This window comes from Pseudoalteromonas sp. B131b (genome assembly GCF_037162545.1).
GTDB lineage: Bacteria > Pseudomonadota > Gammaproteobacteria > Enterobacterales > Alteromonadaceae > Pseudoalteromonas > Pseudoalteromonas fuliginea.
This window is the reverse complement of sequence record NZ_JARLUZ010000001.1, coordinates 3458852-3516522: the sequence shown is the minus strand read 5'-3', so window position 1 is coordinate 3516522 and position 57671 is coordinate 3458852. Positions and strand designations below refer to the sequence as shown.

Here is a 57671-nt window from a genome sequence, read left to right as displayed (position 1 = left end):
TTCTCCCTCTCCCTTAAACCATACGATAAAATTTGGGACTTCCGAAAATATGCATACGCTAAAGATCGTTGGGAAGTATGAGAAGGACTTGTATCTTGATGATGCATACTATGGTTCTATCTGGAATGGAGATGTACTTGTAAAAAATGGAGTACTATTTATTAATGGTAAAATTGCCGAAAAAATTGAAAACTAACAAGGCAAGTCATCGGAAAAACACTTGCTGGCTGCGCCAGAGCGCTCGCGTTTCCAGCTGCGTGGGACGTTATAAGCACGGATGGATATGAGAGCACTTTATCTACTTTTAATTTTAGTTTCTATAAATATAAGTGCTGATGCTTACTTTCCCAGCTGCTTTGAGTCCTCTACTTTTGAGAGATATGGGAAAAAGCTATTTATTACACCAGATGATTTGTTAAACCGTCCTAATTGGGACTTAGGTGATGGCGAACCACCAATATCAATTGGTAATGCAACAGAAAAAGTTATGTCATTTCTTCGTGATAAATACAGTGTTGAAGACGTGATATTTGCATTTGTTCACCTAAAGAGGCAAGTTTGTTTAATAGACCAGCAAATGCAAATAGTTTGGTTTTACGTTTTCGCTGCTGACACACCAATTAGTCTTGTTGGTATCTCAATGACTGGACGATTGATTGAGGCCGTAGAATGACATTTAAAAGAATATTTTTAGCACTATTTATAGTGCTAAACCCTCCCCAATTCCTTACTTACACCTCAAAGCTCTCAAAGTACTCTTTTTGCAGATCTATAGTAAGCGCTTTAGGGCGAATGCCTTGTACTAGGCTGTATACTTCTTCTTTTGTGTAACCTGCCGAATTTAAAATAAGCGCAGCGACCAAACCTGTACGTCCTGTGCCGCCTTTACAATGTATGGCAATGGTTTGTTTGTGTTGTATGGCCTGTAATATGTCGGTTTTGTGGGTGTTCCAGCTTGATGTAAAAGGCTGTTTGGGTGCTTCGTCGTCATTTATAGGTAAATGAAACCAGGTTATATCGTGTTTTTTGCACTCATTATTAATTGTTTCTACGTTGTTTTTTTCAAGCTCCTTTTGCGGCATAAGTGAAAGCAGCATGTGAGTTTTAGCAGCTTTTAATGTAGCGATTGAATCAGCTAGGTTTTGTGTTTTTGTGCCTGGGCAAGGCGTAAAAATAATATTTGCGCCGTTATTGAGTGATAAAACATCGTACGGATGCGCGCTCATGGTAAGTCCTTTATTTTTAATGAATTTACTTTAATAAGCTCACTATAGCGTGTTTTAGTTACAAGTTTAAGATTGAATAATAAGCATAAATGCTGGATACTGTTTTTATATACAGTTGTGGCGATGTTATGAAAAAAGAATTACCAGCAAAATACTATTTAGCGCATTTTAGAGAGCTTATTGAGTTTGTAACAAGTAAATGTATGCATTTACTTGAGCCCAAACACAGCGAATTTATTAGTAAAATTAATCAGCTAGATGAGCAAAGCCAATGCATGTTGGCGCGTGTGTACTCGCGAAAGCCTTATTTAGTGCAGGCGCAATCGCTTAATTATGAAGAAATAACCTCGCCGCATCAGGCTATTTATACGCTAAAAAAAGCGGGTATTTTATTTGAGCCAAACGAGCAGCATTATTCGCAGCTTTTAGCGCACTTAACTAAGCCTTCTTTGGTTGAGTTGCTAAGTAATTACAGTGAGCAAATAAGCTTTAAAAAGAGCGCCGCTAAAGGCGAGCTGGTGGATATTGCACGTGAGTTTTTTAAAGCGTGCCCACAAGAGCTTGCGCCACTTTATAGCCAGTATGTAATTAATAACCGCAGTGATTACTACGAGTATTTTGAGTTTTTATTTGCAGGCAAACTAAGCGGTGGTGATGTGAATCATCAAAACCGTTTTGTAATGCGAGACTTAGGCTTAACCGCTACGCGCGAAGGACACAGCGAGAGCTTGTCGCGTTTTGAAACACTTGACGAAGCGCAATCAAACTATTTATTAAACCGTTACCGGTTAGCATTTAAAAATATAACAGATGAGAGCGACTATGTTGCTTTAGCGTCGCAGGTTTTAGTGCAAGCTGCACATGGTGCAATAGCCGTTGTATTAAAAAACAAACTATTAGTTAGGCTTTATAGGCAGCTAAAAACAGTTGATAGCAAACTTGCTTTTAGCTTACTTGAAGGGTGCGAGGATGATAGCGAAGCACAAGAAATTCAAATAAGAGAGCAATACAGGCTTGGCAATAAAGAGTGGGTAAAAGCTCGATTAGAAGCCATTATCGAAAACCCGCTCACTGATGATTTACTGTATTTTGCTGACGATTTTTTAATGCGTAAGTTTAATAAAAAAACACGTTCGCGTTTAAGTGCCATGCTTGCCGACACCCAATGCGTGCTAGAAATAGATGAACTGTACAGAGGAGAAGTAGAGCAGGGCGTAAACGATTATTATACTCGCCAAGGTATGGCTGTATTTAATACCGAAAACACGCTTTGGCAAAGTTTGTTTGGTTTAGTATTTTGGCATGAGTTATTTGTGGAGTCGCCTTATCCGCCATGTAATGAGTTTGATATTTATCCGCAAGTATTAAGGCTTGGTAATTTTTATGAAGCGCAGCAAACACAGATAAATGAGCTCTTAGCGCAGTGCCAAACGTCGCAAGCATTACTTAATTTAGTATGCAAACATGCAGCGCAATACTTTGAGCAACCTAACGGTTTGTTTAGATGGCGCAGCAATTTATTAGAGCCACTAGAGGCGCTTATTTTAAACAGCCCTATTAAGGCGCTAATAGCGCACTTAACAGCCATGAGCAAACACTATTTGCAGTTAAAAGACGGCTATCCCGACTTAATGGTCATTAATAATGGCCAAGTACATTTTGAAGAGGTAAAAGCCCCGGGGGATAAGCTTAGGCGCAACCAACTTACAACTATTGATAATTTAAAAAATGTGGGCTTTACAGTACATATTGCTGCGGTTAAATGGTTTGTAGATCCAAACCGTGTTTACAGTATCGTTGATATAGAAACCACTGGCGGCTTAAAAGGCGGTAACCGTATTACCGAAATAGGCCTTGTAAAAGTGCAATACGGTAAAGTAATTGACACTTGGACGAGCTTAGTTAACCCCGAGCGCCATATACCTGGCTTTATTACGTCATTAACCGGTATTAGCGACAGTATGGTTTACAACGCGCCTGTATTTGCCGATATAGTTAAGCCGCTATTAGATAAACTCGCAGGCAGTATTTTTGTAGCCCATAACGTGAACTTTGACTACGGCTTTATTAAAAAAGAATGCGAGGTTGCAGGGCACTTTTTTAAAATGCCAAAAATGTGCACCGTGGTTGAATCGCGCAAAGCGTTTAAAGGCTTAAAGTCGTACTCGCTTGGCAATCTCTCATCGCATTTTAATTTAAATTTAACGAGCCATCACCGCGCATTGGCCGATGCAACCGCTACTGCTGAGTTGTTGTTACTTATTCAGCAATCCCAAATTAGTGAATAAGCAGTAAATCTTGACGCAAGAAGTAGTATGCAATTTTAAGCACTTAGCTTACTTTAGCTAAGTGTTTTTTTCGTGGTAAAAATCCAGTTACAAGCATCGTACCTATAATTACAAATAATGCGCCGAGTAACGTATTTGGCCCAATTTGCTCATCTAAAATTAAATGCCCCCAAAAAATGCCAAATAGTGGAATTAAAAACGTGACTGTTAACGCCGAGGTAGGGCCTATATCGTCGATTAATTTAAAAAATAAAATATAAGCAAGTGCGGTACACACTACTCCTAATACGAGTACACCTAGCATAACGTTGGTGCTTGGTATTTCTCGTATTGGCATAAATAAGATAAGCGGTAATACCATAAAGCTTGAAGCCCACATTGAGCCATGGGCGTTATCAAATGGGGCCAGTTTAGGCGCGTTTTTAGTGTAATGCGATGCAATGGCATAGCAAAGTGATGCGCTTAATGCTGCTACTATGGCTAAAATTGATTGGCTATTTAATACAAAATGATTTTGCCCAACAAGTATTGCAACACCTATCAAACCAAGCAGTAAACCAAGCACCATACTTTTTGTGGGCTTTGTTTTTGTCCATAAAATTCCAACTACAACACCCCATATTGGTGTTGTAGAATTTAAAATAGAGAGTGTGGATGCACTAATAGTTTGGGCTGCGTAAGCAAAAAATAAAAACGGCAGAGCAGAATTAAACGCGCCTATAATAAAAAAGTGTTTTTTATGCTGGATAAACGCTAAACGGCGTTTTAAATACAAAGCAACAATAAATAAAGTAACTGCAGCAAAGCCTACTCTAAACTCAATTAATACTGCAGGCCCCAAGCTGTTAGCTGCCATTCGCATAAATAAAAAAGAAGCGCCCCAAATAGCGGCCAAAAAAACAATCGTAGTAAGCTTGCTAAGGTCATGATAGTACTTTAATTATACTGGTTAGCTTTTAGAGTAACAGGGTTTATAAATGGTGTAAGCCATATTCGGAACTGACACATAAAAATAATAAACCAAGGTTAATAAAGAAAAGTTAATTATGAGAAATACGAAGAGACTGTAACTACCTATCCAATTGAGCATGCTAAATAAAGTTAACTTTCGGTTCGCTTCTTTTCAAAGTCGCTTTTAACTATTTCAAGTGCTTTTAGTACTTCTTCTGGAGCAACATCGTGTTGCTCTAATATCATAATTAAATCTACTGCAAGTTTAATGTATGTTGGAGCTTGATCAAGTGGGTTGGTCATGGTGCTTTTTCTTTTTAGAAATTTGACTAATAGCCACATCAATCGCAGTTTGTACGCGTTCTTCCATATGTGTACGTTCGGCTTGTGGTAAGTAAAATGCCATGTCTACGTCATAGCGAATATATCTTGGTGGCAGTTGGTTTAGTACAGTACAGCAAAAGTCAGCCATTACATCTTCGTTGTATTGTCCATCAAGTTTTCTTTTAATTATTTCTTCTAGAACAATTTTTTCGTAAAAGTTGTGTATATCGTCATGTAATCGCATATTCCTATCACTCTTTGTTAATCCATTTAATTGAGTTTATACCAAGGCTTACTATAAATCGATAGCGGCTTTAAATAGTTGTTTATGTACATTAACTAATGAGGTTAAATTACGTTGATAACCACCGCCAAGGCTGCACATGAGTGGTATTTTCTGTTGTTTACAAAAATTGAGAACAAAAAAGTCACGTTTATATACGCCATTGAGCGATACATTTAATAGCCCTAACTCATCTTTTTCGTAAATATCTGCGCCAGCATTATATAAAATAATATCGGGGTTATGAATACGCACGCAAAAATCGAGTGCTTGTTTTAATGTAGTGAGGTACTCAGCGTCGGTTGTTTTAGCGGGTAATGCAAAATCGTAAGTGGATTGCTGTTTATTACGAGGGAAATTTTGCTCACAATGAATTGAGCACGTAATAATTTGGTCATGATTTTGAGTGATTTGTGCTGTGCCATCGCCTTGGTGTACGTCGCAATCAAAAATTAAAACAGTGTCGGCTTGCTCTGTATTTATTAAATGTGCTGCTGCAATAGCTAGATCGTTAAAAATACAAAAACCGCTACCGTAATCACTGTATGCATGATGATAGCCACCACTTAAATTAGCCGAAAAACCATGTTTTAGCGCGTGTTCACTACTTTGGATGCTTGCCCCAACTGATAGTAGTGTGCGCTCTACCAATTCATTTGAATAAGGAAAGCCCATTTTTTTATGGCTTTATTGCTAAGCGTGCCGTTTAAAAAGTTATTTATATAAGTTTGATTATGGCACAGCGAAAGCTGAGCAGGCGTTGCTTTTATAGGTGAAGTAAAATTATTGGGCGTTAAGCCTAGTCCTTCAATTTCTGCTTTGAGCTTTTGGTATTTTTGTATTGGAAAACGATGGCGCTCAGGAAGCGTTAAAGCAGAATATAGCGGGTGGTAAAAAAGCTGCATTAGCGTAATTGTTGTTTTTCGACTTGTTGAATTTTATCTTCGGTGGCAGAAATTGCTTTTCTGCAGCGGCCTAATCGAGCGTGTGTGCTTAATATTTCAAGGTTAAGCTTTTGTGCTTTAGCAGGCGAGGCTTTATCCATTTGCATTTTTCGCTCTTCAATCATGAGCACTAAACGGCGTTCAAACTCATGGTTTTGTTTTAATTCGTCGTAAAGCTCATGCGACGATTGCATTATTTTTTGTACCGCTTGCTTGTAAACAGTTTGCTTAGGGCGTGGTTTATAATGGCTTTTGTTTTCTTTAACCCAAATAGGCGTTGATTTAATAACGTTGAATACAGCTTGTACTTGAGCTGCAATACGTTCAAGCGCGTAGGTATAAGCATGGCGATGCTCACTTGGCGGTAATCTTGACACTTCATCTTCTATTTCTATTACGTAATCGACTAGGTTCATGCTCTTTGTGCTAAAAACTGCGCGGTCAAACAAGCTAGGTTGCGCTTGCATGTAACGGTTTTTAGAAAAAAGTTTAGCTTTATCAAATTGCTCAGCTTGTTGTTTTAGCGTTGTAACTTGTTGGCGTAGTTTATCTAAAGCCATTGAATGCATATTAAAAGTAAGCCTCGTAAATTAGTTTTAATGCTAAAAGTATAACCATAGTATTAAAGACTGGACGAATAAATTTGCTGCCAAAGCGGATTGCTGAATGCGCGCCAAGCCATGCGCCTAGCATAATAAAAAAGCCCATTGTTATGCCAAGTAAAAAGTTTACATGGCCGAGTGCTACAAAGGTTATCAACGATATAAAGTTAGAAACAAAGTTCATTGAACGCGCTAGACCACAATTGAGTAGCAGGTTCATTTTGTAAAGCATGCCATTGGAGGCTGTCCAAAAAGTACCCGTACCTGGGCCTGCTAAACCATCAAAAAAGCCTAATAATAAACCCTGTAACCACTGTTTTATTTTCATCGCTTTGTTTAGTTTAGGAAGTTTATCACCTTCGGTGGTACTTAAATTACCAAATAAACTATAAGCGGCAACTAAAATAATAATAATTGGGAGTAGTTTATTTAAAAAGTCGATACTTAAATGATCAACAATAACAGTACCTATCAATGCACCTATTGCGGTAGCAATAATAGAGGCTGCCCAAAACTTAGGACTAAATAAGTTCTTTTTATAGTATGTATAGCTTGCCGTTAACGAGCCAAAGCTTGCTGCTAATTTATTGGTGCCTAATGTTAAATGTGGAGGCAAACCAGCAGTTAATAAAGCGGGTACAGTTAACATGCCACCGCCACCGGCGATAGCGTCTATAAAACCTGCGGCAAGTGCAACAGCACATAAAACAGCCCAGGTTGTTGGATCGAGTGCGAGTTCAAACATTAATAATCTATTTGTCTTTTAAAAGGTGGTAGGGTGTCGAGCATGGCTTTACCGTATCGCTTAGTAACTAAGCGCCTATCGAGAATAGTAATACAGCCTTCATCACTCTCTTTTCGCAGCAGTCTACCACAGCTTTGTACCAATTTCTTTGCGGCGTCTGGCACGGTAATCGTTAAAAACGGGTTACCACCTTTGCTTTGTACAAATTCTGCTTGCGCTTCTTCTATCGGCGAAGTAGGTACAGCAAACGGAATTTTAGTGATTATTAAGTTCTCTAAATATTTACCAGGTAAATCAAGGCCTTCCGAAAGACTCTGGGTTCCAAATAAAATACTGCCTTTGCCTTCGTCTACATTTTTGGTGTGTAATTTAAGCAACGCTTCTCGCGACATCTCACCTTGTACTAATAAGTTAAAACCTTTTGTTCTAAGAAACTTTGTTACGTGGTCCATTTGCCAGTAAGAAGCGAATAGTACAAGGTTCGCTTTTTTATCATTTAGGTACTCTGGCAATGTTTTAGCTAAGTGGTCACTAAAGTCTTTATCGGTAGGTTCTACTTTTGATACCGGAATACGTAAAGTGGCTTGTTTTGGGTAATCAAAAGGAGAAGGTACTTTAATAAATTTAACGCCTTCTTCTTTAGCAAGCCCTGTTTCGTAAGCAAAGTGATCAAACGAGCCCAGTGCACTTAATGTAGCAGAGCATAAAACAGCGCCCGCGCATTCTCGCCACAATTTATCTTTTAAGTAGTAACCGACTTCAATAGGGCAGTCGCTTAACAAGTGGTCGTGATGGCTTTTATATTCAAGACGTTTTATCCACCGTGCATGAGGTGTACCTTCACCCTTTTTTGCGTAACTAAACCAAAGTTTGTTTAGTTGTTCTAACCGGTTTATGTATTGGCCACTTTCGCCTAGTATTGGGTCGGCAACGTAAGGTTTTATATCGCCGTCGCTTACATCTTGGGTAAGGGTGTCGTGCATTTTGTTTAAACAGCGCAGTGCATCTTGTGTGGCTTCGCTTATGTCTTTAGCTTTACTGTGCAGCGATTCTGGGATTTCACCGTGTTCAAAGCGGTAAGTATCGTCTTTTGAGTATTCAAAGTCGGCATTATCAAGAATATCGCGAACTACTTTTAAATCTTTATTTGCGTCATTAATACTGTCGCAAAGTTTAAAGTTTTGCCCAATAGCTCTTTGCCCCACTAAGACCTTCGCCATTTTCCCGCTAAACTTAGTGAGCTTATCAAGCCATTCTATTGTGCCTTTTATTGTGGCAGCAGCAGATGAAAAATCGCGTGTTATATGTGCTAAATGGTGCGCTTCATCAATAACGTAAATGGTGTTGTCGGGCTCTGGTAAAATTTTACCGCCGCCTAAGTCTAAATCGGCAAGTAACAAAGAGTGATTAATTACCAGTACATCCATTTGCATTAATTGATTACGGGCAAGTTGAAACGGACACGTTTGATGGGCCTTCATTTGGCGTTGGCATGAATGTTTATCGCAGGCTATTAAGTTCCACACTCTATCGGGTACAGTATCGGCCCAGCTGTCTCTATCGCCTTGCCATTTTTTATTAACATAGGCGTTATATAGCTCATTTAAACACTTGGTTTCCATTGCGCTCAGTGGTGAAGCAAGCGATGGCATAAAATCCATTTGTGTTTGGCTATCGCCATTAACAGCATTGTGTAGTTTGTGAGCGCAAATATAACGATGACGACCTTTTACCAAATCAAATTTAAAGTCGAGGCCTGAATGCTTTTTAAAAAACGGGAGCTCTTTTGCTATTAATTGTTCTTGCAGTGCAACGGTAGCAGTCGAAATAACCAGTTTCTTTTTTTGTGCCAAGGCCAGTGGTAATGCACCTAAACAATAGGCAAGAGACTTACCTGTACCGGTGCCTGCTTCAATAACACATATGCGTTGTTTTTTGTGATAGTCGCCTGCGAGTGTTTTTGCTATTTCGGCAACAAGGTAGTTTTGGCTACTTCGAGGGCGATAATCGTTTAGGTTATTAGCCACATGCTGGTGTACTTGCCTAATTGTTTTTTTTAGTGAGTCAGAAAGCATGGGATGATTTACCTAAAGTATGTATATAATTACAGTGTATATATTAAGTGGGATCGTACGTTGACACAAGCAATCTATCAGGGCTTTATTTTATCAAGGCAACAATACTCGCCTAAGAGTAAGCGTGGGATCACGCTTTGCTACTGGCTCGTATCTGACAATGGCCCAATTAAAGTACTAATTGAAAACCAGCAAGCTGTTTTTTTATCCCACAAGATGAACACAATTTTGCACAAAGCATATTAAATAAAGAAAATATAAGTGTTAATTTTAAAACGGTAGAAATGCGCCATTTTAGTGGTGTTGTGTGCATAGGCTGTTATTTTAATGATGTAAGTAACCTTTACAAAGCACGCACATTACTTGAAAAGCACATAAGTATATACGAAGCGGATATACGCCACAGCGATCGTTTTTTAATGGAACGTTTTATTAAAGGTGGTGTATGGGTTACGGGTGAAGTATCTCAAAAAAACGGCTTTATTTTAATTAGCAATGCTAAATTAAAAGCGAGCCCTGAATATACACCCACGCTGAAATCGCTTTCATTAGATATTGAGTGTAATGGTGAGGGCGTATTGTTTTCGGTTGGGCTGGTAGGAAATGGCCTTGATACTGTATTAATGATTGGTGAGCCTCAACAGCATAATCAGCCATTTAATATTGATTGGTGCTTTGACGAGATTAATCTACTACAAAAGCTACAGCAGTATATCAATAATAATGATCCTGACATTATTGTGGGTTGGAATGTCATTGAATTTGATTTTACAGTGTTAAACTCTAGGGCAGAGGCACTAGGGGTAACGCTTAATTTTGGCCGAGATCAGCAGCCTTTAAATATAAAAACAGGGCATTACACTCGCCTCACCTTACCTGGGCGAAGCGTTATAGATGGCATTGATACCTTAAAAAATGCCACTTATCACTTTGATAACTATTCGCTTGCGAATATTTCTTATAAAGTCCTTGGTGAATCTAAACTAATTCAGGCAGATAATCGTTTAAGTGAAATTGTTCGTCAATTTAATGAAGATAAGCTCAACTTAGCAGCTTATAACCGACAAGATTGTATACTCGTTAAGAGGATTTTTGCAGAGTTACAACTCTTTGAATTTGCAATAGTGAGGACTCAGTTAACCGGTCTTGAGCTTGAGCGAATGGGCGGCTCGGTTGCTGCATTTACTAACTTATATTTGCCATTACTACATCGCAGCGGGTATGTTGCGCCAAATTTAGGCGATCACGGTTTATCTTTTGAAAGCCCCGGTGGTTATGTAATGGAGTCAGTGCCTGGGCTTTATAAGAATATACTTGTTTTAGATTTTAAAAGCTTATATCCCTCAATTATGCGAACTTTTTGTATTGACCCTCTTGGGCTTATTAAAGGGTTAGACTCACCTGAAAATGCAATTGAAGGGTTTAATGAAGCCGTTTTTTCACGAAATGAACACCACTTACCGTCGTTAATTAAGCATTTAACACATACACGGCAAAGGGCAAAAGACACAAATCAGCCAATGTTATCGCAAGCTATAAAAATAATAATGAACAGCTTATACGGCGTACTTGGCTCTAAAGGGTGTCGATTTTATGATCCAAGATTATCGAGTTCAATAACATTACGTGGGCATGAAATTATGCAAACAACCCGTAAATGGATTGAAACGTTAGGTTATGAAGTAATTTATGGCGATACAGACTCTATTTTTGTAAAAGCTGACGATCAGCTAAGTGCTCTGAGTTGCAATCAAATAGGCAAAGATTTAACGATCTATATTAATAATAAATGGAGCTGCGATATTAAAGACCGTTTTGGGCTTACTAGTTATTTAGAAATAGAGTTTGAAACCCACTATAGCCCATTCTTTATGCCAACAATAAGAGGTAAAAAAACGGGTTCAAAAAAACGTTACGTAGGACAAATTATAAAAAATGGGATGCCTGAACTTATATTTAAAGGAATGGAAACCGTACGCAGTGATTGGACCGAATTTGCACAAGAGTTTCAAAAAGAGTTATTCAAAACTTTATTTAATGAAAAATTTGAAATAAAACAACTTCACGAGATTATAAGTGACTACACCAAAAGATTGTTCGCAGGTGAATTCGATGAAAAGTTAATATACCGTAAAAAGTTAGGACAAAATCTAAATGATTACGTAAAAAATGTTCCTCCCCAAGTGCAAGCGATTAAAAAGTATAAAGCTAGTAATCCTGATTTTGAAATTAAACGAGGTCAAATTATTGAATATGTTTATTCTGATGATGGGGCGCAATTATACAATGGTTCAAATAATTTTAATTATTCGGTTTACATACAAAAACAGCTAACACCTATCGCTCAAATGGTACTTGATGCCTTGAATTTGAAAGAAATTGAATATCAAGGGGCTCAACTTTCATTTTTATAATTACTTTACAGTTTTCGTATTTAAATAGTCATATTTTTTGTATGAAATTTAACCTACTCTGATATGGGATGAAGTGTTTTTCTCTTTTTTTGTTAAAACTTAGGATTCCCTCATGTTGTTTTGTTAATAATTCCCTGTTTTATGTAATTTAAATTGAACCTTTTTACTTATTTTTTTATTCCTTTAAAACAGCAGGTTACGAATTTGTGTTTTTCTAAGTGATTGATATTTAATTGTGTGTCTAAGCTTTTTTTGTAATTTAAAAGGGTTTAAGGTTAATTGATTGTTGACGTTGTTGTTTCACTGGTATTATCATTCATTACACAATTGTAGCGTTTTGTAACACTTTGCCATCACGTTAGATTGAAAATTATAATTAATAAAATGTATTCTTGGGAGAATCAAATGTTAAATAATCAAGTAACAAAAGCTGTTCGCTTAGCGATTGCTTTTGGTGCAGCATCAACAGCTGCATTTTCAGCAAGTACCATGGCAGCAGAGGGTGCAGGAAAAGTAGAACGAATAGAAGTTACTGGCTCACGAATTAAAAGAACGGATATGGAAGGTGCGAATCCTGTACAAATAATTTCTCGTGATGATCTTGTTACTTCAGGTATCAGTAACGTTGGTGATATTCTTCAAGAAATCCCTTCAGTAGCTGGCGCTGGTACAAATGCAGCAGTTAATAATGGTGGTTCAGGTGCAGTTCGTGTTTCTTTACGTGGGTTAGGTTCTTCAAGAACCCTGATACTCCTAAATGGCCGTCGTATGGTTGCATCAGGAAGTGGTGCTAACTCTTCTGTAGATTTAAGTACAATACCTACAGCAATTATTAAACGTGTTGAAGTCCTCAAAGACGGTGCTTCTGCAATCTATGGTTCAGATGCAATTGGCGGCGTGGTTAACATTATCACACGTGATGACTTTGAAGGCTTTGAAGCTACAGCAAGCTATGACGCGTCAACGCATGGCGGTGATGGTGAAACTAAAAGCTATGACTTTACTGTTGGTTTAACAAACGACAAAGGTGGCGTTGTAGCCAGCGCTTACTATGTTCAGCAGGGCTCTCAGTCTTCTGGCGATCGTGATTGGTCTAAATTTTCATTAGATATGGATCACACTGGCGAAATTTCTAAAGGTGGTTCATCTGCGGGACCTTGGGGCCGTTATGGTGGCATTGATGGCTCAATTGCTGGTGAAGATTGTTCTACGTTTACTCACGGTGCAGCTAATGGACCAGGTCAATCAGATCCAAGTGACTTTGCTAACCCAACAGGCTATGATTGTTACGGAAGCAAAGATGCATATAACTTTGCCCCTGTTAACTTCCATTTAACGCCAGCAGAGCGCTACGGTATATTTGTACAAAGTAATTATGAATTTTCTGAACATGCTCGTTTCTTTTCTGAAATTAGCTTAAACCGCCGAATTTCTGATACTAAGCTTGCTCCATTACCATTAGCACCGCTTGCATTCTTTGGTGTGACTGATGCAAATTATTCTGCGGATAATTACTACAATCAACAGTTTGGTCCTAAAGATCGTAATGGTGACACAGTAGAAATATCTGATTGGCGTCGTCGTATGGTTGAAACTGGTGGTCGAGATACTCAATTCCGCGTTGATACTGTTCGTGCTGTAGTTGGTTTTGAAGGTGATATTAACGATGATTGGGGCTATGAAGTTTCATACATCTTTGGTTCAAGTGATTCTACAACTAAACGAGCTGGCGGCGTAAACTTTGAAAAAGTTACACAAGCTGTAGGTCCTTCGTTCCAAGATACTGATGGAAGTATTGTATGTGGGACTGTAGATAATCCTATCGTAGGTTGTACATCACTAAATGTATTTGGTATCCCAGGAACTGATACTCAAGTTACCCAAGATATGTTAGATTTTATTTCGTTTGAAGCACATGACTTTGGTTCAAATGAACAGCAAATTATTAGTGGTAGCGTATTCGGTAGTGCATTCGAATTACCTGCTGGTAGTTTAGGTATGGCATTTGGTCTTGAGCACCGTGAAGAAAAAGGTGGTGACTTCCCTGATGCTCTAATTGCATTAGGAATTACATCTGGTTCTAGTCGTCAAGAAACATCAGGTAGCTACACAGTAGATGAAGCTTATGCTGAGTTTAATGTACCACTATTATATGACGCACCTTTTGCTAAGGTATTAGAGTTAGATTTAGCAATTCGCTATTCTGATTATGACACTTTTGGTGATACTACAAACCATAAAGTAGGCATTAAGTGGTCTCCTATGGATGGCCTGATGTTCCGTGGAACATCATCTACTGCATTTAGAGCTCCTTCTACTTCTGACCTGTTCTCAGGTGCATCAGATAATAGCCCTGAAGTTTCGGATCCATGTGCTACAAACCCAACATCGTTCTGTATAGCTGATGGTGTTCCAGCAGCTGGTTTTGAACCTATCGGTGATCAGTTATCTTCTACTCTAGGTGGTAACCCAGATTTACAACCAGAAGAAGCTGATATATTTACAGTTGGCGTAGTTTATAGCCCAGAGTTTGTTGATGGTTTATCTTTCACAATTGATTACTGGGATATTGAACTAGAAAATGCAATCAGTTCTGTAGGTGAGCAGCTAATTTTAAACAAGTGTGCCGAAAGCGGTACTTATTGTGATCAAATCACTCGTTATACATCTGGTATTTTAGCTGGTAATTCAAGCGATATTGATAACAGAAATATTAACGTAGGTGGTGTTGAATCATCAGGGTATGACTTCAATATTGCTTATACTACAGATACTTCGATTGGTTCATTATCAACAAGTTTAGATGCAACTTACTATGATGATTACACTATTACTCAAGCTGATGGTTCAACGCTTCAAAATGCTGGCTACTACCGTCGAAATAGTGGTGATGGTAACTTCCCTGAGTGGAAAACAAACCTTAATGTTTCGTTAACTCAAGAAAATTGGTCTGCTACTTATGCACTGCGTTATATTGGTGAAGTTGAAGAGAACTTCACAAATGTTGATCCAGAAGATTTAGCTGATGTTAATTCATCATTTAGAACTGAAGCTGTTAATGTTGCAGGTGTTCTTGATTCTTACGATGTAATTAGGACTGTTGACTCTCAAGTTATTCATAATGCTCGTTTTAGTTACTTCTTTGATAACTACACAACGACATTTGGTATTAATAATATCTTTGACGAAGATCCTCCGTACGCAGCTACAGGATTCAATGATAATACAGACCCTCGTACTTACAATACAACAGGTCGTCATTTGTATTTAACACTTCATGCTAAATTTTAAGTAGTTGTTATTTATTATAACGTCAATACATAAGTATTGACGTTATAATTTAAGGAAATCGAAATGAAAAAGTTGTTAGGTATATTAAGTATCAATTTATTATTACTAAGTGGCTGTACAGCTCTAACAAAGGACGATAACTCTAATTCAAATTTAGTATGTGAAAAAATAGCTGTTACTGGGAGTAATATAAAAAAACGGACTTGTATGTCAAAAGAATTAGCTGAAGAACAACGTAAGAAAAACCAAGATGCTATGAGAGAAATAAATAAAAGAGGGAATATCTACCAAGATAGGACGTAAAACTATAACTTACATTAAATCTATTTGCGGATGCTTTGTGGCGACAGCTTATATTAACTTATTATTTCGTTAGATAATTAAAATTGTGCTACTAGTTATATTTAGTAAACAAGCATATAATAAACAAGAATATAATAAGCAAGCATAACCAAATAAATTTAGAGAGATATAAATGAAAGAAGTCCGATCTTTTATTAAAACTGCATCATTAACAGAGCTTGAAAAAGCTCAACAGCTTATCAATGATGCAATTTCAAAATATACCCAGCAACAAAAAGCAAAACAGGAAGTTTTGGAACTTTTAAAAGAAAAAGGACTTACGCTAGAAGATTTACAAGATGGAGCATCTGACAAACGCACCAAAGTTAAGCCTAAGTACCGCATGGAACTGAATGGTGAGACTATTGAATGGACTGGCCGTGGCCGTCGCCCTAAAGCGTTTGAAGGTGTTGAACTTGAAAATTATTTAGCCTAAAGCTAAATATAAGAGAAGCCGAAACTTCTCTTTTTATCCCTCAATAAAATATAATTAAAGTTTAAAACTCCTAGCTATTATTTGCTAAAATCTCCTCACTCAAACCTATTTGTTTTCCCATGAGCTATAAACTAAGACCTTACCAGCAAGAAGCCGTAGAACGAACTGTTTTACACTTTAGAAAGAGTAATGATCCTGCCGTTATTGTCCTACCAACCGGTGCAGGTAAAAGTTTGGTTATAGCTGGACTTGCCCGTATTGCTAAGCAAAAAATATTAGTGCTTGCTCATGTAAAAGAGCTTGTAGAGCAAAATTCGCAAAAATATAAAAGTTTTGGTTTAGAGGCGAGTATATTTTCAGCAGGCTTAAAAGAAAAATCATTAAACCATCAAGTAACCTTTGCCAGTGTGCAATCACTTTCCCGTAATTTAAATAAATTAAATGAGCATTATTCATTACTTATTATTGATGAATGCCACAGGGTAAATGGGGATAAAAAAAGCCAGTACGGAAAAGTAATAAACAGTTTAAAAGAGTATAACCCTCAGTTAAAAGTATTGGGTTTAACAGCAACACCTTATCGGTTAGGAATGGGGTGGATATACCACCACCATTATCATGGTTTTGTTAAAGGGACTAAAGAAAGCCCGTTTAAAAGTTGTATTTTTGAATTGCCGCTCAGGTATATGATCAAACATAATTATTTAACGCCGCCTAACGAAGTTGATGCAGCAATTAGCCATTATGATTTTTCGTCCTTAGATAGCAATGCATTTGGGCAATATACGACTGATGATATGAATGCGCTTTTAAAAAACAGTGAGCGCGCAACGAAAGCTATATTACAGCAAGTAATTCAATACAGTGAAGAGCGCGAAGGTGTTATGGTTTTTGCCGCTACGGTAATGCATGCTCAGGAAATATTAAGCTACCTACCAGCTCATCAAAGTGCACTTATAACAGGTGATACGCCAAACACTGAGCGCGATAAAATCATTAAGCAATTTAAAGCTAAGCAATTAAAGTATTTAGTTAATATATCGGTATTAACTACAGGGTTTGATGCCCCGCATGTCGACTTTATAGCTATTTTACGACCTACAGAATCAGTTAGTTTATATCAACAAATTGTGGGGCGAGGTCTCAGGTTATCTGAATCAAAAACAGATTGCTTAGTAATCGATTATGCCGGCAATGGTTTTAATTTATTTCACCCAGAAGTAGGCGATAAAAAAGGCGATAGTGATAACGAGCCTGTGCAGGTACTTTGTCCTGGCTGTGGTTTTGCGAATATATTTTGGGGTAAAACTGATTCTGCAGGAAAAGTAATAGAGCACTTTGGCAGGCGCTGTAAAGGGTTATTAGAGGACGATAGTGGCCATAACGAGCAGTGCGATTATCGTTTTAGGTTTAAAGAATGTGAGCAGTGCGGTGCCCCAAATGATATTGCTGCACGACAATGTCATGATTGCGGCGCGGTAATGGCCGACCCTGATGATAAGCTACGTAATGCATTAAACTTAAAAGACGCACTTGTGCTTCGATGTAGTGGGTTATCAGTAACTCTAATTAAAGATGAACTTATTAAAGTAACGTATTTTGATGAAGATGGCGCAAGTTGCGATGAGGTATATAACCTCGCAAATAAAGGCGGGCAATTTATATTTAATAAGCAATTTGGTCTACGAGTAGGACTTGGGCAAACACCTATTAATTTTAAAACTGCAGAGCAAGTAGTAAAAGCACAATTTGAATTAGTACCACCGGATTTTGTTATTGCACGAAAAAGCAAAAAATATGGTTGGAAAGTAGCTGATAAGCTATTTGACTATAAAGGGGGTTTTAGAAAGGCAAATCAGTTAAGCCGCTAAGCTTAACTGATAGAGTACATTGGACTAATACAATTAAAAGGCAATTAAGCCTCGTCACCGTCCATTAATCCCCAGCCATCACCGTATCCATTAAAGCTATTAGCAATGCTTTCAATGTATTGCTCTGCTTGTCCTAAAAGGGTGTGCTCTGGCACCATTTGTACTTGAGTGATTACTTCCCAAACGCCAGTATCTTTACATTTTTCAAGCTCAGCATTTTGAACTAATGCATCAGAGACTATTTCTTTAGCAAATTTTTCAGCATCGGCTTCTTGTTCAAATAAAATAAAAAAATCGACTTGGTGCATTTTATTTAAATCAATGCCAGCAGCGGCTATTTCGGCTAAAAGTTGGCCGTTATCATCATCAGGGAATTGCATTAAAAACTCATTTAAAATTAATTTTTTATTCGTAGGCACTATTGTAACTAAAATATTGTCTTAACGCGTACTAATTTTAATTATGCTGATATTTATTCAAAGTTAAATTTACGCGTTAGATTGTTATTAAGTTAATGTGTTGCTCATTATGGCTATGCTAATATGCGGGTAATTAAACAGTTTTTTGTTAGATATTAAAAGTAAGGATATTTACTTGTTTATTAAGTTTTTACGTTGCATGTGTGTTGTGATCGCTTTAATTGCGACAAATAGCTATGCGGCAGAAAAAGTCATAGAAGATTACGAAATTGAAGGGTTAAGTGGCGATTTAGAAAATAACGTAGCGCTTTACCTCAAGCAGTTAATTGGCGAGAAGCCAACCCGTACACTTCGCCGTTATGCTCAAAAACAAGTACAAAATAGCATCAAAGCACTTGGCTATTATAGCCCGACCGTCGAGGTTATTTATGATAAAGACGACAGCGAGCTAATTGTTAAAGTTGAACGGGGGCCTGCAACTCGCATAGAAGCAATTAATATTACGCTAAACGGTGATGGTCAAAGCGATACCCAATTACAGGCATTGATTAAAAGCAATCACTTAAAGCAAGGTGATGTTTTAAATCATGGTAAATATGACTCTGCTCATAAAAAAATAGAATCGATGCTACTAGAACTAGGTTATTTTGATGCTAAGTGGCCAGCGCGTAAATTAGAAGTATCGCTTAAAAAAAATAGTGCTGTTATTACTTTCATAATTGATACCGGAGTTAGGTATGAGTTTGGCGATATACAAATTGCCAGTAGTACACCCGCTGAAAAATACATACGCTCTATAGCGCCTTTCTCGCAGGGCCAACCTTATAAATCAACACATATTGCTGACTATAACTTGGATTTATCAAGTACCCCTTATTTTGCCAGTGTACGTGTTTATGCTGACATTGCAGCGCGCAAAAACAGCCAAGTACCGATTAAAGTTGAAGTATTACCCAAGCCAGCTAACAGCTATGAAATTGGCGGTGGTTTTAGTACTGACTTAGGGCCTAAGGTGCGTTTTAAATGGAGTAAACCGTGGATCACAGAAGACGGCCATTACCTCGAAACTAATTTCAATGTGGCACAAAAGCAGCAAGATATTTCCATGGCTTATACAATTCCGGTTGATGATCCTAATGATGATTTATGGCGATTCTCTGTCGGTTATAAGCTAGAAGATGAGCTCACAAACGACACTTACAGTGAAATATTAACAGGGCAAGTTCAGCGCCAATGGTTGACCGAAAATAAGTGGGTGCGTACTGCATTTTTACGCCGCGACCAAGAAACCTACCGTATTGGTGATGAAGACGAAGAAAGTACCGAAATGTTAATGCCGGGCATTAGCTACGCGCGCAAAAAATCAAAAGGCGGCACGACTCCTTATTGGGGAGAGCAGTGGCTTATATCTGCTGAGTTTGGCTTAGATGATGTGCTTTCGAGTACTAATCTGATTAGGGTGCAAATGCAACATGCATGGCTACGCACTTATTTTGACCGTCACTTGGTGTTTTTAAAAGCGAATGTGGGGGCAATGCTTGTTGATGATATTAACAACGTGCCATTTTCACTTCGGTTTTACGCAGGTGGCGATCAAAGTGTTCGTGGTTTTGCGTACCAATCAATTTCGCCTGAGAACGATGACGGCGAGCTAATAGGTGGTAAGTATTTACTATCGGGCACGATGGAATATAACTACCAGTTTGCTAAAAATTGGCGAGCAGCTTTATTTGTTGATGGTGGTACTGCGACTAATGATTTTTCTGATTATTTTGAAGTAGGTGCTGGTTTTGGTTTTCGCTATTTAACACCCGTTGGCCCAGTGCGCGTAGACCACGCTTGGGGATTAACAAAAGAAAGTAAAAGCACACGTTTAAGTATTACCATAGGGCCAGAAATTTAATGTCAGTATTAAAAAAGATAACAGCCGCCGTAAGTGCTATTTTTGTCACGTTAGTTGTTGCACTATTTTGTTTGTTATTTACCGCACCCGGTAATCAATTTATTGCTTATAGTGCAAACAAAGCAGTAGATGGACTACATATTGAAATTAAAGATGGTCGTTTTATTTATAATGATGCCTTTAATGTACGCTTTGCTAGCAACGGATTGGACTTTAATGCACAACAATTGAAAATTGATTTGTTTTGGTGGCAGTGCGATGGAATTTGTATAGATAACTTAAGTGCTAAATCTATAAATTTAACATTACCAAAAACTGCAGAGTCACAAGAAGAAGCCCCGACAGAGCCGCTTGAAAAAATCAGCTTACCTTTTAATATTGCTGTAAAAAACATTGCGATCAATAAATTTACGCTAGAGCATCCAAGTGCAAACGTAAGCGTTAATAACTTTAAACTCTCAGCAAAAGCTGAGGGTTCAAAGCTGACGGTTAAAAGCCTGAATATTCCCACCATACTTGTTGCCTTAAAAGAGCAAGAACAAGATGCGAAAACACAAACGGCGCAAAATACTCAAGCGCCTTTAACGCACCTACCCGCATTGCCTAATATAGAATTTACTTCGCCACTTGATTTAGTTGTTGAAGACTTTGAAATTGCTAAAATTACGATTGAGCAAAACGAAGCCCAACATGTTATTGAAAACATCTCGCTGCAATTAAGTGTGGAAGATGCGGTTATTAATTTAGAGTCATTCTCAGCAAAGTATGAACAGTGGCAGCTTAATACGCATCTTAACGCTGAGCTTGCAGGGAATTTGCCCGTCAAAGGGGATGTTGTTTTACAAAGTGATGAGCACCAAGCCAATTTGCAGTTGAATGGCGACTTATCAAATCTAAACTTAAATTTAGAAACGCAGGGACAATATCCGCTTAGTTTAACGGCAACGGCAAATTTAAAGCAAAAAAACTATCCGTTTGAGTTAAATGGCAAAATTAAACAGTGGCTTATTGATGCACAAAGTAATGAGCTTAAAGTGCGAAATGTAAGCCTTAACGCACAAGGTAATGCTGACGACTATCAGCTTAGCCTTCAGGCGAATAGCCAACTAGGCGCGTACCCAGCTGTTGACTTAAATACCCAATTAAAAGGCAGTCTTACCAAAGCAACTTTACAAGCGCTAAGCATTAAAGCAAACGAAAGCAGTGCAACTATAAAAGCCAATGTTGATTGGCAAAAAGGCATACAGGCTAACTTTAATGGCACGGTTGCTAACTTAAAAGCGCAATACTTAACTGATGCCGCTACCAGTGATATTTCAGGACAGTTTAAAGGCTCGTTTAATGCAGCTGACGACAAGTGGCAGCTACAAATGAATAATACAAAGTTAAGCGGATTACTTAACGACGTGCCACTAGAATTTGCCTCAAACTTTAAGCTAGACAACACGTTAAAAGCTAATATTGATAGCTTTTATTTAAGTAGCGGCACCAATAAATTAGCACTAAGCGGGCAAGTTGATGATACTTGGCAAGTTGATGGCAAAGTAACGCTAAAAAGTGATGAAAAAGCTAATATTCCATTTACTGCCGACGGCAACGCAAATTTAAAAGTGAGAGGGGAAAGGTTAACGCCCTCTGTTGATTTAGCACTAATACTCGATCGCTTTATTTTTGATGAAATAAATATTAATAAATTATCAGTAAAAGGGCAGTTAGATACCGCAGCCGATTGGCAAACCGATGTTTCGGTAAGTGTTGGTTCGGCGCTTGTGGCCGAACAACAAATCAATAGTGTTAAAATTGATATTAGCGGCGACAAAACAGATCACCAACTTACGGCATCTGTAGATGCCGAGCAAGGCAGTGTAGAGCTTGAAGTTAATGGCAAAGTTAATAATACCACTTGGAATGGCGAGCTTAGTAATGTAACGCTTAGCGATAAAAAGCTTAGTTTTAGTAATACTAAAAATATTGCCATTATGGTTAATACGCAAAGTGGCGACTTTGATGTGAGTGCACATTGTTGGGCATCTGAGCAAAGTAAATTATGCATAGACACCTTAGCGCAGTCAAAAAATCTCGGTCAGTTAAATGCTAAACTAAGCAACTTAGCACTTGAGGAGCTTAAGCATTTTTTACCTAATAGCATTCGTACTCGCGGTAATATAGCTGGCGATGTAGCACTTAATTGGCAAAGCGGTGCGCTTAAAACATTACGCGCAAATATCGATTCTAGCGACTTAGAAGCGGTGCTTACATCAGAAGAAGATCGTTTTAAATTACCAATCGAAACTCTAACTATTAGTGCGTTTTCGGATTCTCAAATTGGCAAGCTTGAAGCTAATTTAGAATCAAGTGTATTAGGCAAAATTAATACACACATTAATATCGATGATATACAAGATACGCAAGCGCTTAATGGCACCATTAATATCGATAAAATACTCCTTTCAGACTTACAACCTTTTCTTGAAACCCTTGAGCAGTTAAAAGGTGATATTAGCGGGAAAGTGGCGTTAGCTGGTACGTTAAAAGATCCTTTATTAAATGGCGAGCTTAATGTGAGCGATATTAGTTTAGAGGGCGAGCAATTACCTATAGCGCTGCAAAAATCAAATATAAACGTATTGTTTGATAAAACAACAGCCACAATAAAAGGCAACTTAAACGACAATCAGGGCGGTAAAATAAATCTCACCGGTGACGTTGATTGGCAAGGTGCGCAACCTGCTGTAAATGTTGCGGTAGTTGGCGAGCAGTTTTATGTACGCGCGCAGCAAGGGGTTACTTTTAAAGTATCGCCGGATTTAAAAATAGGCTTGGCTAATAATGCACTCAAGCTTGCTGGTGAGGTAGTTGTGCCTTACGGTCGTATAATGATTGAAGAGCTTCCTGAGGGCGCAGTGCAAGTTAGCGATGATGAAATTATTGTTGATCAAAAAACTGAGGCCACCGAAACAGTCCCGTTTGATTACGACATAGATTTAAAAGTGATTGTTAAAAACGATGTAAAAGTAGAGTCGTTTGGCTTGGAATCAAAAGTTGCGGGTGATTTAGCGATAAAAATGAGTCAAGGTGCGCCAATTATAGCCACAGGTGAGCTTAACTTAATTGAAGGTACTTACTTAGCCTTTGGGCAAGATTTAATAATCAGCACCGGGCAAGTCGGTTTTAGCGGTTCAATTGAACAACCATTTTTAAATATTAAAGCAATACGTAACCCCGATACGACTGCAAATGGTGTCATTGCAGGGGTTACGCTCACGGGTAATGTTGAACAACCAACGCTTAAAATATTTTCTGAGCCTGCGATGGATCAAGCTCAAGCACTCGCATATTTACTTAATGGCCAACCTTTAGGCGATGGAGAAAGTTCGTCAAGCGATGCGATGCTTACGCAGTTATTGCTTTCTCAAGGGGTTAGCCGCAGCGAAGGGGTTGTTTCTAAGGTAGGTGAAACCTTTGGGCTGTCAGATGTAAGTTTAAGCTCATCAGGTAGTGGTGATAGCACCAAAGTAGAAATATCAGGTTACGTAGCACCCAGTTTGCAAGTTAAATATAGCGTGGGTGTATTTGATTCGCTCAGTGAAGTGGCTGTGCGATATCAGTTACTTTCACAGCTATACATAGAAATAACGAGCGGGCTATACCAAAATGTTGATGTGCTATATAAGTTTGATTGGGAATAACCAAAACTATAATAATTATAAGGATATAAGCGATGGAAAAAATTATATTGCCAGCTCTGCTTAGTGTTTTTTTGAGCGGTTGTGCTCAACAACTCGGTGATGATGTTGCTAATCAAGAGCTACCCTTATTGAGCGCGAGTGAAGTAATTGCTAGTGCAACAGATAATGACTGGCGAGTAGTGGACGCTCAAAATACTTTAAAGATAACGCTGCCAACGGGCGATGCGTACATTGAGCTTAATGAACAGCTTGCTCCAAAGCACGTTCAAAATATTAAAAAACTAGCGCGAGAAGGATTTTATAAAAATACTAGCGTTTATCGGTTTGTTGAAGGTTTTGTAGCGCAAGGCGGAGACAGCTCGGGTAAAAAGTTAATTAAAACAGCGGATAAAACAGTCCCTGCTGAGTTTTATTTAACAACAAACAAACCACTTTTAATTACTGAGCTAAATGGCGACGGATATGCACCAGTTACTGGCTTTTTAAACGGCTTTGCAGTAGCTCAAAACTCAGCACATACGCAAACATGGCAAGTGCATTGTAGTGGTGTGTTTGCAATGGCGCGCGATAACGATATAAATAGTGCGAGTACGGAGTTTTTTGTAACGATAGGGCAAGGCCCGCGCTACCTTGATAAAAACATTACGGTGTTTGGTCGAGTGCTCGAAGGTATAGAGCATTTTAATCGTTTAGCGCGTACACCAACTGAAGATAAAGTATTTAACCCAATTACCAATATACAAGTACTTGGCGATGTACAAAGCGATAAAAGTATATTTAAAGTGATGAAAACAAACTCATCTGTGTTTAAAAACTTGATCAGTGCTCGTAAAAACCGTATTGAACCATGGTTTGTTAAAGCACATAATTACGTTGATGTGTGTGGTATGCCCATACCCACTAAGCGCGAAGTTATACCAATCCGCAATAATACTTAATCATTTTGCGGGGCTAAACGTGTCGCTACCTGCGTTAAAAAATTCTCATTTACGACTGCATGGATGCAGAAGGTAGAGCAATGCAGGAGCAATTGCCGAGAACAACTAAATAGCGAATTTTTTGCCTAGCTATCAACACGTTTTCCCAGCCTCAAAATAGCTCACTTAATTAAGCGAATTGGTATTAATTAAATATACAAATAGAAAAGGAGCCTAGGCTCCTTTTTTAATACTCATATTCCAGTTTAAAATAACCTACTGACGATTAATTTTAACTGCAAATGGCGTGTCGTTATAATGCGTAGAGCGATACGGGTTTATATCAAGCCCGCCGCGACGAGTATAACGCGCGTAAACCTCTAACTCTTTAATATTAAGTTGTGTTGTTAAATCGCTATAAATACGCTCAACACACTGCTCATGAAATTCGTTATGTGTTCTGAATGAAATTAAGTAACGCAATAACGACTCACGACATATTTGCTCGCCTGTGTATCGTATAATCACACTTGCCCAGTCAGGCTGGGAGGTAATTAAACAGTTCGACTTAAGTAAATGGCTGTAGAGCGTTTCAGTAACTACGTTATCACTTTTTGCTTTAAGTGAATTAGCATCAATATCGTAATTATTAATTTCAATATCTAAGTCATCAATACATTCACCTGGCAGCGCCGTACATGGTAAGCAATTGTAATCATCAGGATTATATAAAGTTACTTTGACAGGGCTGTTAACCGCGTTTGATAAATCATCAATTAAATGCTGTTTTACTACATCAATGCTTTCAAATCGGGTTTGGTTAAAGCTATTTAAATAAAGTTTAAACGACTTTGACTCAATAATATGGCTGCTTTGGCATTCAAAGGTAAATAAGGCCACGGCAACTTGCGGTTTACCTTTAGCGTTTAACCATGAAAGCTCGTAACCAGTCCAAATATCTTGGCCTTTAAATGGCAGCTCTGCTTCGTCAATATTTAAAGCATCACGATTTAGTTTGCGCGCAATAGGGAAAAGCAAGCTTGGCGTGTACACATCTACATACTCAGTAGATTGGCCTAATACGCTACCTTTAAGGTCTGGAGAATTGCTGTAATCTGTCATGTTTGCTCTTAAATAGTTACAATAGGGACATTATATCTAATTTAAATGAGTTTCACAGTATGTCTGTTGCATTGCTTATAGAACAACTTCATCAAACATTTAGCGAAAATACCCTTAAAAACACTACAAAGTACCCACTTATTGCGCACGACGAACAATGGCCAAGCCCATGTGAAGTTGGTGAGGTTGACGAGCAAGGAAACATTCAATGGCAGGGGGCGCGTCAGCAACCTGCAGGTTCGCTTAATGATTTAGCCAGTGCACTAGAACTTGAGTTTCCAAAAGCGCTTAGCGAGCTATACGGACATATGTACGGTGGAAGTATTTTAGCAAGTATTGATGGGCATCAGGTTGAATTACTACAAGCATGGAACGAAGAAGACTTTAATTTGCTACAGCAAAATATAACGGGCCACGTTTTAATGAAACGCAAGCTCAAGCAACCAGAAACAGTATTTATTGGTTTAACTGATCAAGATGATTTACTAGTAAGTGTATTGGTGCACACTGGTGAAGTATGTTTAGAGCACGTAGGCAAAAAAACATACCATGTACTTGCACCTAACATTAATGCTTTTTTAAAGGCATTAGAGGTTTAAAACGTGTTTAATAAATCAGCTTAGCGTCATCACTAAGCTGATTTTAAGCACTCATTAAAGTGGTTATTGAAAATCCCACGATATATTAGACACTAAGCCACACGGCTCACACCTAAAGTCGAATAACCCAAACCACGATTCAGGTAATTTCCAATCGCCATTACAACTAGGGCATTTTCGTTCAAGTTCAGACGCTTTATCTACGCCGCCTACACGGTATAAATAATAATAGGTTGGCTTTTTAGTTAAAAAACTAATTCGCTTTGTTATGTCTTTTCCGCGTCTATATAGGTCGCTTTGGACACTCGATATTTCTTCAAGCGCCGGAAACTCACAACGAGTTGCGCCATTAATTTGAATTTGATCGCAGGCTTGCCAATCTTCTTGCCATTTTATAAGCGTTTTATAGTCACCATTCGCAATTGCCGGAATACGAAATAGCGGCACAGGCAAAAAGTCATCACCACAATAAAGCGGGCTGCACGTATGCACATAGGTTGTGTATAAAATATAACTTGATGGTTCTTTACAGCAATCAGCCCCGTTGGAGTGAATATCTTGTCCGATCACTTTTACTTTTGGCGCAAGTAGCCCAGCACTATGTAACTTTTCGATACTGTGCTTAACAAACGGGCTGTTATTTAGCGGGTGCATTGCATCTTCGGTCGGGCACATTACGCGGGTAATAAAAAATCCATCTTTTAAAACGGTTGAAAATTCTTCCCCCATTATTTGACCATTAAAACGCAGTGCATTTACTAAGCGATTTATTGCTTGTTCGGCTTGTTCTAGGGTGGTGTCTTGGTAGCAATCAAAAGTTAAATCAACAACGAACATTTATAGTCTCAAATTATTTTTGTTCTAGCAGCGCAAGAAGTTTATCGAGTTTTTGCTCAATTCTATCTAATTGACTTGTTTTAAGCTCAGTATTATCTGACTGCTGTGGGTTTCTCATGAAGTTATTAATTGAATCAGGATTGTTTTTATATTGGCTTACTGCTGCAATAATCATCGGCATTGGAACCGGTTGCGCCAAACGGCTTTTAGTTAGTGCTACAGTAGGGGTTTTGCCTTCATCGAGAAGGGCTTTGATTGCATCAAATACAACTGAATTCATTAGATATATAACTCTTTAATAAAATAAATACGCAGCATATAAATGCTGCGCAAATGCTATGTTAGCAATAAATAAGGGAGGGTACATTAAATAAAATTACTTACTTTGACGAATGCGTACATCTAACTCGTCAATTACTTCACTCCAATCTCCATCTTCTGCAAGGGATTCAGCTAAAAAGTGTTGTTGTGCTTCATCCCAAAAAGAAGCTTCTTGGAGTCGTGTTGTGTCTTTTAATTCATGTGAGGCAATAAACGCATCTATTTGCTCATCACTATTTGGTAATCCAAGCTGTGCAAAAAGTGTGTTAATGTCGTGTTTTGTCGTATCCATGATATTGCTCCTTTAAATGAATGAAAACTCATACTAGTGCCTAACTGTACTTCTTGCTAGTTAAACTCTCGCTGAATTTACGGTTAATAATTTTAGGTATATAGTTAGGTTTAAAGTTAAACAGCCTATAGCTAAAATAATAAAGGAAATACAATGAGTGTAACCACACCAGCTGATACGTTCAGCGTACAGTATTTAGCTGCAGAAGATATTAGCACTGCAGCGAGCCTAATTTATCAGGCTTATCATGACGATCCTGTATTACTAAACATGCTTAGCTACAATGACGAAAATAAATCAGTTTACGAAAAAAACTACGATCATTAATTCGCGAAGAACTCAGTAGTTTTTGGCAAGAAAAACAGCCACTAATTGGCCTATACCGCAACGATAAATTAAAAGCAGTAGCGTGTGTATTTGAATCTAATAGCCAATTACAAGCGCAGCGTTATTGGCACTGGCGTTTAAAATTAATGCTGAGTGCGGGCTACTTGCAAACAAATCAATTAATAGATAAAGAACAAACAATTAGAGACGCGCTTAAACAGAAAGGTAATTACTATTTTTTAGCTTTTATTGCCGTAGATCCGCATTTTCATGGGCAAGGATTTGGCCGTTACTTACTACGTGGGCTGGATGACTTAGTTAAATGTAACGCTGAGTCAACAGGGATGGCTGTATTTGTAACACGTAAGGAGCACATTGAATTTTTTAAAACTGAAAAGTTTGAAGCATTTAAACACCTTACTTTTAACCAAGTAGAGGGCGAATTACTGTTTAAATCAATAATTGAGCCAGCTATTTAAAATTATAATGTAAGCCAATGCGCCCAAACGGACATAAGGCCGTGAGACATCTCTTACATTGTTGTGAGCATAATCAGTTTAAGGCTACTATTAAGTGGCTTTTTTTAATTTAAGTTACTGTTATTAATTGTTTATTTTGTTTTTTCATTTTTGTGACGCTTATTTATTTAATGTTAAGTCCTATTACTCACACTCGTTTGCTTTAAACTTTACTTTGTCAAGAAGACATAGCTCAATGATTGAGTTACTGCCAAGGATATGGAATAGGCAACGTAGCGGACGCTAGCAGGAAGCAAAAAGGATAAGTTAACAAGGAAAGCAAGGACGAATAGGAAGTGCAAGGTGCGCTAAAGTAGCAGGAGCTACTTAAAGGATTACCACGGATGATGCTAAAGGATATAGCCAAGCGTTAGATTACGCATAGGCCAAGGTGGCGAGAGGACATGGCAGGATGCAAAAGTGGCAGGAGCTACTTCAAAGGATTACCAGGGATGATGCTACAGGATGTAGCTAAGCGTTAGTTTGCGTGGATTTGCCAAGAAGGTTATGGATATTGCAGGATGCAATGTGAGGGTAAATAAGGCTGTTTACTCGTTCAGGGGATGATAATACGGATTAATAGATAACGGATATCTAGCAGGATGCAGTCCAATTGGGGCGTAACTTTAGTTACGCCTTAGTTTTTGTGTTTGAGTAAATTTAATTTAGCCCTAAATTAAATCCATTTATATTTTATGTGGTGGAACAACCACACTTTTCAAAAACTCATTTTCCATAATTAACACACCTTGATAAGCATTTTCACCGTCGCTTGAAAACTCAAATATAAATTCACTTTTAATGCCTGGCTTGCCGCTCTTTAAAAAACCAAAGCGGCGTTTTGTGCATGCAACACTCATCAACTGCACCTGCAATTGCTCACTTTGACGTTTAGCATGAACGTTCGCCGCTTCTGCCACCTTTCGGTTAAGCCAAAATAAGTAAATTACACTACCAATAAGTATGAACGTCCATAAACTTGCCATTTAAGAGAATAACCTTCCAATTGCACGCGCGAGGGTTTCGCTGCGATTTTCTTTACGTAATAAGCCTAATAAATGCGGGCGAATAGTCGGTATTGCAACTAAATCAGCAAAAATACTTGGAAACAATTCTTCAATTTTTTGATGATGCGCGCAATTATCCATAAATACATGCAAGCGTTCAGGGTTTTCTAATTGCTTAAAACAACGCCCAGCTACCGTTAATAACACATCTGAATCTTGCCCTGCAGGTGAGCTTAGTACAGTATCAACTAATTGAGCGCATAACCCTTGAGCTTGACCTTTTGATGCAGATCTTAGTGCTGCGGTTATAGCCACTGTGTCGTTGTTACTAATTGCGGCCTGCATGTAATCAACAAGTAACTCACTCATTGATGTTGGTATTTCAATGTGTTCAAGCATGGCACTGAGTGGTTGCAGTACTTCAATAGGTAAATGCGCCCATGCTTTTTGCAAATTACTTAAGTTTGTATCGCTGCCCAAGCGCAGTGCAAAATCGGCAATACCCTGCAGTGCAACACTTTGCCAATTATCAAAACCAATTTTACCGCTAAAGTAAAGCTGTGCATGCTCGTAATACTGCGACGCAGGCTGTTTTAATAGTACTTTTACTTGGGCGTTAAATGCCGCTAATTTATTTGCGTTTGGCGTAAAAACATAAGGATTATTATCAAGTTTTCCATCGGCTTGCTCACCTGTAATTTCAGTGCCTAGCGCTTGAATAACCATATCAGCAAAGTGATCGCGACTAGCACTTACCAGCATACTTTGCTCATCAAGTGGAAACTTTAAAAACCATACATAAGGTTCTTTACTGGCTTTAGTATCCCAAAATTGAATAGCGAGCCATGCATGACCAGCAAGTGGGTAAGGGTAAGGCACTTGAGCTTGTTCAATAGCTAAAAATTGTTTTTTATCAAGCTTAGTAATGTGCCTGCCAATATCAAAAGCACGCCACTGAGTACCCGCACCATCTAAAAGCTGACCTAATGTAGCTATTTGATCACTCATTGTTTTCTCAACTGTTTTTACTGCAAAATTACATTAATTATACGTCATAGCCGCCTATGAGGGAACAGGGTATAATTGCATTACATATATAAAAGAGGGTGGTTATGTACCAGCAAACCCAAACTTATTTAGTGCAGCTAACAGCACTTTTACAAAAGCACGCGCTTTGGCAAAGTGAGCCAATAGACGCTGAGGCACTGCTTTCAAATACTCCTTTTTGTCACGATACAATGGCATTTGAGCAGTGGTTACAGTTTGTATTTATTGAAAAAATACAGCAACTAATAACACATAGGCAACCACTGCCGCGTAACTTTGCTATTGCCCCTATGGCGCAAATGACACTTGTGCATAAAGCCGGAAGCGATGAAATAATTGAATTACTAACAGCCCTTGATACCTTTTTAGGAGAACCAAATGAGTGAGCGTCCAGCGCCTATTGAATATGGCGAGCTGACTATTTTGTATCAAGATGAAAACTATGTGGCTATAAATAAGCCTTCAGGTTTATTAGTGCATCGCTCGTTTTTAGATAAACACGAAACCCAGTTTGCTATGCAAATGTTGCGCGACCAGCTAGGGCAACATGTATTTCCAGTACATAGGCTCGATAGACCTACGTCGGGCGTATTACTGTTTGCATTGAGCTCGGAAGCTGCTCGCGATATGAACCAGCTATTTATTGAAGGTACCATTGCTAAGCGCTATTTAGCCTTAGTGCGCGGTTTTGCGCCAGAGTCAGTATTTTTAGATAAACCGCTTAAAGAAGAGCTGGATAAAATAGCCGATAAATTTGCAGATCAAGACAAAGCACCACAAGAAGCGCAAACCCAGTTTAATTGCTTGCACCAAGTTGCACTGCCTATTCCTATTGGTAAGTACCCAACAGTGCGTTACTCGTTAGTTGAGTGTTTTCCAAAAACCGGGCGCAAGCATCAAATTCGCAGGCACTTAAAGCACTTATCACTGCCTATCATTGGTGATGTAAATCACGGTGATAACCAGCATAATCAATTTTTTAGGGATCATTTTGAGCTAAGACGGTTAATGTTATTTGCAACAGAGCTTAGTTTTGTGCACCCTTATAGTAATGAATCAATAAAAATTAAAGCGCCACTAGGTGAAGACATGCTTAAAATATGTAAGCAGCTAGGTTGGCCAGAGCAAGAAAAGGATTATTAATGGCACATATTAGTATTTTTGTAGGCAGCGTTAATGGCGGTGCAGAGCGTTTAAGCGATGAAGTTGCAGCCACAATTAAGCAAGCGGGTCATACTGCTACAGTAATTACTGAAGCATCACTTGATGATATAAAAAATGCATCGCATATTTTAATTGTTACCTCCACAACAGGCCAAGGTGATGTACCGAGTAATTTGGCAGGATTGTACTTTGCAATGAATAGCACTTTCCCAATGCTTACCGATAAACCATTTGGTGTAATTGCAATGGGTGACAGATGCTACGGCGATACATTTTGTGGCGCAGGGCGAAGCTTTGACGAGCTACTTCGCGATTTACAAGCAAAGCCTGTGGGCAACCGCCTAGAAATAGATGCATGTGAAGATTTTGAACCATGGCCGGTAGCCGAGCCTTGGTTAAAGGCATGGCTAGAAAAACTACCTGCTTAATACTTTAACCTTAAAGTATTAAAAAAGGAGCGTATGCGCTCCTTTTTACTTTTTTACTTTTAATATAGATTTATAAATTAACTACTTCTGACATCTACTTTAAGTTTTAGCTTTTGGCCAGGTTGTAGGTATTTTTGACCGGCTAAATTATTCCACTTAATAATTTCGTTAACGCTTAGATTAAACTTAGACGCAATACGTGCAAGTGAATCACCTCGGCGTACTTTGTATGTAATAGTACGGTTGGTGCTTACCGTTGCTTGTGGTTTATTAGCTGACTTATACACAGTTAGTTTTTGATTTAGGCGCAATACAGAGTTTTTCTTTAGTTTATTCCATTTAGCCAACTCATCCATAGTTACGTCATATTCGCGGCTAATATCCCATAACGTGTCGCCACTTTTAACTGTGTGCGAAAGTTTTGTGCGAGTTGCTTTATTAGCAGCTAAACGCATCTGCTTTGGTAAATGCTCACTATTTATAGCGCCATCAGTAAGCGGGACTAATAATTCTTGGCCTACTTTAATCGTATTTGATTTGAGTTTATTAAGCGATCGGATTGCGCTTGAGCTTGTTGTAAACTTTTTGGCAATTACCGATAAGCTGTCGCCTCGAGCCACAATATAACGCTGCCAGCGTAATCTGTTTTTAACATCAGTGTTTGCTAGTTTTTGGCTAAATTCCTCTGCTTTATCAACAGGCAATAATAAAGAATGAGGGCCATTAGGATCTGTTGCCCAGCGATTAAAACCGGGGTTTAATCTGTATAGCTCAGTAAGCGTCATATCAGCCATATCAGCAGCAAGTGCTAAATCTATTTGCGAGCCAACATCAACCACTTCAACCACTTGTGCATTAATTACTGGTTGCCATGTAACGTTAAAATCATCTGAGCGTTTTAATAAATCGGCAAGTGCTAATAACTTTGGTACGTAGGCTGTTGTTTCGCTTGGTAAATCAAGAGACCAAAAATCGGTAGGTAAATGCTTTTTACGATTCTTTTTAATCGCGCGCATTAAACGCCCTTCACCTGAATTATAAGCAGCAATCGCATTTAGCCAATCGCCTTCAAGTGTTTTATGTAAATACGATAAGTAATCAAGTGCTGCGCGAGTCGACTGCACTATGTCGCGACGACCGTCGTACCACCAGTTTTGTTTTAAATCGAATCGCTCACCGGTTGCAGGCATAAACTGCCAAATGCCCGATGCGCTGCGATTAGAATAACCAAACGGGTCAAATGCACTTTCTACAATAGGCAGTAGTGCAATTTCGATTGGCATTTCGCGCTTTTCTACTTCTTCAACTATAAAGTGTAAGTAAGGTTCTGCACGTTTAGAAATACGATCTAAATAGGCTTGGTGGCGAGCGTAATAATTACGTTCAGTAACAACAGGGCGGTTTTGCGGTATTTCAATAGAAAGTTGGTAGCGAATTCGCTCCCACACATCATCAAACACGGGAGCTTCTTGCTCATCAGGGTCAACTTGCTGATATTGTGCGTTTACCATCAATGCATTGTTAATGTCGTTAGGACTTGCGCCTTCGAGTTGTTGGTTTGCTTGCGTGGCGACTTGAGAGTCTGAGTCTAAAGTTGTCACAGTTTGACAACCACTTAGCGCTAACGCCAAGGCTATTAATAGGGGAGATTTATTCATAAATACCAATACATCGGGTAAAAAACTCGGCGAATACTACCTGTTATGAGTTAACATTGCCACTGAATGACTTTTTAAAACGCAGAAATAGAATCATCACTATATCTTAAGTTAATGATTCTAATAAAATAAATATTAAAGTATTAGTTTGTGCATTAAAAATTGTCTTTGAACTGCCTCAGACTAGCAAAGTTTCCCCAAGGTTCATTGTTTTTTGTAACCGAGGTAAACTCTTCTGGCACTAACTCTGTAATGGTTGGCAAATCGCTACGCATAAATGGATTTATTTTTAGCTCCTGTCCAATAGAAGTGGGTAGGGAGATTTGGTTATTACTGCGTAATTCATCTACTTTTTTACTGTACGCAAGGAGTTCTGGGTTACGTGGTTCAACGGCTTTGGCAAAGGCAAGGTTAGCTTGCGTGTATTCGTGCGTGCAATACACACTGCAGCTTGCAGGCAGCTCTCTTAGTTTATTAAAAGACTCCCACATTTGCTCTGGCGTGCCTTCAAATAAGCGCCCACATCCACCGCTAAACAATGTATCGCCGGTAAAAGCAAGTTCATCATTTGTGTAACAAATATGATCAAGCGTGTGCCCGGGAGTTGCTAAAATAGTAAAGTTAATATTAAGCACACTGATGCTTTGTCCATCAGTGAGTGCGTGAGTGACGCCTTTAAATGGACTATTTGCAGGGCCATAAACCGATATATCTGGATAGGCGTCAACTAACTCAGCTACGCCATCAGTGTGGTCGTAGTGATGATGTGTAATTAAAATGCCACCAAGCGTTAGTTTATGCTCAGCTAAGTACGTTAATACGGGATGTGCTTGGCCTGGATCGACTACCCATGCTTGGTTACTGTTATCGGTAGTTAAACACCAAATGTAATTATCAGAAAAGGCTTTAATTGCTTTGACTTGCACCATGGTAAATTGCTCTATAAAGTGACACTTATCGCATAGTATAACGAGCTCAAAAAATGAAACCAGCCCTTAGTTTTCAAGAAGGACCCAAACCACTGTCGTGGCAACAGTTTCCTCATGGGGATTATTTGCGTGCAGATATTGAGCGCAAAATGGAGCAATGGCTGCCGCGTATGTTTGGCTATCATATGCTTAAGTTGGGCAATTTAAGTGGCGAATTAAACACAAGTATAAGTACGATTAAACATCAAGTGTGTGTTGCAGAGCCAGGACCTTACACCGGGGTAGTTGCTGACATAGATGAACTGCCATTTTACGAGTACAGTATTGATGCTTGCATACTAAGCCATTGCTTAGAGTATCATTCAGACCCGCATCATATTTTACGAGAAGCACATCGCACGCTTATTCCGGGCGGTTATATACTCGTGACTGGTTTTAATCCGTTTAGTTTGTGCGGGCTTGCACAAATGCTGCCTTTTAGTGGTCAGAAATTACCATGGACAGGGCGCTTTTTTACCCCTGCGAGGGTTAAAGATTGGCTAAATTTATTGGGTTTTGAAATTGTAAGTGACGAACGTTTTATTTATTCATCACTGGCTAGAGGTAATAGGTTATCAAGATTTGAGTTTTGGCGTACTTTTGCAAAACAGTATTTAAAACCAATGGGCAGTGTTTATATGCTGGTGGCACGAAAAAGAGTTGCGCCACTCACGCCAATAAAACCTAAGTGGCATGCAAGGCCGCAGTTTGCACCAGTAAAAGGGACAGGGCTTAGGCAAACCTCTAAGCAGCATTACAAAACGTGTGACCAAAAAAATAATACCAATTGCATTAAATAAGTGATCTATTATAGCGCTAAGAAAATAGTACATTAACAAGACGAAAATTGTGACATATAGTTGTTCTATATGAATAATTTTTAACGCAGTTAGTGAGTTATTTAATGCGATAGAATGAACATGTTTTTAATAAAATAGGTATAACAATAGCTAGGGCTGGTAGCCTACATCTTCTAATAAATCTTTACTGCCTGCGGCATCGCGTGCTAAATCGTCAACTATTTCGTTGTATTTGTGGCCGCTATGCCCTTTAACCCACTTCCAAGTTACATTATGTTCGCTACAAGCTTTATCTAGGCGTTTCCATAAATCGACGTTTTTAACCGGCTTTTTAGCTGATGTTAACCAGCCACGTTTTTTCCAGTTAGTGATCCACGATTCAATACCTTGCTTAACATATTGGCTATCGGTTGTTAGATTTACTTCGCATTCTCGAGTGAGTGATTCTAGGGCTACAATAGCCGCGAGCATTTCCATTCGGTTATTCGTTGTGAGTTTATAACCTTGGCTCATTTCTTTTTCGTGACCGTTATAAATCATAAAAATACCATAACCGCCGGGGCCTGGATTACCTAAACATGAGCCATCGGTGTAAATCTCTACGGTTTTTTGCACTGTTTTACCTTGATCTTATGTACAATAAAGTGATTATAGAAAGATACCAGAATCAGGCTAAATTCGATATGGCACGTAGACAAATAGTTTTAGATACAGAAACCACCGGCATCGACCCTAAACAAGGGCACCGTATTATAGAAATTGGGTGTGTGGAGTTAGTAAATCGCCGTTTAACAGGCAATAACTTTCACGTTTATATAAACCCACAACGCCCAAGCGAAGAAGAAGCAATCGACGTTCACGGTATCACTAACGAATTTTTACGTGATAAACCACTGTTTCATCAAATCGCGCAAGAGTTTTTCGACTATATTGAAGGGGCTGAACTAGTTATTCATAATGCGCCGTTCGATGTTGGTCATATGGATAACGAATTTGCGTTGCTTAATCAGGGTTATCCTAAAACGAGTACGTTTTGTGAAGTTCTTGACACGCTTAAAATGGCGCGTGACTTGCATCCAGGTCAAAAGAACAATCTTGATGCTTTATGTCGTCGTTACGATGTAGATAACGCCAAGCGAACGCTTCACGGTGCGTTACTGGATTCTGAGATTTTAGCTGATGTTTACCTTGCCATGACGGGCGGTCAAACAAAACTAAATTTGAATCAAAACAAAGATGACGGCAGCGAGCAGCGAAAGGGGGTATAAAGCGTTTAAATAGTGACAGAGCCCCACTAGTTGTATTGCGAGCAAGCGATGCTGAGCAAAGCGCACACGAAGCCCGATTAGATCTTGTAAATAAAGAAGGCGGCCAATGTTTATGGCGCGCTGAATAAGGCCATAATATGAAAACGATGTGTTTTGTAACTGTGCTAATAGCGGTTAGCTGTTTTACAAATAATGCTTATAGCGCTAAGCAAGTGGAAGTACTTAAACGCGATGGCCAACAAAATGAAATACCTTTATTAGAAAATCGTTTTCGTATAGATAGTCAAATTGATGAAATAACGTTACTTTTTTTAGAAAGGCAGGTACACCTGCTGTTATTTTAGTAAGGCCAGATGGCAGTAAATACTTTGCTCCCGACTCAGTTAAAGATCCTAACATTGAATGGTTTGATGAACTTAACTACGATCTCGTTACAATTAAAAAGCCAACGCCTGGGCCTTGGCAAGTTATAGGCAGCATATTACCAGATAGTCGAATCGTGGTATTAGGTGAGGTGTCGTTGCAGGCAGAGTCGTTACCATCGGTGTTATTTAGAGGCGAATCTGTAAAGGTTACGGGTAGAGTATTAAATGATGGCGAACCAATTAATGCTAACTTATTTAAAGATGTGGTTAGTTTACATGTCGATTTTGTCAGTACTAACAACGAGAGTTTTGCGAATTTCGGTGCCGGTATACAAGAAGTTGCTGAGTTTAAAGATGATGGTCGTGGGTTTGATGAACGACCAAAAGATGGTGTATTTACCGGTGAATTTAAATTAGATTTCCCTGCAGGAGAGTGGACACCAGAACTTTACATTGCGACTCCTTTGCTACAAAGGCGTATAACCCAAAAAGCACTTATTATTCATGAGCCGCCTTTTGAGTTTGATATAGCTTTAGCTAAAGAGGATTTTGATGATCATATTTTAGCTATAACTATTGATGCAAACATTGTTAAACCTGAAACCGTGATAATTCAGGGCAAAATATATTATCCCAATAATGAAGAACAAATGTTTACTATTGATGCAATGGCAAATGTATCACGCCAGCTTACGATAAAAAATTATGACTGGGGTCGGTATAGTGTTGAACTGTCTGTTTTTGGCACTAATATAAATGATCGTGAATTTATGGCAACGCTACCCACATATAAATTTGAGATAGAACGACCCATAGAAGCGGTGCCCGAAATTGACCCTGCAACGATTATTACGCCTGATGAAATGATTAAAAGCGATCCTGATGAAGGAAAAATGACCACATCAACAATAATTAGTTTGATTGTCGGCTGTAATATATTCATATTATTGGTTGGTTGGCTGTTAATTCGTATATTTGTTCAGAAAAAGTCGATTAAATTTAACGTCAGGCTGCCTTTTTTAAAGAAAAAGAAAGCAAGTGAAGATGACGTTACTGACTCAGAAAAAAATCAAGTCGGTAAAAATGGCTCAAAAAGTGACAAATCAGGTGAAATTTTAAACCTTTCGATGACAGATGACTAAAAAACCTATAAAAAAACAAAAAAGCCCTTGACGAAATAGGGGTTGGTTCGTATTATTCACGCCGCTGTCAGGGAGACCTAAACAGCAACGAAAATATGGAGTGGTAGTTCAGTTGGTTAGAATACCGGCCTGTCACGCCGGGGGTCGCGGGTTCGAGTCCCGTCCACTCCGCCATTTTCGAAAACTTGTAAGTAAAAGCTGGAGTGGTAGTTCAGTTGGTTAGAATACCGGCCTGTCACGCCGGGGGTCGCGGGTTCGAGTCCCGTCCACTCCGCCAACACTTACACAACGTATGGTTGTAAAACATATTCTTATTATGGAGTGGTAGTTCAGTTGGTTAGAATACCGGCCTGTCACGCCGGGGGTCGCGGGTTCGAGTCCCGTCCACTCCGCCAATAAGAAAAAATAACAGTTTAAATATGCGCTGGAGTGGTAGTTCAGTTGGTTAGAATACCGGCCTGTCACGCCGGGGGTCGCGGGTTCGAGTCCCGTCCACTCCGCCAACTATTTAAGCAATGTTATATTACAAAATTTGTATGCTGGAGTGGTAGTTCAGTTGGTTAGAATACCGGCCTGTCACGCCGGGGGTCGCGGGTTCGAGTCCCGTCCACTCCGCCAACAAATTAAGTAATAACAAGTATAATGATATCTCTGCGGAGTGGTAGTTCAGTTGGTTAGAATACCGGCCTGTCACGCCGGGGGTCGCGGGTTCGAGTCCCGTCCACTCCGCCATTTGATATCATGATTAAAATTAGTAAGTGCATTACCCCATGCACATACCACTGCGGAGTGGTAGTTCAGTTGGTTAGAATACCGGCCTGTCACGCCGGGGGTCGCGGGTTCGAGTCCCGTCCACTCCGCCACTTGTTATTTCCTCAATAACAAGCTTATAAAATCCTTGATTAAATAATTTAGTAAAAATTTTTTTGGCTATCAGCTAAAAACTCGACTTTTTAATATTACCTTACTAATATTTCTCTTATTCCTAAATATTCATCTTCTTCTATCTCCATGAATAGTTAAACACTTAGCACTGAATACCGCTCCAGTCTTAAATTGCCCCATGGTGTCACACATGACGTAATTAGCTCTTATCGGGTATAACGGCTAGTTAAAGTATTTACTCGTGCCAGAAGCTATTTCAACGATTTTAACAACCTTAATTTTTTCATGGGTGGTATGCAGTGTGAGCTACAGCACCACTCCAATCATTATACCAATCCGCAATAATACTTAATCATTTTGCGGGGCTAAATGTGTCGCTACCTGTGTTAAAAAATTCTCATTTAGAAAAACTAAATAGCGAATTTTTTGCCTAACTATCAACACGTTTCTCCATCCTCAAAATAGATCACTTAATTAAGCGAATTGGTATTAGTTGTTTCTCATAACAGAATTCTTATAATGAATAGTCAGTTTAGAGGGATATTTTATGATTGAAGTCATAAGCTTAAATAAGCAATTTTCAGGCAACGTTGTTTTTAAGGATTACAACAAAGTTTTTTCAGATCAAAAGGGGTGTATTGAAGCGCCTAACGGCCAAGGAAAAACGACATTACTGATGATGCTAGCAGGACTCGAAAAGCCGCAAAGTGGTTCACTTTTATTTGCTGGTAGCCGATTGAACACTCCAACAAAAACCGTAGCAATTGCCAGTGACCGTATTGCGTTACCAGATTTTTTAACTGCAAATCAAATTATTGATTTATCTGTTAACACATTAGGTTGCGATTGGCCCCATTCGCTAGTTAACGGGTTTAACTTTAATGCATTTTTAAATACGCGATTCGAAGCACTGTCGTCGGGCAATCAAAAAAATGCCAGCTAATTTTAGCATTAATGCTAAAATCACCTTATTTATTATTAGATGAGCCAAGTGCTGCGCTCGATCAAACCAGTATTCACACTCTTTTAAGCCAACTCGATGCTTATTTGGCTGACAAACCCAATGGGCAAATTATCATTACTTGCCATGAGCCCGCTGTGTTTATTGAGCATGGTTTTAAGTGTGTCTCGCTATGAGTATCATAAGCATAAAAAGCAAACTTAATCAGTATCTCGCGTTTATAGGTTACCGGTATTTAGCGTACACGTTTGAGCTTAAGCAATTGCTTCAACAGCTAAAAAACTTTGGTTTGTTATTTTTAGTGGTGTTGGGATCATCCGCTCTTGGTTTTGTATTATTGCTTTTTTTAGGCTTAGGGAAAATTATAGATAGTGCAGATACGCCTTTATATGGCGCGCAAATGGCACTATTTTACTTGTTATTGCAAAGCGTGATGATAAGCGCAATGAAACTGGCGATTAAAAATAGTAACCAACGGCTGTTTCAACTTACGATCGCTCACCCTAGCTGGCTTTACCTTGCCGATATTAAATTGTTATTTATCAGCAATGGTTGGCTTATCGCTAGCTTGTTGATAGCGCTTGATCTTACCTTTGAACAGTGGTTAAAGGTGCCGCATTTTATAGTATTTATGTCTATTCAGTTAGGATTAGGCATTGTGTGTTTATACAAACCTAGCGCACTAGTTTATGGTTTTATGCTAAGCGGCCTTTTTTTATTCACTCCCATCAACATACCGCCGCTTATTTATCATATTGGTTTTTCAATCATCTTTAGCATTAGCTTGCTTATACCTAGAGTTAATATAAATGGGCGTGTTAGTGTTCGGTCACTGTTTGGTTTTTGGTTTTGCTACTTTATAAATCACAGCTGGACACTGGTATGGCGTATGTCATTACTTTTATGTGTGTTTATGGCCTCGACTACTTTAGTCGCTGAGCGTGCTGATCTCGTGAATATACTTGATGCTGTGGCGATGGCTTTTATTGTATTATTTTGCAGCTCATTACAATTTGATTGCACTAAAATTTATACGCAATATCGCTTGTTTTTTAATACATGCCAAAAAGCACGGGTGTTTTATATTAGCCAGTTTATACCTAGTATGCTGTTGTTTTTAGCGACCTTTGTAACTTACAGCATTACGTTTGAGAGATTAAACATTATTTTGTTGAGTTTAGGTTTAGTGTGGTGTTTGTTGCAGGTTTATTTTGCACAAAAAAACCAGCGCATTATGCGCTGGTTTGGATTTTTTTACAGCTGGGCTGCTTGCTTTGCTAAATTAATTAAGCCGCATTAGCTTCTTTTTTAACGCTATTTCGTGCTGCTTTGCCTGCAAGTAAATCAGCAGGGTCAAAGTCATCAACGTTAATAACATCTAAACGAGATTGCTCAACAGCAGCTAGTTTATCAGCCTCTGCTTGGCTTAATATACCTGCTTCAAGCCCCATTTGCGCGACTTTATCAAGCTGGAAGAATGGCAGTTTAAGGCCTTTCTCTTTACATACTCTTTCAAATAATGGCTCAACGTCTAGGATGTCTTTAAGCGTTTGCTCTTGACGGCCCACAAGGTTAAGCGGCTCATTTTTTAAGTATACGTAGCTTGCTAAACGGTTACGCGTTTCGCTAGGTACTTGTAGTAGTTGTGCAAGTTTATGCTCAAGCTGGTCAGTTGGTTTACGAACAGGGCGACCAAACGGGAATAACAATACTTTTAACACGGCGCGTAGTGGAGCCGAAGGCATGTTATTAATTAAATCAGCAAGTGCACGTTGGCAATGGTAAAGATGATCTTGGCAACTCCATTTTACTAGAGCAAAATCTTCTTTTTTACGGCCTTCGTCGTTGTAACGCTTAAGCGTTGCAGACACTAAGTATAAGTAACTAAGTAAGTCACCTAAACGTGCTGAAATACGTTCTTTACGTTTAAGTGAGCCACCAAATACTGCCATGCTAATGTCAGACATAAGAGCAAGTGATGCACTAAAGCGCGACGCTATACGGTAAAATTCAGCTGTTTCGTCGTTGTACGGCACACTTGTAAAACGAGCGCCGGTAAGTGCAAGCCATTTAGTACGTACAAGGTTCGACATAGTAAAACCAATGTGACCCATTAGCGCTTTATCAAATACGTTAAGCGCTTCTTCGCGGTCTTCAATTTCGCACGCACCTAGTTCGGTAAGTACAAATGGATGACAGCGAATTGCACCTTGACCGTAAATAATCATATTACGGGTCAAGATATTTGCACCTTCAACGGTAATGGCAATAGGTGCACCTTGATAGCCACGACCTAAATAGTTATTTGGCCCAAGCATGATGCCCTTACCGCCAAGTACATCCATTGCATGAATAGTTGCATCACGCATTTGCTCTGTCAGGTGGTATTTAATAATGGCAGAAACAACTGATGGCTTTTCGCCTAAATCAACCGCACCTGTAGACATACTAACCGCAGCATCAGAGCTGTAAGCGTAACCAGCAAGTTTTGCTAGTGACTCTTCAACACCTTCCATTTTACCAATAGGTAAACGGAACTGGCGACGAATGCGGCTATACGCACCCGTTGCAACGGCAATCATTTTAATGCCGCCAGCAGAATTTGACGGCAATGTAATTGCACGACCAACCGATAAACACTCAACCAGCATGCGCCAGCCTTGACCTGCCATATCTGGACCACCAATAATATAATCAAGTGGTACGAAAATGTCTTTACCGCGAGTAGGACCATTTTGAAATGGTACGTTTAGCGGGAAATGTCGACGACCAATTTCAACTCCAGGAGTGTCCGTTGGGATAAGTGCACAGGTGATGCCTGGCTCTTTATTGTCGCCAATTAGCCCATCTGGATCTTGTAACTTAAACGCAAGACCAAGTACGGTAGCAACTGGGGCAAGTGTAATGTAACGCTTATTCCACGTTAAACTAACACCCACAACCTCTTCACCATTCCATTGCCCTTTACATACCACACCGTAGTCTGGAATTGAGCTTGCATCAGAGCCCGCTTCTGGCGAAGTTAACGCAAAACATGGAATTTCTTGACCGCTCGCTAAGCGCGGTAAGTAATGATCTTTTTGCTCTTTTGTACCATAGTGTTGTAATAATTCACCAGGGCCTAAAGAATTCGGTACACCCACAATTGACGAAAGTAATGTTGATTTACTTGTTAGTTTTTGAAGTACACAAGACTGTGCAAATGCAGAAAACTCTAAACCGCCATATTCTTTTTTGATGATCATGGCAAAGAATTTATTATCTTTTAGATATTGCCATACATCTTGAGGAAGGTCGGTTAGTTCGTGCGTTGCTTCCCAATCGTCCAACATGCCACATACTACTTCAACAGGGCCATCAACAAAGGCTTGCTCTTCAATAGTAAGTTTAGGAACTGGGTATTGGTGAAGTTTTTTCCAATCTGGGTTACCGCAAAATAAGTCAGCTTCCCACCAAGTTGTACCGGCATCAATAGCTGATTTTTCAGTATCAGACATGCTTGGCGTTACTTTTTTGAACACAGCAAAAATAGGCTTGATGATATATTGCTGACGAAGGCCAGTAACAGAAAGAGGAACCGCGATGATCAAAAAGATCAACCAGCTAATTAAACCAAAAGCACCGGCGAAGGTACCTATAAGTAGGGTTGCGGCAGAAACACCAAGTGCTGTGTTCCAACTCGCTCTGTGGTAAATCGCTGTGCAAAGCAGCACGATTAAACCGAGTGTAAATATGAGTGTCATTTTTATTCCTTAATAGAGGTCAGACCACCTCACTTAGAGTAGCGCTAGTCACAGTAATTTTCAAGTACATAACGATGTTAAATTGTAGTAGAAAGTAACTTAAATACGATATTTATTTACCCGATAGAGGAAAGCTTAATAACTATCGTATAGTCAAAGCATTAGCCGTAAGTAGTGTTAACGTAAAAATAAATAAATCTAATAGCAAAATGACACTTTTTAAGTAAATATAGCCGTTATAGCGGGCTGCAAATTAGTGTACGCTTAATACACAAATATAACGCTATTTATTTTAATGTATGGTTTTTAAGGGTTATTTTATTAATGTGTGAATTACTTGGCATGTCAGCCAATGTGCCTACCGATATTTGTTTTAGTTTTTCAGGCCTTTTAGAGCGTGGCGGAAACACGGGACCACATAAAGATGGTTGGGGTATTACATTTTACGAAGGTAAAGGCTGTAGAACCTTTAAAGATCCTGAGCCGAGTTATCAATCTGAAATTGCAAAGCTCGTTAAAGCATACCCAATTAAAAGTGTCTCGGTTGTTAGCCATATTCGCCAAGGTAACCGCGGTAGAGTATGCCTTGAAAATACTCACCCTTTTACGCGAGAGTTATGGGGGCGTGAAATCACTTACGCTCATAACGGGCAGCTATCTAATTATCACGATTTAAAACCACAGTACTATCGCCCAGTAGGTAACACCGATAGCGAACTCGCTTTTTGTTGGTTACTTGATAAAATTCGCGAAAAATACCCAAAGCGTCCATCTAATATGGCGTCGGTTTTTAGATACGCCGCTAAGCTTTCGCATACCTTTCGTGAAAAAGGCGTATTTAATATGCTGCTAACCGATGGCATATTTGTTTTAGCCTATTGCACTAATAACTTACATTACATAACGCGCCGTGCGCCATTTGGTAAAGCAACGTTGATTGATGCCGACATGGTGGTCGATTTTCAACAAGAGACCACACCAAACGATGTAGTAACAGTTATAGCCACAAGGCCTTTGACGAATGATGAGCGTTGGCAAAAAATGGAGCCGGGGGAATTTGCATTGTTTAAAATGGGTGAGCTAATTTAGCCCACCTATTTTAAATATTAGGACCTGTTTATCTTTCGAGGTTAAATTTGCAGCAGACTGTTTGGTATTTAGGCAAGGCAGAGCCTATGTAGTGTGGTTATTCCCCATAAATAGGCGATAACGTAGCATAAATGCCAAACATGCGCTGTCCGAAGGGTTCTGCCTAGGGGCTATTTACTCCTTGTTGCTCGGTTTTTACTTAGCCCACTAGGTTACAAACCTCGCGCCGCGATTAAATAGCCCCTAGGTTGAACAAATTTTAATCCACAAAGGTCAACAGGTCCTAGCTTAACTTTGGTTTAATTAAATTTAGTTAGCTTCTTGAGGTTGTTGTGCTGCAGCAGGCGCAATAGCTGTTGGTGCAGTAACAGTAAATGAATTTATTTGAACTTCAAACTGCTCCATACCTTTCTCGCCTTTCCACATACGTACCAGCATGTAATCCATTTCTGGCGCAAACCATGCAATTGCTTGGCGTTTATCGTTATCGTATAAACGTTTAACTTTAATGGCTTCTACATTACCGATAGGTAGGGAGATCATCTCTTTTTCAACAACTTCAAAGTTGTAGTCGCGGCGGTTACCTTTTTTGTCTATAAGCGGGAATGAAAAGCTCGTTTCGCCTTTTTTCAACCCTTCGCGCACTTGTACTTGGTACGAAATAGCATCCTGAAATTCATCAGTCCATTCGCACTTAAGTGGGTATTCGCTAGCGCTGCTAGTCACTACTTTGTTTGTTGTATCAAAATCAATTTTATAATCTTTATCTGGGCCTGTACCGGTGCGGATCATATTGTAATGATGCGGGGTAACCTTGCCATCTTTAAAGGTAAACTTTGATGTTTCTTCACGAGAATCAGAGAAAATCATCCACTCAATATTGCTGTGGTATGTTAGTTCATAAGTATCGTCGCCCATTTTTTTGAGCTCACGAACAGCCTCACCATGATTTTTACCTTTGCGTAAAATATCGTAATTAGCTTGATACTGGGTCAATTCGCCTGCAATTAGGCTAGTTGGAAGTAAAGCGCCCGCACATAACAACAGGGCACTTATTTTTTTATTGTGGGTAGTGCGCGCCGTGTGCAGGAAGTTGTTTTTTGTCAAGAACTGCATAATCTGCTTCCATAGTAAGTCTGTGTTCACTGAACCACTTGACCACCAAAGGATAAATTATATGCTCTTGCTCATGCACGCGTTTTGCTAATGTTTCTGCTGTATCATCCTTGAGTACAGGTATTTGCGCCTGAAGAATAACGGGACCGCCGTCTAATTCTTCAGTAACAAAGTGAACACTTACGCCATGAACATCGTCTTTTGCATCAATTGCTCTTTGGTGGGTATTCAGCCCCTGATACTTAGGCAACAAAGATGGATGAATGTTCAACATTTTTCCAACATATTTTTGCACTAAGCCAGGAGTAAGAATACGCATAAACCCAGCTAATACAACTAGATTTGGCATAAAAGAGTCGATAACGTTCATTAATTGCGCATCGTACGCTTCGCGCGAGTCAAAATCTTTATGACTGAGCACTTTTGTAGCAATACCTGCTTGTTTTGCACGCTCTAGGCCATAAGCGTCTGCTTTATTACTAATAACAGCCGCTATATGCCCGTTTATCTCGCCACGTTCGCAGGCATCTATAATGGCTTGTAAATTAGAGCCACTACCTGAGATTAAAACTACCAGACGAGTCGGTGCCATTACTTAGCACCACCTACAATTTCAACTTGCTCTTCGCCAGCTGCTGCATCTTGAATTTCACCAAGGTGCCATGCATTTTCGCCCAAGTCTTTTAGCATTGTTAAGCTTTGCTCAAGTTTGTCTGCAGGGACTACTAAAACCATGCCTACACCACAGTTAAATGTACGGTACATTTCGTGTGTAGTAATGTTGCCGTTTTCTTGTAACCAATTAAAAATTGGTGGCCATTGCCAGCTATCACCTTTAACTACAGCTTTTGCTGAAGCGGGTAATACACGTGGAATATTTTCCCAAAAACCGCCGCCAGTAATATGCGAAAGCGCATGTACGTCAACGTTTTTGAATAACTCAAGTAAAGGTTTTACGTAAATACGCGTAGGCTCAAGTAGAGTTTCGCCTAATGTTTTACCTTCAAAGTCAGCGCTGGTATCAGCTTTTGACACTTCAAGTACTTTACGAATTAAAGAGAAGCCATTTGAATGAGGACCACTTGAAGCAAGTGCAATAAGCTGATCGCCTGCTGCTACTTTTGTGCCATCAATAATTTTTGATTTTTCTACAACGCCTGTACAAAAGCCTGCCATGTCGTAGTCTTCACCATCATACATACCTGGCATTTCAGCTGTTTCGCCACCAATTAGGGCACAACCTGAAATTTCACAACCTTTGCCAATACCTGTCACTACGTCAGCTGCTGTGTCTACATCTAGTTTACCAGTTGCATAGTAATCTAGAAAAAACAGGGGTTCAGCACCTTGAACAATTAAGTCGTTTACACACATTGCAACTAAATCAATACCAACCGTATCGTGTTTTTTTAAGTCGATTGCTAAACGTAGTTTAGTACCAACGCCATCTGTGCCTGCAACTAATACTGGTTGCTTGTAGCCTTCAGGAATTTCGCAAAGTGCGCCAAAACCACCAATTCCGCCCATTACTTCAGGACGACGAGTTTTTTTAACTACGCCTTTAATACGCTCAACAAGTGCATTACCAGCGTCGATATCTACGCCCGCGTCTTTATAGCTTAGAGACTGTTTTTGTTCGCTCACAGGTTTTCCTCAAAATAGTTGTTTTGGGTTGCTTAGAAACGCGCGTATTTTACAACAATTGCAAGGTCGCGGCTAGCGCAAATGTAATTTTGAAATAATAAACAAGGACACTTGTCCGCTGCTTGTTGTTTAAATAAACAAAAAAACGCCCGCAGGCGTTTTTTTAGTATTTAAGGCGTTAAATTAACCGCTATGCTTTTGCAGTTAATATTGCTCTAAGTGGAGCAGGGTAACCTTCAATTGTTTTACTTGTGTCGTTTGGATCTAAAAAGTCGATTAACGATTCGTTTTCCATCCAATCGGTTTTGCGTTGTTCTTCAAGCGTGGTAATAGCGCAATCTTTTATTTGCACATCTTTAAAGCCAACGCGTTCCATCCACAGTTTTAATGCTGCAGTACTTGGAATAAACCAAACGTTGCGCATTTTAGCGTAGCGATCAGTTGGGACTAATACTGTGTTTTCGTCACCTTCAATTACTAGCGTTTCAAGCACAAGTTCGCCGCCTGGGCGTAGCTGCGCTTTTAATTGCGCTAAAAAGTCGATAGGTGAGCGACGATGATAAAGTACGCCCATCGAAAAAACCGTATCAAACGCTTTAAGCTCGGGTAATGCTTCAACACCTAGTGGCAGTAAATGTACGTTTTCATCTGGGTTGTAGTGTTTAATTGCCTGAAACTGACATAAAAATAAATCAGATGGATCAATACCCACGACAAACTCTGCGCCTTCACCGCGCATACGCCATAAATGATAACCCGAGCCACAACCAATATCTAAAACAGTGCGGCCTTTTAATGGCTCAATATGAGGAAGCAGGCGGTCCCACTTCCAATCACTGCGCCACTCTGTATCTATTTCAATACCGTGCACATTAAATGGGCCTTTGCGCCATGGCATCATGCGTTTTAATAAATGCATGGCTTGCTTTTGCTCGCCATCACTCATCTCCCCTGGTGCGCCAATTTCTACCTTAGTAGAAATATCAACATGCGAAGTTGTCACCTCAGGCAAGTTTTTAAGTACTTTTTGCCATTTAGGCAAATCACCATGGCTTGCCTCGTTTTGCCAATGCTTTAATTGTGCAGGCAGGGTTTCTAGCCAGTGGCTAAGTGGGCTTTGTGCAATAGATGCGTAAAATTGGTTAAACCATTGAGACATAAGTCACTCTCTTTATTTAATTGCTACCATTGAGCAAAAATTAAAACATTGATACCACACTTGAGTTTGGCTAAAACCAATATCTTGTAAGCGAGTAAAGTGAGCGCTTAGTGTATCTGGGCGCATAACGTTTTCGATGGCGGTACGCTTTTGGCTTATTTCAAGCTCAGAGTAACCATTGTGTCGTTTAAAGTCGTGGTGCAAATCAATCAATAAATTGTCGCATTGCTCATTTTCAGCTTTAATTTTTTCGCTTAGCAGCAATACACCACCAGGTTTTAAATTAGCATATATTTTTTCAAGCACAGCTTGGCGCTGCGCGTGTGGAATAAACTGCAACGTAAAATTCATTGCTACTACCGAGGCGTTTTGAATTTCAAGCTCGTTAATATCGCCTAAGGTAACAGTAACAGGCACATCTGATTTAAAACCTTGTAAATGTACCTTACAACGCTCAACCATAGCTTGAGAGTTATCTACCGCTATTATATGGCAGTTATCGGTACGAATATTACGGCGCATACTAAGTGTTACGGCGCCCAGTGAGCAGCCTAAATCATAAAGATTTGAGTTACTTTGCGCATATTGCCCAGCAAGCTTTCCCATTGTACTGACAATAGTTGCATAGCCCGGTACTGAGCGCTGAATCATATCGGGAAATACTTCGACTACATTTTGGTCAAAGCTAAAATCTTTTACTTGTTGCTCAGAGGCATAAATACTGTCTTTTATGGTCACGAAAGCAGTCTCTTTTAAAATAATAATGCTATTTTAACATTTTATACTGGATAGTCAGTGATAAATTCAGTAGCTTGACTAGAATTATGAATAATAAGCACAAAAAGAGATTATTAAATGAGTAAAAGTAAGGTGATTAGTACCGACGATATTTTAGCAACCCTGTGTCATTCTGTAACAGGCGTACTTACCTCAGCCAGCGGCAACAGCATTAGCTATTCTGCAATGGTACAAAAAATAACGCGAACATGTATGCGCCCAGATATTGGTTGCTTTGTTTTGTTTGATGGTGGCTTTACCGGATTGGTAATTACTAACTTCACCTCGCAAGCAGCAATGGAAATTTATGGCGATTATATGCGTAATATGGGGATGCCAGAAGAAGAAATAGCGCATAGCCATTTATCAGACGATGTGTCTAACGTATTAGGTGAGTTAATGAACCAAATTGTTGGCGATTTTACATCTAAAGTACGCGAACAATTACACACTTCTATTACGCAAAATCAGCCAAAAATGATGGCAATTAACAAACAAGTGCAAATATCGGTAGATACCACGATGGATCGCCCACAAGCACGTCGCGTGACATTTACTACCAGTAAGCAAAATATCTTTTACCTAGAACTTGCTATGGATAAAACTGAGTTTATTAAACTACATGATTTTGACATTGTAGAAGCTATAGACCCTGATGACATTATCGAAAATGAAGCCAAACAACAAGCTGAAAAATCTAAAGCAGCTGCGTCTTCTGGACAAGATGACGACGATGACGACTTCATGGCAGGCTTAGGGCTTTAAGTTTATTTATGTAGGTTGGGTTGAGTGAAACGAAACCCAACACGCTTTTGAGCTGCCAGTTTATAGCTATAAGCGGTTAGTAGAAAAGCTACCAAAGAAAACGCGATTTTAAATCGCGTTTTTTGTGAATAAAAATAAAACCTAAAGGAAAGGGGTTACATGGCAGTTATCCATAAGAAAAATAATAAAATTTTTAAAGGGGTTTTGATTTCTTTAATTGTATTAGCAATAGTTCCAATGGTTATCATCTTTACACTTTGGTTCAAAGGTTTAGGTGTAGGAATCGGTGGAACCACTGAGACTTGGTCTCACTTTGGAAGTTTCTTTGGTGGGGTATTAGGTCCTATACTTTCTTTCTTCTCTTTTACTGCGATTATATATACTGTTTATCTTCAATCGGATAGTAATAGAGTTCAAGCTCTAGCCAATAAACAGGCAGCAGAGGATAGGCTTACTTCTGAAAAGTTAGCTATTAAGTCCCAAAAAGACCAACGTGATGCATTCCACAAGCGCATAAAGCATGAAAAGCAGCAACAGTTACTATCATTTTTCATTAATACCTTTGATGAACTCGAATCACTAGGTTGCAAAGCATTAGAAGATTTTACTTTAAAAAACAATCTAGAGCTCCCCACTTTAGCATCTAATAGTAACTCGTATGCTTGGAAGGCACATTCAACGTCGCTAGTTTTAAAAAGATGTCTTGATAAATTTGATAGTGAAAGTGCAGAACTCATTTATATATACGCTACTAAATGTTCAGGACAGATAAATGGTTTTAAGAGGAATATTGGTACCTATCAGAATACACTTAACAATAGTACTGAAGAAATAAAAGAGATCTTAAAAGAATGGGAAGCTACGCATTGCAGATTTGAAAATTCTCTACAAATTTTTAAGAATAAGTACTTTTCAATCTGGGAAGAGGAAAGTAATAATGGAAGTTAATCTGAGATTACTAGCCATAAGGATTCTCTCCCATCGCCACTACCACACAAAATATCCTTAAATCTAACTCTAGCTGGTGGTAACTCGGCTCCATATGGCAGCAAAGCTGATAAAAGCCTTTGTTGTGGTCTTTTTCTTTAAAGTGGGCGAGCTCATGTACCACTAACGCTTTTAATAACGGCTCGGGAGCGCGGAGCAAGTCGCTGTTTATCGCTAAATCGTGCTTACGGGTTTTACCTTGCATTCGATACGTATGTGTACCAAGTGCGTTAGTGACCATATCGCCTTGCTTTTTAAATGCTGCGCGCCCAAACGGTGGTGCATTTTTTAAATACTGTTTTTTAAGCTCGGTTGCGTAGTTATAAAGTAGTTTATCGCTAGTAATGGTATGTGCTTGCGGATACTTTTTAAGTAAGTAGTCACATACCTTTTTGTTATTTATAAGGCTTAATACTTGCTCAACGATGTTAGCTGGGTAGCCGGTAAAGTAACGTGCGTATTCACTCATTATTGTTTCTCTGTCGTTTTACTTTTAAAAAAGTGCTTGCTGGTGGGCTTCTTTTTCGCCAGTAAATGGGTTTAATGCTTTGTGATCATAACCAAGGTCTTTGCAAAACTGCCTTGCTAATAATGGCGCTTCTCGGTTATCTGCCGTATGAAAAAACACATAAGGGGTTTTTCCTTCATCAAGCCATTGTTTTACTTTACTTAGCCACGGTTTATAAAAGGGTTTATAGTCGTTTTGTAAATCGGCTATTACAAAGCGCGCCATAGGCTCTGAGCCAGTAGCTATTGCATGTACCGGTAAGTGGGGCTTTTTTTGCTGTGCATCTATTAGCGCTTCGGTTGTTGGTTTTACCGCAAATAGGGCGCGAGTATCCATCGATATACGATTTATGTTGTTTGCCATTAATAATTGGTTAAGCGCTATTTCGGCTTCACCCTTTTGAAAAAACGCAGTATGACGTACCTCTATACCGTAATTAACCTCTTTTGGTAACAGGCTAATAAATTGGGCGAGTTTAGGTAAGTCACCAGGGCCAAATGCTTTAGGTAATTGCAGCATGATTTGCCCGGTTTTTTCTAAAATAGGGTAGAACAAGTTAAGCCAATCAGTAAGCTCGGTTTGAACATTAGTTAGGTGCAGCTCGTGGCTAAAGCGACGATTAAACTTAAACGTAAATTTAAAATCATCGGGTACGCTGTTTGCCCAGCGCAATACGGTACTTGGCGATGGGTCAGCGTAAAAGCTGGTATTGCCTTCAACTGAGTTAAAATGTTGGGCGTATTGGCTAAGCATATCGGCGTTTTTACATTGGCTTGAAAATAAATTGCCTTTCCATGCGTTGCTCGACCACTGAGGGCATCCAATATATAACATATAAATGACTGATAAATTACTTCGTGGCGCAAGTGTACCAAATACATGCGGTGGTTGCTGCAAATTAACATTACAAAGCTAAACACACGGCCTAGGGCGTGTTGTTCTTTGTGGATTGAAATTTGTTCAATCTAGGGGCGATTTAATCGCGGCGCGAGGTTTGTAACCTAGTGGGCTAAGTAAAAACTGAGCAACAAAGAGTTAATCGTCCCTAGAAAGAACCCAAAGGGCAGCACATGTTTGGCATTTATGCTGCGTTATCGCCTTTTTATGGGGAATAACCACACTACATAGACTCTGCCTTACCTAAAAGCCAGACATACTGCTGCAAATTCAACCACCAACGTTCAACACGCCCTAGCATCTTGATACTACTTGGGTATAATGCAGGGCTTAATTTGATTATTTTTAGATTGCTAGCGGCTTTATTTGTATTGTGGTGACCTGTTTTTTAAATCACACGCCTTAAAACAAATAAATATAACCGTTTAAGCCTTTTATCTGACAGGAAAACTATGCGCTCTATATATTGCGGACAGCTAAATAAAACTCACGTAGATCAAGAAGTAGAACTATGTGGCTGGATCAACAAACGACGTGACCTTGGTGGACTTATCTTTGTCGATTTACGCGATAGAGAAGGTTTAGTACAAGTTGTATTCGATTCTGACATTGAAGAGTTAATGAGTTCAGCTAACACACTTCGCCAAGAATTTTGTGTTCAGTTAAAAGGTATTGTTCGCGCACGCCCTGATAGCCAAGTAAATAAAGACATGGCAACAGGGGAGATCGAAGTTTTAGGTAAAGAGCTTAATATTATTAACCGCTCTGAGCCATTACCGCTTGATTTTAACCAAGTAAACTCAGAAGAGCGTCGTTTAAAATACCGCTACTTAGACCTACGTCGTCTAGAAATGAGTGACCGTATTAAATTACGTGCTAAAGCAAGCAGCTTTGTTCGTCGCTTTTTAGATGAAAACGGCTTTTTAGACATCGAAACACCTGTACTTACTAAAGCAACGCCAGAAGGTGCGCGCGATTATTTAGTACCAAGCCGCGTTCACAAAGGTAGTTTTTACGCATTACCGCAGTCTCCACAGTTGTTTAAGCAATTGTTGATGATGTCTGGTTTTGACCGTTACTACCAAATTGTTAAATGTTTCCGTGATGAAGATTTACGCGCCGATCGCCAACCAGAATTTACCCAAATAGATATAGAAACCTCGTTCATGAGCTCTGATCAAGTACGTGGTATGACTGAAAAAATGATCCGCGAAATGTGGCAAACATTACTAAACGTTGATTTAGGCGATTTTCCAATCATGCCTTACAGCGAGGCAATGAGCCTTTACGGTTCTGATAAGCCAGATTTACGTAACCCAATGAAGTTAGTTGATGTTGCAGATTTAGTTAAAGACGTAGAGTTTAATGTTTTCTCAGGTCCGGCTAATGACGAAAAAGGTCGCGTTGCTGTGTTAACTGTACCGGGTGGCGCTAAGCTTTCTCGTAAACAGCTTGACGATTACACTAAGTTTATTGGTATTTACGGCGCTAAAGGCATGGCGTGGATGAAAGTAAATGACCACACTGCAGGCGCTGAAGGTGTTCAATCGCCAGTGGCTAAGTTTTTAAGCGAAGACGTAATTACTAAATTACTTGAGCGTACTAATGCACAGTCTGGCGATATCATTTTATTTGGTGCCGATAAGCGCAACACAGTAAACGAAGCAATGGGCGCACTGCGCGTTAAGATTGGTGTTGACTTAGAAATCACTAACCTTAATAGCTGGGCACCACTTTGGGTTGTAGACTTCCCAATGTTTGAAGAAGATGACGAGGGCACATTACATGCTGTGCATCATCCATTCACTGCACCAAAAGACATTAACGCCAGTGAGCTTGAAGCAAACCCAGCAGCTGCTATTTCAGATGCCTACGATATGGTATTAAACGGCTACGAAGTGGGTGGCGGTTCGGTACGTATTCATAATGCAGATATGCAAGAAACTGCATTTAGAATTTTAGGTATTAACGAGCAAGAGCAACAAGACAAGTTTGGTTTTTTACTTGATGCACTTAAATACGGCACACCACCACATGCAGGTTTAGCATTTGGTCTTGACCGTTTAGCAATGCTTTTATGTGGTACCGATAACATTCGTGACGTTATTGCTTTCCCTAAAACAACACAAGCGTCGTGTTTATTAACCAACGCACCAAGCAAACCTAACCTTGATTCGTTAGCTGAGCTTGCAATTAGTGTTGTTGAAAAAGCGATACCTAGCGAAGAGTAATTTTTGTTTAGCTTATTGAGCTAAATTTAAAAACCCTTAAGTTATATGCTTAAGGGTTTTTTTGTGGTTAAATTTGCAGCAGAGTGTATTTTAACCGAACAGACGAAAAAGGAATTATTATGTCGATCAATGCAACCTTATTTGGTGAGTTCTTAGTTTTTTTTATTGTGCTGAGTATTCCTATTTTTGCTGTAATTAGCTATAAAATAGGTAAGCGTAAAAGTACTATGCCTGGGGTTTTAGCTTTTGTGGGTGGCTGTTTAGCGCTATTTCCACTATTTGCTTTGATTTTTATTGCAGTGCTTGCGCTTAAAAAAGATTTACCTAAAAATAGCGTCTATGCCCATTAAAAACTAGGTTAATAGTGTCAATTTCAAATAATAATCAGTACTTCGACGAGCAATTTAATGCTTTGCAGCACGAAGAGCAACTAACTGAAAATTCTGAGTTTGAAGAGTGCACATTTACCGATTGCGACTTTTCAGGCGGGCAGTTTAAAAATTGCCGATTTATACAGTGCAACTTTAAAAACTGTAATTTATCGTCACTTAAATGGAACTACAGCTCGCTTGAAGATGTAAGTTTTAGCCACTGTAAATTAAATAGTCTGCAATGGACTGACGTAGATTGGCCAGCGCTTAGTATTAACGCACCGGTGAGTTTTAATTATTGCGAGCTCAGTAATAGTTCTTTTTTTGAATTAACCCTCAAAGCCCTCAAACTAACACACTGCTTTGCCAAAAATGTTGATTTTAGACATGCAGATTTAAGCGGTAGTGAATTTACAGGAACAGATTTTCGCGATAGTGAGTTTTTTCAAACTAACTTAACAAAATGTGATTTTGTAGGTGCTACAGCATTTAATATAGATTTGAATAATAATATTTTAGCGAATGCTAAGTTTGATCGCTTCGAAGCACTTAATTTACTTACCAGCCTTAATATAGAGCTTTGTGATTAACTGAACACCTAGAAGCGGCAGCTTGGCTGGGCTTCTAGATACTGCGTGACTGCGTAATTAACGGCTAGGGCCATTTTTATTACGTGCACTGGCTAGTTGTCTTGCGATTTCTAATAACGCTGGTGAAATATCTTCAGCGCCATCTTTAATTAGTTTTGTAACGTCACCTGATGAAAACAAACCGTCACGTGGTGATTTAATACCTAACTCACGAACAAAATCCTTCGTTTTACCTGTGCTGCCTGTTTCAATAAACTTAAAAATAATACGTTCATTGTTGTTTTTAGCAGGGGTTTTTAGTGTTTCGATTTCGTCATGTATTGCCGTTAGTTTGTCTTCTAAAATTTCTATACGTTCTTGAATGCTATTGTATGATTTCATTTATTGGATCTTTTACTAAATATATTTGAACAATGGCGGCTATTATCGCATAGTTTGACAATAGAGAATGCAAACCTATAAAGTAAAAGTTATTTTTAATTAAAAACAATAATTTATATAAGTTTGAACATGCAAAAAACACTTAAAAAGCTTTTTATGTTAGGCGCACTAGCTCTAAGTACATCAGTTATAAGCACATCAGTAATAGGCGCGACAAGCTATGCAAACGATGGCGTTATAACTGATGAAAGCCGTAATCGCACTATTCCTATCAATATCACACTACCAAGTAACAATGCTAAGTGCACTGAACAAGTAAAATGCCCTGTAGCGTTTATTAACGCAGGTTACGGGATTAGCCATAACGGGTATACGTTTGCCAGTAATGCGTTTAATCAGCGTGGATATTTAACAATAGCCGTTGCACATGAGCTAAAAAGTGACCCTTACTTAAACCGTGAGCAGCCTTACTTAACCACTCGCATGGAAAACTGGCATCGTGGCGTAGTAACGCTTAAGTTTTTAGTTAATGAGCTATCGAGTAAATACCCAGCATACGAATTTACAAAACTCACCTTATTTGGGCACTCAAACGGCGGGGATATTTCCGCATTATATGGCTCTATTTATCCAAACGAAGTTAGCACTATTATTACGCTCGATCATCGCCGCATGTTGATCCCGCGCAATAAAAACATTCGCGTACTTACTCTACGCGGTAGTGATTACCCAGCTGATGCGAATGTGCTGTTAAACGATTCAGAGCTGGATAAGTTTCCTGTTACACAAATAACAATAGAAAAATCGCGTCATAACGATATGTACGATGGCGGGCCAAAATGGCTGGTGGATAGAATGAGTAAAGAAGTAGAGGCGTTTTTTAGATAGTAAAAATTAGGTTTATAAAAGTTAAATCACAGCGCAGTGTGACCTGCGCTATATTAATTTTACGGCAGTTATTCTACCAGTTTACTTACAATAACT

The 57671-nt window shown here is 39.1% G+C and carries 48 protein-coding genes, 7 tRNA genes and 8 pseudogenes (2 of these 63 running past the window's edge); 35 read left to right on the top strand and 28 right to left on the bottom strand.

Features of this window, described 5'->3' with window-relative positions:
* Both P4S65_RS16170 and P4S65_RS16165 read left to right on the top strand, forming a co-directional pair.
* Positions 1-196 carry the 3' portion of a hypothetical protein gene (locus tag P4S65_RS16170; RefSeq protein WP_226929071.1) on the top strand. It extends 191 nt beyond the left edge of the window, so only the last 196 of its 387 coding nucleotides appear in the window; its start codon lies beyond the left edge, outside the window; it ends in the stop codon at positions 194-196.
* Positions 197-283: 87 nt separating this feature from the next.
* The gene (locus P4S65_RS16165) at positions 284-673 is read left to right on the top strand and encodes a hypothetical protein (protein ID WP_337120578.1); all 390 of its coding nucleotides are present in this window, start codon (positions 284-286) and stop codon (positions 671-673) included.
* 58 nt (positions 674-731) lie between these two features.
* Here P4S65_RS16165 and P4S65_RS16160 read toward each other — a convergent pair whose 3' ends face one another.
* Entirely contained in the window at positions 732-1226 is a 495-nt protein-coding gene (locus tag P4S65_RS16160) for a phosphatase domain-containing protein (protein WP_337120577.1), read from the bottom strand.
* An 89-nt stretch (positions 1227-1315) separates the two neighbouring features.
* Here P4S65_RS16160 and P4S65_RS16155 point away from each other — a divergent pair, with 89 nt between their 5' ends.
* Entirely contained in the window at positions 1316-3514 is a 2199-nt protein-coding gene (locus P4S65_RS16155; protein ID WP_337120576.1) for an exonuclease domain-containing protein, read from the top strand.
* 43 nt (positions 3515-3557) lie between these two features.
* Here P4S65_RS16155 and P4S65_RS16150 read toward each other — a convergent pair.
* From P4S65_RS16150 to dinG, 7 genes and pseudogenes are all read right to left on the bottom strand, one after another.
* Positions 3558-4441 (bottom strand): annotated as a pseudogene (locus tag P4S65_RS16150) (DMT family transporter).
* 174 nt (positions 4442-4615) lie between these two features.
* Positions 4616-4768 (bottom strand): DUF2496 domain-containing protein, encoded by a 153-nt coding sequence (locus tag P4S65_RS16145; RefSeq protein WP_007378179.1) that lies wholly within the window; start codon positions 4766-4768, stop codon positions 4616-4618.
* A complete protein-coding gene (locus P4S65_RS16140) occupies positions 4752-5033 on the bottom strand; it encodes a late competence development ComFB family protein (protein WP_008138519.1) in 282 nt (93 codons plus the stop codon). Before P4S65_RS16140 ends, P4S65_RS16145 begins: the two co-directional genes overlap by 17 nt.
* Before the next feature lie 51 nt (positions 5034-5084).
* Positions 5085-5977 (bottom strand): annotated as a pseudogene (locus P4S65_RS16135) (histone deacetylase family protein).
* A complete protein-coding gene (locus P4S65_RS16130; RefSeq protein WP_096793435.1) occupies positions 5977-6585 on the bottom strand; it encodes a primosomal replication protein in 609 nt (202 codons plus the stop codon). The pseudogene P4S65_RS16135 and the gene P4S65_RS16130 overlap by 1 nt, the downstream one beginning before the upstream one ends.
* A gap of 1 nt (position 6586) precedes the next feature.
* The gene (locus P4S65_RS16125; protein ID WP_096793434.1) at positions 6587-7363 is read right to left on the bottom strand and encodes a sulfite exporter TauE/SafE family protein; all 777 of its coding nucleotides are present in this window, start codon (positions 7361-7363) and stop codon (positions 6587-6589) included.
* Positions 7363-9438 carry an ATP-dependent DNA helicase DinG gene (dinG, locus tag P4S65_RS16120; protein ID WP_337120575.1) on the bottom strand — a complete coding sequence of 692 codons (2076 nt, stop codon included), beginning with the start codon at positions 9436-9438 and terminating at the stop codon, positions 7363-7365. The genes P4S65_RS16125 and dinG overlap by 1 nt, the downstream gene beginning before the upstream one ends.
* 60 nt (positions 9439-9498) lie before the next feature.
* On the opposite strand from dinG, the pseudogene P4S65_RS16115 reads away from it, so the two are divergent.
* The 5 genes and pseudogenes from P4S65_RS16115 to P4S65_RS16095 all read left to right on the top strand — a co-directional run bounded on the left by P4S65_RS16115 (position 9499) and on the right by P4S65_RS16095 (position 17792).
* A pseudogene (locus P4S65_RS16115) lies at positions 9499-11852 on the top strand (DNA polymerase II).
* Positions 11853-12257: 405 nt separating this feature from the next.
* Positions 12258-15143: a TonB-dependent receptor plug domain-containing protein gene (locus tag P4S65_RS16110; RefSeq protein WP_096793432.1), complete on the top strand. Its 2886-nt coding sequence runs from the start codon at positions 12258-12260 to the stop codon at positions 15141-15143.
* 63 nt (positions 15144-15206) lie between these two features.
* Entirely contained in the window at positions 15207-15446 is a 240-nt protein-coding gene (locus P4S65_RS16105) for a hypothetical protein (protein ID WP_096793431.1), read from the top strand.
* A 172-nt stretch (positions 15447-15618) separates the two neighbouring features.
* Positions 15619-15921, top strand: a complete 303-nt coding sequence (locus tag P4S65_RS16100) for an H-NS histone family protein (RefSeq protein ID WP_096793430.1) — start codon at positions 15619-15621, stop codon at positions 15919-15921.
* A gap of 119 nt (positions 15922-16040) precedes the next feature.
* Positions 16041-17792 (top strand): DEAD/DEAH box helicase, encoded by a 1752-nt coding sequence (locus tag P4S65_RS16095; RefSeq protein ID WP_337120574.1) that lies wholly within the window; start codon positions 16041-16043, stop codon positions 17790-17792.
* Positions 17793-17836: 44 nt separating this feature from the next.
* On the opposite strand, the gene P4S65_RS16090 is transcribed toward P4S65_RS16095, so the two are convergent.
* A complete protein-coding gene (locus P4S65_RS16090; protein WP_007378192.1) occupies positions 17837-18172 on the bottom strand; it encodes a ribonuclease E inhibitor RraB in 336 nt (111 codons plus the stop codon).
* 214 nt (positions 18173-18386) lie between these two features.
* Here P4S65_RS16090 and P4S65_RS16085 point away from each other — a divergent pair, with 214 nt between their 5' ends.
* From P4S65_RS16085 to P4S65_RS16075, 3 genes are read left to right on the top strand one after another with little or no spacing between them, the layout of a single operon-like run.
* Positions 18387-20114 carry an autotransporter assembly complex protein TamA gene (locus P4S65_RS16085; RefSeq protein WP_337120573.1) on the top strand — a complete coding sequence of 576 codons (1728 nt, stop codon included), beginning with the start codon at positions 18387-18389 and terminating at the stop codon, positions 20112-20114.
* A complete protein-coding gene (tamB, locus tag P4S65_RS16080; protein WP_337120572.1) occupies positions 20114-23803 on the top strand; it encodes an autotransporter assembly complex protein TamB in 3690 nt (1229 codons plus the stop codon). Before P4S65_RS16085 ends, tamB begins: the two co-directional genes overlap by 1 nt.
* A 32-nt stretch (positions 23804-23835) precedes the next feature.
* Positions 23836-24741, top strand: coding sequence for a peptidylprolyl isomerase (locus P4S65_RS16075; protein WP_337120571.1), 906 nt, complete (start codon positions 23836-23838; stop codon positions 24739-24741).
* A gap of 255 nt (positions 24742-24996) precedes the next feature.
* Here P4S65_RS16075 and queF read toward each other — a convergent pair whose 3' ends face one another.
* Positions 24997-25842 carry an NADPH-dependent 7-cyano-7-deazaguanine reductase QueF gene (gene queF / locus P4S65_RS16070; protein ID WP_337120570.1) on the bottom strand — a complete coding sequence of 282 codons (846 nt, stop codon included), beginning with the start codon at positions 25840-25842 and terminating at the stop codon, positions 24997-24999.
* 59 nt (positions 25843-25901) lie between these two features.
* On the opposite strand from queF, the gene syd reads away from it, so the two are divergent.
* Entirely contained in the window at positions 25902-26441 is a 540-nt protein-coding gene (gene syd, locus P4S65_RS16065) for a SecY-interacting protein (protein WP_337120569.1), read from the top strand.
* 63 nt (positions 26442-26504) lie between these two features.
* Here the strand turns inward: syd and P4S65_RS16060 are convergent, their stop codons facing one another.
* The 3 genes from P4S65_RS16060 to P4S65_RS16050 form a co-directional block, all read right to left on the bottom strand.
* A complete protein-coding gene (locus tag P4S65_RS16060; protein WP_337120568.1) occupies positions 26505-27278 on the bottom strand; it encodes a Zn-ribbon-containing protein in 774 nt (257 codons plus the stop codon).
* Between the two features lie 13 nt (positions 27279-27291).
* Entirely contained in the window at positions 27292-27558 is a 267-nt protein-coding gene (locus P4S65_RS16055; protein WP_007378199.1) for a hypothetical protein, read from the bottom strand.
* A 96-nt stretch (positions 27559-27654) separates the two neighbouring features.
* Positions 27655-27891: a DUF2789 domain-containing protein gene (locus P4S65_RS16050; RefSeq protein WP_337120567.1), complete on the bottom strand. Its 237-nt coding sequence runs from the start codon at positions 27889-27891 to the stop codon at positions 27655-27657.
* A 153-nt stretch (positions 27892-28044) separates the two neighbouring features.
* On the opposite strand from P4S65_RS16050, the pseudogene P4S65_RS16045 reads away from it, so the two are divergent.
* Positions 28045-28697, top strand: a pseudogene (locus P4S65_RS16045) (GNAT family N-acetyltransferase).
* Positions 28698-29422: 725 nt separating this feature from the next.
* Here the strand turns inward: P4S65_RS16045 and P4S65_RS16040 are convergent.
* Complete coding sequence (locus P4S65_RS16040) at positions 29423-29722, bottom strand: DUF3301 domain-containing protein (RefSeq protein WP_007378202.1); 300 nt, start codon at positions 29720-29722, stop codon at positions 29423-29425.
* On the bottom strand, positions 29723-30751 hold the full coding sequence (locus P4S65_RS16035) for a DUF3549 family protein (protein WP_337120566.1): 1029 nt from the start codon (positions 30749-30751) through the stop codon (positions 29723-29725).
* A gap of 104 nt (positions 30752-30855) precedes the next feature.
* Between P4S65_RS16035 and P4S65_RS16030 the strand changes: the two genes are divergently transcribed.
* From P4S65_RS16030 to P4S65_RS16020, 3 genes are read left to right on the top strand one after another with little or no spacing between them, the layout of a single operon-like run.
* Positions 30856-31176, top strand: a complete 321-nt coding sequence (locus tag P4S65_RS16030) for a YqcC family protein (protein ID WP_096793420.1) — start codon at positions 30856-30858, stop codon at positions 31174-31176.
* Positions 31169-31933: a tRNA pseudouridine(65) synthase TruC gene (gene truC, locus P4S65_RS16025; protein WP_033037834.1), complete on the top strand. Its 765-nt coding sequence runs from the start codon at positions 31169-31171 to the stop codon at positions 31931-31933. The genes P4S65_RS16030 and truC overlap by 8 nt, the downstream gene beginning before the upstream one ends.
* Positions 31933-32382, top strand: a complete 450-nt coding sequence (locus P4S65_RS16020) for a flavodoxin (protein ID WP_337120565.1) — start codon at positions 31933-31935, stop codon at positions 32380-32382. The genes truC and P4S65_RS16020 overlap by 1 nt, the downstream gene beginning before the upstream one ends.
* A gap of 77 nt (positions 32383-32459) precedes the next feature.
* Here the strand turns inward: P4S65_RS16020 and P4S65_RS16015 are convergent, their stop codons facing one another.
* The gene (locus P4S65_RS16015; protein WP_337120564.1) at positions 32460-34040 is read right to left on the bottom strand and encodes a LysM peptidoglycan-binding domain-containing protein; all 1581 of its coding nucleotides are present in this window, start codon (positions 34038-34040) and stop codon (positions 32460-32462) included.
* 155 nt (positions 34041-34195) lie between these two features.
* On the bottom strand, positions 34196-34969 hold the full coding sequence (gloB, locus tag P4S65_RS16010) for a hydroxyacylglutathione hydrolase (RefSeq protein ID WP_033037832.1): 774 nt from the start codon (positions 34967-34969) through the stop codon (positions 34196-34198).
* A gap of 53 nt (positions 34970-35022) precedes the next feature.
* Between gloB and P4S65_RS16005 the strand changes: the two genes are divergently transcribed.
* On the top strand, positions 35023-35808 hold the full coding sequence (locus P4S65_RS16005) for a methyltransferase domain-containing protein (RefSeq protein ID WP_337120563.1): 786 nt from the start codon (positions 35023-35025) through the stop codon (positions 35806-35808).
* 150 nt (positions 35809-35958) lie between these two features.
* Here P4S65_RS16005 and rnhA read toward each other — a convergent pair whose 3' ends face one another.
* On the bottom strand, positions 35959-36423 hold the full coding sequence (gene rnhA / locus P4S65_RS16000) for a ribonuclease HI (RefSeq protein ID WP_007378210.1): 465 nt from the start codon (positions 36421-36423) through the stop codon (positions 35959-35961).
* A gap of 68 nt (positions 36424-36491) precedes the next feature.
* Between rnhA and dnaQ the strand changes: the two are divergent.
* The 11 genes and pseudogenes from dnaQ (at position 36492) to P4S65_RS15945 (ending at position 41729) form a co-directional block, all read left to right on the top strand.
* Positions 36492-37204, top strand: a pseudogene (dnaQ, locus tag P4S65_RS15995) (DNA polymerase III subunit epsilon).
* A gap of 9 nt (positions 37205-37213) precedes the next feature.
* Positions 37214-38583: pseudogene (locus P4S65_RS15990) on the top strand (TIGR03503 family protein).
* A gap of 97 nt (positions 38584-38680) precedes the next feature.
* Positions 38681-38757: transfer RNA gene (locus tag P4S65_RS15985), tRNA-Asp, on the top strand.
* Positions 38758-38783: 26 nt separating this feature from the next.
* A tRNA-Asp gene (locus tag P4S65_RS15980) sits at positions 38784-38860 on the top strand.
* Positions 38861-38901: 41 nt separating this feature from the next.
* Positions 38902-38978 (top strand) — tRNA-Asp (locus tag P4S65_RS15975).
* A gap of 31 nt (positions 38979-39009) precedes the next feature.
* Positions 39010-39086: transfer RNA gene (locus P4S65_RS15970), tRNA-Asp, on the top strand.
* 38 nt (positions 39087-39124) lie between these two features.
* Positions 39125-39201: transfer RNA gene (locus tag P4S65_RS15965), tRNA-Asp, on the top strand.
* Positions 39202-39238: 37 nt separating this feature from the next.
* Positions 39239-39315, top strand: a tRNA-Asp gene (locus tag P4S65_RS15960).
* A 54-nt stretch (positions 39316-39369) separates the two neighbouring features.
* A tRNA-Asp gene (locus tag P4S65_RS15955) sits at positions 39370-39446 on the top strand.
* A 569-nt stretch (positions 39447-40015) separates the two neighbouring features.
* Positions 40016-40605, top strand: a pseudogene (locus P4S65_RS15950) (ABC transporter ATP-binding protein).
* Positions 40602-41729, top strand: coding sequence for a DUF6136 family protein (locus P4S65_RS15945; protein WP_337120562.1), 1128 nt, complete (start codon positions 40602-40604; stop codon positions 41727-41729). The pseudogene P4S65_RS15950 and the gene P4S65_RS15945 overlap by 4 nt, the downstream one beginning before the upstream one ends.
* Here the strand turns inward: P4S65_RS15945 and fadE are convergent.
* A complete protein-coding gene (fadE, locus tag P4S65_RS15940; protein ID WP_337120561.1) occupies positions 41716-44172 on the bottom strand; it encodes an acyl-CoA dehydrogenase FadE in 2457 nt (818 codons plus the stop codon). The genes P4S65_RS15945 and fadE overlap by 14 nt on opposite strands.
* Before the next feature lie 324 nt (positions 44173-44496).
* Here fadE and P4S65_RS15935 point away from each other — a divergent pair, with 324 nt between their 5' ends.
* A complete protein-coding gene (locus P4S65_RS15935; protein ID WP_337120560.1) occupies positions 44497-45261 on the top strand; it encodes a class II glutamine amidotransferase in 765 nt (254 codons plus the stop codon).
* A gap of 309 nt (positions 45262-45570) precedes the next feature.
* Here the strand turns inward: P4S65_RS15935 and P4S65_RS15930 are convergent, their stop codons facing one another.
* The 5 genes from P4S65_RS15930 to cmoA form a co-directional block, all read right to left on the bottom strand.
* Positions 45571-46305, bottom strand: a complete 735-nt coding sequence (locus P4S65_RS15930; RefSeq protein WP_096793412.1) for a DUF3108 domain-containing protein — start codon at positions 46303-46305, stop codon at positions 45571-45573.
* A gap of 16 nt (positions 46306-46321) precedes the next feature.
* Positions 46322-46969: a phosphoribosylglycinamide formyltransferase gene (gene purN, locus P4S65_RS15925; protein ID WP_002959994.1), complete on the bottom strand. Its 648-nt coding sequence runs from the start codon at positions 46967-46969 to the stop codon at positions 46322-46324.
* Positions 46969-48021: a phosphoribosylformylglycinamidine cyclo-ligase gene (gene purM, locus P4S65_RS15920; protein ID WP_002959993.1), complete on the bottom strand. Its 1053-nt coding sequence runs from the start codon at positions 48019-48021 to the stop codon at positions 46969-46971. Before purM ends, purN begins: the two co-directional genes overlap by 1 nt.
* Before the next feature lie 190 nt (positions 48022-48211).
* Positions 48212-49180, bottom strand: coding sequence for a tRNA 5-methoxyuridine(34)/uridine 5-oxyacetic acid(34) synthase CmoB (gene cmoB / locus P4S65_RS15915; protein WP_033040712.1), 969 nt, complete (start codon positions 49178-49180; stop codon positions 48212-48214).
* A 12-nt stretch (positions 49181-49192) separates the two neighbouring features.
* Positions 49193-49918, bottom strand: a complete 726-nt coding sequence (gene cmoA / locus P4S65_RS15910; RefSeq protein ID WP_149615404.1) for a carboxy-S-adenosyl-L-methionine synthase CmoA — start codon at positions 49916-49918, stop codon at positions 49193-49195.
* Positions 49919-50035: 117 nt separating this feature from the next.
* Here cmoA and P4S65_RS15905 point away from each other — a divergent pair, with 117 nt between their 5' ends.
* Both P4S65_RS15905 and P4S65_RS15900 read left to right on the top strand, forming a co-directional pair.
* Positions 50036-50722, top strand: coding sequence for a DUF3334 family protein (locus P4S65_RS15905; RefSeq protein WP_008139103.1), 687 nt, complete (start codon positions 50036-50038; stop codon positions 50720-50722).
* 159 nt (positions 50723-50881) lie between these two features.
* On the top strand, positions 50882-51670 hold the full coding sequence (locus P4S65_RS15900; protein WP_337120559.1) for a hypothetical protein: 789 nt from the start codon (positions 50882-50884) through the stop codon (positions 51668-51670).
* 10 nt (positions 51671-51680) lie between these two features.
* Here the strand turns inward: P4S65_RS15900 and P4S65_RS15895 are convergent, their stop codons facing one another.
* Together P4S65_RS15895 and P4S65_RS15890 are read right to left on the bottom strand one after the other, a co-directional pair.
* On the bottom strand, positions 51681-52178 hold the full coding sequence (locus tag P4S65_RS15895; protein ID WP_182675659.1) for a M48 metallopeptidase family protein: 498 nt from the start codon (positions 52176-52178) through the stop codon (positions 51681-51683).
* A 24-nt stretch (positions 52179-52202) separates the two neighbouring features.
* Positions 52203-53051, bottom strand: coding sequence for a DUF72 domain-containing protein (locus P4S65_RS15890; RefSeq protein ID WP_337120774.1), 849 nt, complete (start codon positions 53049-53051; stop codon positions 52203-52205).
* A 515-nt stretch (positions 53052-53566) separates the two neighbouring features.
* Between P4S65_RS15890 and aspS the strand changes: the two genes are divergently transcribed.
* The 3 genes from aspS (at position 53567) to P4S65_RS15875 (ending at position 56306) form a co-directional block, all read left to right on the top strand.
* Positions 53567-55345, top strand: a complete 1779-nt coding sequence (gene aspS / locus P4S65_RS15885; RefSeq protein WP_337120558.1) for an aspartate--tRNA ligase — start codon at positions 53567-53569, stop codon at positions 55343-55345.
* Positions 55346-55464: 119 nt separating this feature from the next.
* Positions 55465-55695: a hypothetical protein gene (locus P4S65_RS15880; protein ID WP_002959972.1), complete on the top strand. Its 231-nt coding sequence runs from the start codon at positions 55465-55467 to the stop codon at positions 55693-55695.
* A gap of 14 nt (positions 55696-55709) precedes the next feature.
* Entirely contained in the window at positions 55710-56306 is a 597-nt protein-coding gene (locus P4S65_RS15875; RefSeq protein ID WP_337120557.1) for a pentapeptide repeat-containing protein, read from the top strand.
* Between the two features lie 57 nt (positions 56307-56363).
* On the opposite strand, the gene P4S65_RS15870 is transcribed toward P4S65_RS15875, so the two are convergent.
* A complete protein-coding gene (locus tag P4S65_RS15870; protein WP_002959968.1) occupies positions 56364-56687 on the bottom strand; it encodes a hypothetical protein in 324 nt (107 codons plus the stop codon).
* Positions 56688-56816: 129 nt separating this feature from the next.
* On the opposite strand from P4S65_RS15870, the gene P4S65_RS15865 reads away from it, so the two are divergent.
* On the top strand, positions 56817-57575 hold the full coding sequence (locus tag P4S65_RS15865; RefSeq protein WP_337120556.1) for an alpha/beta hydrolase: 759 nt from the start codon (positions 56817-56819) through the stop codon (positions 57573-57575).
* A gap of 68 nt (positions 57576-57643) precedes the next feature.
* Here the strand turns inward: P4S65_RS15865 and P4S65_RS15860 are convergent.
* Positions 57644-57671, bottom strand: a pseudogene (locus P4S65_RS15860) (bifunctional alpha/beta hydrolase/OsmC family protein); it runs 1174 nt beyond the window's last position.

Coding starts and splice junctions, on each gene's coding strand:
- P4S65_RS16130 (WP_096793435.1), bottom strand. CDS start 6,585: ATGCATTCAATGGCTTTAGATAAACTACGCCAACAAGTTACAACGCTA.
- P4S65_RS16040 (WP_007378202.1), bottom strand. CDS start 29,722: ATGGCAAGTTTATGGACGTTCATACTTATTGGTAGTGTAATTTACTTA.
- purN (WP_002959994.1), bottom strand. CDS start 46,969: ATGGCACCGACTCGTCTGGTAGTTTTAATCTCAGGTAGTGGCTCTAAT.
- P4S65_RS16105 (WP_096793431.1), top strand. CDS start 15,207: ATGAAAAAGTTGTTAGGTATATTAAGTATCAATTTATTATTACTAAGT.
- P4S65_RS15890 (WP_337120774.1), bottom strand. CDS start 53,051: ATGTTATATATTGGATGCCCTCAGTGGTCGAGCAACGCATGGAAAGGC.
- P4S65_RS16165 (WP_337120578.1), top strand. CDS start 284: ATGAGAGCACTTTATCTACTTTTAATTTTAGTTTCTATAAATATAAGT.
- P4S65_RS16055 (WP_007378199.1), bottom strand. CDS start 27,558: ATGAATTCAGTTGTATTTGATGCAATCAAAGCCCTTCTCGATGAAGGC.
- P4S65_RS16140 (WP_008138519.1), bottom strand. CDS start 5,033: ATGCGATTACATGACGATATACACAACTTTTACGAAAAAATTGTTCTA.
- P4S65_RS16060 (WP_337120568.1), bottom strand. CDS start 27,278: ATGTTCGTTGTTGATTTAACTTTTGATTGCTACCAAGACACCACCCTA.
- P4S65_RS16125 (WP_096793434.1), bottom strand. CDS start 7,363: ATGTTTGAACTCGCACTCGATCCAACAACCTGGGCTGTTTTATGTGCT.
- queF (WP_337120570.1), bottom strand. CDS start 25,842: ATGACAGATTACAGCAATTCTCCAGACCTTAAAGGTAGCGTATTAGGC.
- cmoB (WP_033040712.1), bottom strand. CDS start 49,180: ATGTCTCAATGGTTTAACCAATTTTACGCATCTATTGCACAAAGCCCA.
- P4S65_RS16145 (WP_007378179.1), bottom strand. CDS start 4,768: ATGACCAACCCACTTGATCAAGCTCCAACATACATTAAACTTGCAGTA.
- gloB (WP_033037832.1), bottom strand. CDS start 34,969: ATGGTGCAAGTCAAAGCAATTAAAGCCTTTTCTGATAATTACATTTGG.
- P4S65_RS16020 (WP_337120565.1), top strand. CDS start 31,933: ATGGCACATATTAGTATTTTTGTAGGCAGCGTTAATGGCGGTGCAGAG.
- P4S65_RS16035 (WP_337120566.1), bottom strand. CDS start 30,751: ATGAGTGATCAAATAGCTACATTAGGTCAGCTTTTAGATGGTGCGGGT.
- P4S65_RS16015 (WP_337120564.1), bottom strand. CDS start 34,040: ATGAATAAATCTCCCCTATTAATAGCCTTGGCGTTAGCGCTAAGTGGT.
- truC (WP_033037834.1), top strand. CDS start 31,169: ATGAGTGAGCGTCCAGCGCCTATTGAATATGGCGAGCTGACTATTTTG.
- P4S65_RS16095 (WP_337120574.1), top strand. CDS start 16,041: ATGAGCTATAAACTAAGACCTTACCAGCAAGAAGCCGTAGAACGAACT.
- P4S65_RS16110 (WP_096793432.1), top strand. CDS start 12,258: ATGTTAAATAATCAAGTAACAAAAGCTGTTCGCTTAGCGATTGCTTTT.
- P4S65_RS16005 (WP_337120563.1), top strand. CDS start 35,023: ATGAAACCAGCCCTTAGTTTTCAAGAAGGACCCAAACCACTGTCGTGG.
- P4S65_RS15935 (WP_337120560.1), top strand. CDS start 44,497: ATGTGTGAATTACTTGGCATGTCAGCCAATGTGCCTACCGATATTTGT.
- P4S65_RS15865 (WP_337120556.1), top strand. CDS start 56,817: ATGCAAAAAACACTTAAAAAGCTTTTTATGTTAGGCGCACTAGCTCTA.
- tamB (WP_337120572.1), top strand. CDS start 20,114: ATGTCAGTATTAAAAAAGATAACAGCCGCCGTAAGTGCTATTTTTGTC.
- P4S65_RS15895 (WP_182675659.1), bottom strand. CDS start 52,178: ATGAGTGAATACGCACGTTACTTTACCGGCTACCCAGCTAACATCGTT.
- P4S65_RS15870 (WP_002959968.1), bottom strand. CDS start 56,687: ATGAAATCATACAATAGCATTCAAGAACGTATAGAAATTTTAGAAGAC.
- fadE (WP_337120561.1), bottom strand. CDS start 44,172: ATGACACTCATATTTACACTCGGTTTAATCGTGCTGCTTTGCACAGCG.
- P4S65_RS16050 (WP_337120567.1), bottom strand. CDS start 27,891: ATGGATACGACAAAACACGACATTAACACACTTTTTGCACAGCTTGGA.
- P4S65_RS16155 (WP_337120576.1), top strand. CDS start 1,316: ATGCTGGATACTGTTTTTATATACAGTTGTGGCGATGTTATGAAAAAA.
- P4S65_RS16075 (WP_337120571.1), top strand. CDS start 23,836: ATGGAAAAAATTATATTGCCAGCTCTGCTTAGTGTTTTTTTGAGCGGT.
- P4S65_RS16160 (WP_337120577.1), bottom strand. CDS start 1,226: ATGAGCGCGCATCCGTACGATGTTTTATCACTCAATAACGGCGCAAAT.
- P4S65_RS16100 (WP_096793430.1), top strand. CDS start 15,619: ATGAAAGAAGTCCGATCTTTTATTAAAACTGCATCATTAACAGAGCTT.
- P4S65_RS15945 (WP_337120562.1), top strand. CDS start 40,602: ATGAGTATCATAAGCATAAAAAGCAAACTTAATCAGTATCTCGCGTTT.
- aspS (WP_337120558.1), top strand. CDS start 53,567: ATGCGCTCTATATATTGCGGACAGCTAAATAAAACTCACGTAGATCAA.
- P4S65_RS16090 (WP_007378192.1), bottom strand. CDS start 18,172: ATGCAATTCCCTGATGATGATAACGGCCAACTTTTAGCCGAAATAGCC.
- P4S65_RS15880 (WP_002959972.1), top strand. CDS start 55,465: ATGTCGATCAATGCAACCTTATTTGGTGAGTTCTTAGTTTTTTTTATT.
- dinG (WP_337120575.1), bottom strand. CDS start 9,438: ATGCTTTCTGACTCACTAAAAAAAACAATTAGGCAAGTACACCAGCAT.
- P4S65_RS16030 (WP_096793420.1), top strand. CDS start 30,856: ATGTACCAGCAAACCCAAACTTATTTAGTGCAGCTAACAGCACTTTTA.
- syd (WP_337120569.1), top strand. CDS start 25,902: ATGTCTGTTGCATTGCTTATAGAACAACTTCATCAAACATTTAGCGAA.
- P4S65_RS15905 (WP_008139103.1), top strand. CDS start 50,036: ATGAGTAAAAGTAAGGTGATTAGTACCGACGATATTTTAGCAACCCTG.
- P4S65_RS15900 (WP_337120559.1), top strand. CDS start 50,882: ATGGCAGTTATCCATAAGAAAAATAATAAAATTTTTAAAGGGGTTTTG.